This window comes from Lentilactobacillus rapi DSM 19907 = JCM 15042, assembly GCF_001436255.1.
GTDB classification, from domain to species: Bacteria; Bacillota; Bacilli; order Lactobacillales; family Lactobacillaceae; genus Lentilactobacillus; species Lentilactobacillus rapi.
Genome location: NZ_AZEI01000082.1, coordinates 15,137 through 72,807 on the forward strand (window position 1 = coordinate 15,137; position 57,671 = coordinate 72,807).

Consider the following 57,671-nt stretch of genomic DNA (forward strand, 5'->3'; position numbering starts at 1 on the left):
CGGTTTTGGGGATTTTTGTTGGTGGTGCTTATGTGCAGATCCCTGCTTTGCACAGCTATCCTAAAACCATCATAAGATATAATGGTCATCCAGTCAAGATAATGTAGACATCAATTCTACGTTCTTTATTTTCAAGCTCCAATATGTCATAATAGCAATATTCAAACCAAGGGAGCTGCTTAGATGCTCAAACAAACGATTGGCCACAAATTATCACAAATTTCATTGCCATTATACACTGAACTGCCGTCAATTGACCTGTACATGGATCAGGTGATCGATCAGATCAATCAGTACCTGACCCCACTCACAAACACGACCATCACCAAATCAATGATCAATAGTTATGTCAAGAAAGGGTTGGTTGACCGCCCGATAAAAAAACGATATTCCCGTGACCATATTGCGACAATTCTAGTCGTCAGCATTCTCAAGCAAATCCTATCATTGGACACGGTTGCCGATGCAATCAAAATTGCGTTGACGCTAAACCCAATCCCGCAAGCCTACGATCAGTTCATCAAAGTTTTCAACGATGAGCTTAAGAACCTGGACCACGACCACGCTTCTGCCAAACAATATCAGTCAATTGCCATTCAATCTCTTCTATATAAACTAATCGTCGAAGATTTAATCCGTCATAGTGTTGAGAAATGAGGTAGCCAAATGAAAATAACCATCATTCAACATGTCCCATTTGAAGTTCCCGGCTTAATTGATCAATGGATTACCGAGAACCAGCATGAGCGCGAACTGGTCCCACTATTTGAGAATGGCTATCAGTTACCAACCGCAGACACAATCAGTTTTCTCGTTGTGCTGGGTGGCCCGATGAGCGCCAATGATCATTTACCATGGATTCAAGCGGAACGCCAGCTCATTAAGGAAGTGGTGACAGCAGGTAAACCAATGTTAGGCGTTTGCTTAGGCGGCCAACAATTGGCTAAGGCATTCGGCAGTAAGGTGATTCCCACCCCTAAAGAAGTTGGCTTCGGCCCAGTTTCAACCAGCCAACTTGCCCAACGTTTATTTGCTGCAAATCATGCCTATCAAGTTCTTCACTGGCATGGTGAAGGCTTTGAAAACCCCGCCAATGCCAACGACCTCTTCTCTAGTCAGGACTGGGCAAATCAAGGATTTCAGCTTGGCTCTGGAATCGGGTTGCAATTTCATCTTGAATCGACTCCAGCGACCCTGAGCGGATTGGTTGCGGCGGATCGTGATTTTATTCGAGGATCAAGATTTCACGAAACCCCCGATCAAATTTTAAATACGCAATTTGATCCCACGTGCCGAACCTTACTGTTTCAAATTTTGAATAATCTATCAACATTTTGTCATGTTAATTAGCAATTCAATGCATAGTTGATTAATATCATCGCGAATATATTACATCAAGATTGCAAAGGGCCAATTATTTGACATTGATTTGTAATATTGTATACTCAAACTGGTTCTACAGATAGAGACAAAGGGGGAGAAAGTTATGAGTAAATTTGCAACAGTTGTCGCAAGTGCCATCTTAGCAGCACCTTTTATTGGCGTTGCACCAATGACTGCTAATGCGGCTAAAACAAAGAGTTATAAATTTGCCATTACATCATCAAAATTCTTCAAAAAAGCCGCAACCTATCACACTAAGGACAATCCAGTAACTGTCTACAAGGGTGCGATTGGTGCCGACACACCAAACGTTATCTTTACGGTAAAAGGTAAGATCAAACCAAGCACGACCTTCAAAGTTGACAAAACAATGAAAGCTAAGAGCTTTGCAACCAAGAAGACCAGTTCATTCTCTTATGTAAAGGGTCAAGGCTGGGTTAAGAGTGCATTGATTACTAAAGGTGCGTTTGAAAGAGCGGACTAATTTATTAGGCAAATTAAGTCGTTAACGATTCGTTATTAATTTTATGATGGCAATCGTCTTAAAGCGACTTAATCCGCCTCATCAAAACACAATTTACAATGAAGGTGCGATGTTCATTCCGGGCATCACACCTTTTCATTTACATATTATATAGATAGGAGTTGGTCAAAATGGACAGGCCTGCATTAAAAAAGGATGCCAAAAGTATTTTAAATAGCCATTTTTCATTTTATTTTCTACTGTGGTTACCAATCTTTATTCTGGAAGCCGTTGGGGGGATCATGTATGTCCCCGATATGGAACGGAGTGATCCGTTTACGATGACCGTCAATATTGGGTTTTTCCTCACCCTACTTGCTTCAATCATGACAATCGGTGTGTTCTTCATCAGCATCGACGCGATTCGACAAACCTTAACGTACGAGAATCCGCTGCAAAAGTCATTCACCATCTTTTCTCGAGGAGAATACTTCTTAGGCACAATCTTACTGTATATTTTAATTAGCATTTTCACATTTCTGTGGACCTTATTATTGGTCATTCCAGGAATTATCAAGGCCTTCTCATATTCGCAAGCCTATTATATTTACCGGGACGCGATTGATCATGGTGAACAAATTGGCTATCTTGACGCGATTACCCGGAGTCGCCAATTGATGGACGGTCATAAATGGGAATACTTCGTGATGATCCTGAGCTTCATCGGTTGGGGCTTGGTGGTTCTCATCACCTTTGGAATTGCAGCTATCTGGGTTCAACCTTACTATACGTTGAGCTTTGCGAACTTCTACAACGAACTGGCCGATCAGCAAACTGTTCAGCCCACCACTTCGGTTATCGATGCGCCACAACAATCAATTGACTCGTCAGACAGTTCATCAAGCGATGATACCTCTGACGATTCTAAACAGTAATCTCATCTGTTTTATTCGGAGATTGGGACGAAAGGCGATTTGATCCCAGAATTTAAGCGAAAAAAGTAATGCATTCCAAAACCAGAATGCATTACTTTTTTCACTTAAATGGTGGGGATCAGCCGTTTGTCGCAAATTTTATCAATATAAGAAGGGAAAGCCAAGTTGCATTTATAAACACTCGCAGACTAATATCACGGCCTCTTTTTGTATTCCAGGGACTTCATCTAAAGCATGGTTCAAAAAGACGATTGTGGTACGATAATGGCAATAAGGATTTCATCACATCAGACTATTAGATTGGGGATATTCACATGCAGGTCACAACGTTCGGGGAAATCATGCTCAGATTAACAACTCCTGGTAATGACAAATTAATGCAGTCAACTCATTTCGATGCAAATTACGGCGGCGCTGAAGCCAACGTTGCCGTTTCATTGGCCCAGCTGGGGGATCAGGTTGCCTACGTGACCAAGCTCCCAGAAAACGACTTAGGCAACGCTGCGGCAGCGGCGGTTGCCAAATTTGGTGTCGATACAACCAAAATTCTCCGTGGCGGCAGTCGCTTGGGAATTTACTTTCTTCAACGTGGTAACGGCATCCGTCCCAGCGAAGTGATTTACGATCGTGCTAACAGCACCTTTGCGGCATCCAAGGCCGGCGATTACGATTGGAGCACACTACTGGCAGCTACCAGCTACTTTTATATTTCGGGCATCACCCCGGCACTCTCAGAAGAATTACAAACCGCTTTATTGGCCGCCGTCAAAGTTTGTAAGCAACAGCAAATCCCCGTGGTTTACGACGCCAATTACCGGGGCAAGCTCTGGTCATCAGCGGATGCCATTGCCTTTAACGAACAAATCATGCCCTACGTCAATATTTGCCTCGTCCATGATGAAGATATTTTTGACGCGTTTGGCATCGAGACTGCCTTTAATGGCGACCGCAGCAGCGTCATCGACCAAAAGATGTCATTTGAAGACAGCATGAGCTTAATTACCGATATGTATCCAAGTGTTCACACGGTTGGTAGCATTGTGCGCAATATTTACTCCGTTCAACATGGCAAATGGGCATCGTTGATGTTACGGGATGGCCAGTTTTACGAAAGTCCTGCTTATGACATCAACGTTAATGCCGAAGTGGCCAGTGGCGATGCGTTTGGTGCTGGCATGATTCATGGCTTCTTGCATCAATTCACGCCCCGGGATCAATTAAATTACGCCATGGCAGCCGCAGTTCTAAAATTAACAATCCCCGGTGATTTTAATTTGGCAACTGATCAAGAAATTAGAGCCATCATGGCAGCCAATGGAAATAATATGAATCGCTAATTTTCGAAAGCCTTACCATTACTGATTGTTTAGGCATTTAAGAATTTTTTAATCACTCAAGCTTTGTCTTCTGTGTTACTATAAGTTCAAATACTTGACATGGAAGACGGGGGATAACTTGGAGAGTTTACAGGATAAAACTTATCATACTATTTATAATCAGATTATGACCCTAAAGCTTCGTCCAGGCCAACAGGTATCTGACAAACAGTTCGAGGAACAATTGGGGGTTAGTCGAACACCTGTCAGAGAGGCCATGTTGCGGTTGAAGCGTGATCAGTTATTGTATTCAATGCCTCAAAGTGGTACTTACGTGACAAAGATTAATTTAAAAAATGCCTTGGATGCGAGGTTTGTCCGCCAAACGCTGGAGAAAACAATCGTCAGATCAATCGCCAGTACGGCTACTAAAATTCAAATCGCTGAACTGGCGAATATCGTTACTCAGCAAAATAATGCCGCCCTTGATGAAGACATCAACTTATCGTTCAATTTAGATAACGAATTCCACCGCAAGATGTACCAATTTGCCGATAAATTGGCCATTTGGGATTGGCAATTGGCCTTTAGTACCGACCTCAACCGCTATCGACTGCTCAGGGTATATGATCATAAATTGCCACTTACGGTGTTAACTGATGAACACCAGGCAATTATCAGCTCTCTGGCTGAGCATGACCCAGATAAAGCAGAAAAGTTAATCTACAATCACCTTGAACTGATGCTCAATGAACAGCAGTCAGTGATTTCTGAATTTTCCGATTATTTCAAAAATATTAATATTATGTACCAACAACACGCGATCTGATTTCGGATCGCTTTTTTGTCGCGCTTTTGAGTTCCTTCTAAAATTGATTGGGACTCCCCTCTTTTACAGTTTAGTTAAAACGTAGAATGCAGCCTGTTCACCATGTTACAATTTTCAACAGTAAGTTAAAGAGGAGCGTGTCAGAATGAAAATGAATCAATGGCTGAAAACAGCCTTCGTCACATGCGCTGCAGTGTTCACGTTTGGAATCGGCCTGAGTGCCCAAGCGACCACTGCTAACGCAAAGGGACCAACCGTTACATATGCCAAGTCCGCAACGGCTTTGAATGTTAACACAAATAAAGTTGTTTGGTCCAAGGCAGGTAATACTGCCAGACCAATTGCTTCGTTAACCAAATTAATGACCCTCTACCTCTTTCGCGAAAAGATTGAAAACGGCGGTGGTACTTGGAGTTCAAAGGTTAATACTAGCAATTCCGGGCTGAAAAAGCTTGGTAAATCCAGTGTCTTTGGTGGCTTCAAGTTTACCAAGAATTCCTATACTGTTCGGCAATTGTACTTGGCCGGCTTGATTGAATCGTCAAACAACGCCGCCATTGCATTGGGCCAATGGGTGGCAGGCGGTTCAACCCCCAAGTACAACAAGAAGTTCATTTCAATGATGAATGCCCAGGCAAAAGAATGGAAATTAAAGCACACCCACTTTGTTTCATCTTCAGGGATGGAACAGAATAGCCTTTCACCATATGGCTATAACATCGGTGGCGCTAACGCCAATATGGTATCGTCAAACGATCTCGCCAAAATTGCCAAGAATTACGTCACTGATTTCAACGACGTGTTAACCGATGCATCAGTTAAATCAATGACTGTGAGTGGTCAAAAGCTGTACAACTACAACAATTTATTGCCCGGTCGCAAGTATTACCAAGCATCCCTCAAGGTTGACGGTTTAAAAACCGGTTACACCATTCCTGCGGGTTACTGCTTTGTTGGAACTGGCCGCAAATCAGGCCACGACCGAATCATTACAGTTGTCCTGCATGACGAAAACGAGTTTACCGAAACCCGTTCATTGATGAATTACGTTTATAATCATCATTTAGCTTAGTCTGTAGTAGATTTGCAGCGATTCACCACAAACATCAGGAATTCCAAAAAGGAGCCCCATCAAAGTCAATGACGATCGACTTTGATGGGGCTCCTTTTTGCTTCGATTTTAGTCGTTAACTTTCCCTAATCCATGATGTTCATGATTAAGGATTGCTCACTTAATTGATATTTTTTCTCGGTCGGCCAGTGCCCTGCCCCTTATCCAAAATTTCTGGATGTTCATTGCGAGCATACGCATATGCGTGGGGATCCTGGGTACTTTGATAACGGTTAGTCCGAGTTCGTGATTGGGTGTTTTTGAAGTAGTAGTAACCGGCAACGGCTGCCATAGCCAAAATTAAAAGTGTCATTAAATACCTCTTTTCTTGATTTATTTCCCGATAAACTTTTAGGAAATTGTCATAAGTTTACCGCGAATTCACAAAGAGTCAAGAAAAATACTCTGACCTTTTCTGATTAAGCGGCTATCCTCAATATCCATAGGGATTCCGGGATTATTAAATATTTATTAAACCGTTTTCAGCGAACCTGTTTCACGGTTCAAGCTCATAATCAATATTGACTTCACAAACAGAAAATAATAACGTTATAGTCGTGTATTTATAAATTTGAAGTTATTACATAGAGGGAAATTGACTAATGGAAAACGAAAGTAATTACGATCTTTTTCAAAAACTACATCCCCATTGCTTTTCCGAAGCGATGGTTGCCAGATTTGCCAGAAATGAACTAGAATTTCGGGCCGCCAACGGGGATGGCGAAGCAAAGATGCTGTTGACCCTTCGTGACTGTGAGGAGCAAGAAAGCAAACACCTTCATCCGGCCAACGACCGCCGAACTCAGATTGGCGAACCCCAACCGAAGTTCAAGCTTATTTATCACATGCGTTTGCAGTAAAAGCAGGCTCAAACGAGCTTTAAAAGCAGTTGATTTTACAACATAAGCCAGCCACCCAGACATTCAATTTCAGAATGTTTGGGTGATTGGCTTATATTGTCGGAACGACTTTGTAGCCAGATCCCTTTTTTTCAAAAAATAACTGAAAAATAGTGCTTATCCAAATCCATCAATTCCACTTAAACTTAAACTGCTGTTCACCATCAATTGAATGAACCGTCTCAACATCTCCGTTAACTGGCGCATGGGTCACCAAGAAACTTGGGTGCATGTGGCTATAAAATTCAAAGTCATAAGCCACGCCACCCTTTTCTTTCTTCGCCTGCATGACACCCCGACTACCATCCGACAGCTTAACGATCTGTTCCTTCTTTTTTGAAGGGTCTAAATAAATTGTTGTCATTGCTAGCACCTCCACCTTTTATTATAGCAGGGCCCTGAAGCGATAACCGGACCGACTATTATTAAATCGCTTCCAAAATAATTATCGGTTCAGTTCTTCAATTAAAGTGACTATACTAAACCTATACCTTATTCAACCAATCGCATCATTAATTATGATTTTGAAAGGAGAACTCATGAAACAATACCACAATCAATACTTTGAAGGCGAACGACCATTGTTCGCTGAAACCAACGCAGTCATCGAAGGCACCACCTTCGGTAAGGGTGAGTCTCCATTGAAGGAAAGTCAAAACATTCAATTAACGGATTCTATTTTTACTTGGAAATACCCATTGTGGTATAGCCGCCACATTCAAGTCACTCATTCTATTTTAGAAACCATGGCTCGATCTGGGATCTGGTACACCCATGATATTTCGATTAAAGACAGTTCAATTCAAGCACCCAAGATTTTCCGTCGCAGCTCAAATATCAGGTTAACAAATGATCATTTTTCAAATGCTGAGGAAACCCTTTGGAACTGCGAAGATATCAACCTCAATAATGTTCAGGCCAGCGGCGACTATTTTGGGATGAATAGTTCAAACATCTATGTCGATCATCTCAACTTAATTGGTAATTACGTCTTTGACGGTGCCAAAAACGTTGAGGTCCATGATTCGACCTTTGTTTCAAAAGATGCCTTTTGGAATTGCGAAAATGTCACCATCTATGATTCAACTATCAATGGTGAATACTTAGCCTGGAATACCAAAAACCTCACCTTGATTAATTGCACCATCGAAAGCGATCAAGGGCTCTGCTACATTGACCATCTCAAGATGCGCAACTGTCGTTTGTTGCGAACCGACTTAGCATTTGAATACTGCTCAGATATTGACGCCGAGATTAACTCGAATATCATGAGCGTTAAGAATCCGCTCAGCGGCACGATTCATGCCCGGTCAATCTCTGAGGTCATTCTCGACCCAACAAAGGTTAACCCCAGCAAGACCACCATTATCACTGATGACAAGGCCCAGGGAAAGGAGACTGCCTGATGTATGATTTTACGTCGATTATTCCCCGTCGGAATACTGATTCTGTCAAGTGGGATGTAAAAACCAATGAATTACCAATGTGGGTCGCTGACATGGATTTCAAAGCCGCACCAGAGATCATTGCGGCAATGAAACAAAAAGTCGAATTTGGGATCTTTGGCTACGAGGAACCTCACCCAAATTATTTTCAGGCCGTTGCTGATTGGTACCAGCAGGAACACCATGCCAGTGCAAATCCTGACTGGATGCTATTCTGCACGGGTGTCGTTCCCGCAATTTCATCAGCTGTGCGCCGTGTCAGCAATGTTGGCGATAACGTCGTGGTTCAGGCGCCGGTTTACAATATCTTCTATCATTCAATCGTGAATAATGGCCGCCATGTCTTATCCAGCGATTTAACCTATGATCCGCAAAGTCACCAGTACAGCATTGATTTTGCCGATCTGGAAGCTAAATTAGCTGACCCGCTGAGCACGATGATGATCCTATGTAATCCCCACAATCCGGTGGGCAAAGTCTGGTCAAAAGACGAGCTGACAAAGATCGTTGAGCTTTGTAATCAACATTCTGTCACGTTGTTGAGCGACGAAATCCATGGCGATTTGGTTTTTGACCAGCCTGACTACACCCCGCTCTTCAGCTTGCCTGAAGAATTGATTCAAAACGCGATCATCTGTGTATCCCCCAGCAAGACATTTAACGTTGCCGCCCTGCACGCCGCAACGGTGATCGTGCCAAATGAAGCCCTGCGAAACAACGTTAACCGCGGTATTAATAACGATGAACTTGGCGAGCCAAACTTATTGGCGATCCCAGGAACCATTGCTGCCTATACAAAAGGCCATCAATGGTTGGCAGAATTGAAACAACAGATAAAAAAGAGTCATCAAACCCTCGTTGATTACTGCGCCCAATCGATTCCAGAAATCAGCGTAGTTCCATCTCACGCAACCTATTTGAGTTGGTTAGATTGTAGCCAAATCACTGATAACACGGACGATTTGGAGGCCTTCATCAGAAAAGAAACCGGCTTATTCGTTTCAAACGGCTCCGAGTATGGCGGCAATGGTCACCAATTCTTACGAATCAATATCGCTTGTCCTGAAACAATGCTGGCAGATGGATTGCACCGGCTTGAAAAAGGGATTCATCTGTATCTTCAACAAGAAAAATGATATCAGATTAGACCACTATTATTTGTAAAATAATTATTACAAGAAGCTGACTCACAAAATTCATTAAAGAAGGACAACCATTCCAGATTGAGAAATGGTTGCCCTTCTTTAGTAACTCTTTGAATCAAATCGATTCGTGCCAGTCCTTTACACATATGAGACTAGCTACCTTATTTAACTTCGTTCACCGGCCACTGAGGCTTCTCACCATCCAGCACCCTTACCACTTCGCTAGCTGCGTCAGTTGCCATCCGCGAGAAACTCTCAACGGTGTTGGACCCGATGTGGGGTGTCAGTAAAACATTATCCAACGTAAAGAGCGGACTCTCTTTTGGTAGTGGCTCTTTTTCAAAGACATCCAGGGCAGCGCCGGCAATCGTCCGGTTACGTAAGGCTTCAATCAATGCAGCTTCATCAATTAAGCTGCCGCGTCCCAGGTTAACAATCACGCTGGAAGCTTTCATTGCGGCTAGCTGTTGCTTGCCAATGATATGTTTGGTTTCTGGCGTTGATGCTAAATGCAGCGTTAACACGTCGGCTTCTTTAATGACCGTGTCAAAATCAACGAATTTACCATAAGCAGACTCTTTTGGCGTGCGGTTATAAATTAAAATGTTCATGTCCAAAGCACTGGCCTTCTTGGCAACCCAGTGGCCAATTCGACCATATCCCATGATCCCAAGGGTTTTGCCTGATAGGTCGAATCCGCGATGCTTCATCTCGTAACCACTATCACCTCGGCGCATGGCATTGGAAATATTGGTAAGATTTTTCGATAAATCAAATATTTCAGCGATGGTGGTTTCAGCCACAGTCGCCGCATTTGCATGGGGCGTAATTGTAACCCAGACACCATGTTTGGCACTGGCATCGAGATCAACATTATCGTAGCCAACCCCATGACGGGCGATGATTTTTAGATTAGGCATTTGAGCAACCACATCTTCGCCGATCGAATCGACAAATAAAATAATGCCATCAGCATCCTGACCATATTTTAAAATATTTTCACCACTGGTCGTTGGAACTTCAACCAGTTCAATTCCGCGATCAGTTAGATATTTTTTGCCATCCTCTGACAGAGATTCTGGAACCACAACTTTTTTAGCCATAACTGCCTCCATTTACACCATTATTAAGGTTATAATCTCGCAATTGACCCAACTAATCAAGTTAACAATCGCCGAGTTTATTTCACAATTTTCTTATTTGGATCCAACCAATTGATAATCACGGCCACAATCAGCATTGCGACCACGGCGACAAACACCATATGCAGCGCAGTCAGAACAATGGGATCAATGGCGGCTTGATTAGGGATCGGCAGCCGCTGCTTGGAGCTGATCACCCGATTCACTTTCGCAAACGTCAATTCACCATGTAATTGCAGGCGAATGACAAAATTCAAAATGGCGCCATAGATTCCGGCCATCACGGTCTGACCCAGCGACCGGCCAAGTGTCAATATCGAAGTGGCCGAACCAACCATGTTTGTCGGCACTAAATGCTGGCTCAAAATCGTGTTCATACTGATAATGATGCCCATCCCGGTTCCATTTAGCATCGCGATCACATAGAATGCCCAGACTGGAAACGAGTGCCCAGCAAAAATCAGGCAGACGTAGCCAATTAGCATCACACCAATCAAGCTCACAGCGATCCACTTTGGGACGTATTTAGCAATGAGCGTCCCGACCGCAAATGAGGCCAGCAGCCACATAATCGAACTGGAAGTCACCACTAGGCCGGCACCGGTTGCTGAGACGTGGTATAACGATTGCAGCCAAATTGGAAAGTACACTTGATAGCCGATCAGAACACCGCTCAAAATCATCGCGGTGGCAATTTGGATCGTAAAGGTTGCTGAATGAAACATCTTCGGTGACATCAGCGGATCAGTAAACCTGCGTTCCTGCCTGACCAGTAATCCTAAGCCGATGAAGGCAATGATAAATAATCCCAACGCCGGCAGTGGTTTCGTATCAATGAATTGGATCGCCAGCAGCAGGCCGACTAAAAAGACAGTCAGCCAAGTAATGCCCAGCCAATCAATCGTCAGCTTTTGCTTCCCTTCAACTTTTTCATGATATCCCAGCCACACCAGTAAGGCGACAAATAATCCCAGTGGAACGTTCACGAAGAACACCCAGTGCCAGGAGAGCTGATCGACTAAGAAACCACCAATCAACGGTCCAACCAGCGCGGACAATCCCCAAGCGGTATTATTAAACGCCAAAACATTGGCCCGTTCCTTGAAGCTGAAATTGTCGGCAATGATTGTAAACGTCAATGGCATAACTGCCCCAGCGCCAATTCCCTGAATCGCCCTGGCAAAGATTAAAATCAAAATAGAGGGGGCCAGCCCACTCAGACAAGAACCCAGCGTGAACACAATCACGCCCCATTGAAAGACGTTGCGTCGCCCGAGGGTATCCGCCAACTTGCCGTATATTGGCGTGGTAATTGCCGTCATCAGTAAGTAAGCGCTCATGATCCAGCTTTGAAATGCCAATCCGTGCAGTTCACTGATAATTGACGGTAACGCCGTGGTCACAATTGTGACTTCAACGGAGGTCATGAACGTGGCGATAAATACCGCCGTCATGATTACCCACCGCTTGTTATGGTCCTGATGCAAAGATTCTTTTTCATTCATTAAATTCATCTCACTTCTAATCAATGTTACTATTATACTATTCTCGGTTGGGTGAAAACCAGCACCCAGCCAAAATATCCAAACTGGAAATGGAGTTATTCACTTTGAAAATTACTTACCAGTCGGCTAAGCTCAGCCAATTACCAGAGATTATGGTTATTGAGCAAACCGGCTTTTCTCCAGCTGAAGCAGCGACTGAAGCAGCCATGGAAAACCGCATTAAGCTGTATCCCGATACGTTCATCGTGGCCAATGCCAAAGACAAGGTTGCCGGCTACATTGTTGGCCCAGCATATCATCGGCGGTATTTGGCTGATGACCTGTTTGAAACCTCCCACCCCAATAGTTCGACCGACGAGTACCAAACCGTTTTGAGCCTAGTCGTCCATCCCGCCTTCCAAGGGTTAGGCATTGGCGGTAAATTGCTCGATGAATTGGCAATGGTTGCCAAAGTCCAAGGCCGCAAAGCAGTGACGCTCACCTGCTTAAAAGAGTTGATTCCATTCTATGAACGCCACGGTTATGTAAACGAGGGCGTTTCGGCATCTGATCATGCAGGTGAAACTTGGTACAACATGGTACGAGAACTGCGACCATGATCGCCAATCCTTTTTCCAGTATTTTTTGATATGATTCCAGATAAATGATATGATTCAGGCGGAACTTGAAACGCTTACATTAGGGGATGAGACCATGCACCAGATTAAACGATCCTTACTATTAATTGGCTTGACAGCCGTTCTGGCAGCGCCATTTGTTTCGACACCAACAAATCCAACGTCTGCGGTCACGGTAGCTGCAAAGACTACCAAATCAGTCAATCGGCAAACACTCGCTAAAGCAATCAAACAAACCCCGGACCTTAATCCAACCAGTAGCGTCCGGCATTTTTCTTTTCGCACTTACTACAGCTATTTTACCCTCTTTAATAAGAATTATAACGTCCAACGGATGAGTAAACCGACTGTCTTCAAACATCATCAGGCAACCGTTTACGTTCCTTCAGCTGAACTTCGAGAGACCGGCTATGTCACTGCAGCAATCAAGAATTGGAATGTCGCTTTGGGCACCAAGGTATTTCGAATTGGCACAGCTACCAACCATACCATCACCGTCAATATGAAAGACGGGCCAACCTCCGCGGATGGTTCCTGGGATGGCTACTATCAAACCAACAAAGTCTACGTCAACGCCAATTTTTACAATAACGCCAACTACCTGCCGGCGGTTTATACCGATTTAACTGGCGACAAAATGGCCGGAGCCTCCTCACCTAACTCGGCCGCTTACCAACATCAATACAAGCGCTATTGGACAGCGGTCATCACTCACGAATTGGGGCACAGCTTGGGATTGGATCATACCCCCTACTCCAACGATATTATGGCATCGGAGTTTGAATCTGCCGGTTCGGATTTCAAGTACACTTGGAACGATTATAAAATTGTCGACAATTCATTTGCGATTTTAACTGGTAAATTATCAACTCGCGATATTAATCGGGCAAAACTCACCAAGTCAATCGGCTATTGGTAAAACTTGGGTCGAAAAATTAACTATCAATAAAACAGACTGGGACATTAGGCGATTTGATCCCAGAATTTAACGAAAATGACCAATTATTCCTGATTTTGGAATAGTTGGTCATTTTTGTTAAATGGCCGGGATCAGCCGTTTGGCGCAGCTTTTATCTAGGTGGCTATGGGGATCTATGTGAATGATCATCGATTGAAAATTAATATATGCCCCAGCCTTTTATCATGATGTCAAACTGTTTGGGTGCATTTTTTTATTTCATCGTTCGATCAAAGAATAGGACCAAATCATCCCACACATCATCCAAGTACCCTTTGGCGTGGCGGCTTCCCGGAATCATTCTGGTTTGATACGGAATTTGGTGATCCGTGAGGGCTTTGGCCATGTCGAGAACTCCACTGGTGGGCACAAATTCATTGAGGGAATTACCCAGATACATTTGGCCAGTCTGATCGTTTACCCGATGGACCGGCGTTGCGGCTTCATATTGGTCCGTGCGGCCACCAAAGTAGTTGGTCACAAACCATTTGTAAAATGGATCGTTGGCCCCATCCTGATTAATTTTCGCACTGGCTGTGGAATTGAAGCCACTGGTGTCGCCTTCTTCGGCAACCACTCCAACATGTTCACCGAGCCATTTATCAATATCTAAAATACCGGATAATGAGACAATTGGAATGCCATATTTAATTGCCAATTCAACGGTCATATTGCCACCGGCAGACGAACCAAAGGCGCCAATGTGCGCGTGATCAAATGGTAAATCCGACTTAACCAGCCATTCATAAATGTGATCCATATCTTCCAAGGGAGCGGGATAAAAAGCCTTTGGGGTAATTCGATAAGCCGGGGTCACAACCAAGTAGCCTTCATCCACAAAGCGTTTCGATGAATCGGCGTCTTTAGTTTTATTCCCCCGGAACCAACCCCCACCGTGAATGTCAATGATGGCCCCACGACTTTGTTTCAAGTCACCATCATAGTAAATGTCGGTCAGTTGATGATTAACCGGATCATAGTCAACATCCGTTTTAATTACATAGTTTGTCAAGATAGATTCCTCCTCAAAATAAGTGAGCGAAGTAAAGCGGTTAGAAACCGGAGCGTAAGTCGCTGCTGAGAGAAATTCCTGGTTTTGGAATTTTTCTCAGTGGTGCTTACGTGCAGGTTTCTGCTTTACGCAGCTGTCCTAAAAATAAGTGAGCTGATCCAAGCGGGAATAACCGAAGCATAAGTGTCTTGATCTGAAAATCCCGGTTCTGGATTTACAGATCAAGTGCTTATGCGCAGGTTATTGCTTGGAGGAGCTGTCCTAAAAATAAGTGAGCGGATCCAAGCGGTTAGGGGTCGGAGTGTAAGCACCTTGAACGGAAATTCCGGTTTTGGGAATTTTTGTTCGAGGTGCTTACATACAGATCCCTGCTTGGAGGAGCTGTCCTCATATCAACATCGTTCACACCTGAAGTATCTCCCCAGAAAATTCGTGGGTCAACTAAAGTGACCTTTTATGGTTTTATACGCGTTGTTCATCGTTTTGATAGGCAGCCAATTGATCCCGAGTTGGGTAACCATCATTGTCTCCCGGTGCCTGAACCGCCAGTGATCCAATTGCATTCCCCCTGCGGGCAGCCTCTTCGGTAGACAAGCCTTCCAGCAAACCGGTAATCACACCGACCGCGAAGCCATCGCCTGCCCCAACCGTGTCAATCACCTGATCAACGGAATAGCCGGGAACTATGGTCGCCTGGCCTGCCCTCGTTTTCACAAAAGCCCCCTTGGCACCAATCTTCACAATAACTGTGTCGGTAACCTCACCATTTGCCAAGTAGAAATCGGCAATCTTTTCGGGATCCCGGCTCCCCATCAGAATCTCGCCTTCATTAACACCAGGTAAAATCACGTTGGCGTGTGAAGCCAGTTCATTAAGTGTTTTGACCATCTTTTCCTGCGAAGACCAAAGTTGGGGTCGTAAATTCGGATCAAAGGTTGTCCGGATAGTCGGATGCTGGGCAATGAGATGAAGCAAATACTTGAACGCAACCAGCGCCTGCTCGGAGATCGCTGGGAAAATGCCTGATAAGTGCACCAGCTTAACGCCTTCAAAATCAATATGATCCAGCGTCTGTTTGTCAAAATGAGCGGCTGCCGAATTGCGGCGATAGTAATAAATGCCAGGATCTCCCTTTGTTACCCGCTGCTTTAATTGGAATGCCGTCCAGTATTTTGAAGTGCTGTCAATATAGTCCGTCAATATGTGATTAGCTTCCAACTGCTTGTTGACAAACTCACCCATGGGATCGTCTCACATATTCGACACGATGGCCCAGCCGAGAAACGCCAACCGACACATTTACTTCCGCACCAGCTAAAAACTTCTGAAAATGGGTTGCGTCCGCCAACGTTTGATCAGCATCCTGTGAAGCAAACAAGCTAATCGGTTCACCAATCGTTAGAAATTCACTCATAATTATTATGCCTCCATATTAAGCGCTTACAATGATATCCAAAAATAAAATCAATCAAAATCCAGTTCTTCATTCTAAAGCGTTGCAAAATTCCGTTAAAAGTAATATATTAATATGTGTATGTAATATATTAATATTATAATACAGAACCAAGCAAAATAAAAGGAGCTTATACTATGAGTATGAATCGGGTTCAGAACCTCAAGAAAATCGTTGATGCTGGTATTATCGCCGTCGTCCGAGCCGATACACCGGAAAAAGCCGAAAAAATCAGTAAGGCAGCGATCAAGGGTGGCGTCATGGGAATTGAATTGACTTTCACAGTTCCTCACGCAGACCAAGTAATCGCCAAGTTAACCGAAGAGCTGCCAGATGGGGTGATTGGTGCCGGAACTGTTCTGGATGTGACGTCCGCAAGACTTGCCATGATGGCCGGCGCTGGCTACATTGTCAGCCCTACCTATGATGCAGACATCGCCAATTTATGTAACCTGTACCAAGTCCCTTATCTGCCAGGCTGCAGCACCATGACCGAGATGCAACGTGCTCTTGAAGGCGGTTCAGACATCGTTAAGCTTTTCCCTGCCAGTGTTGCCGGGTCAAAGATGATCAGTGCGGTTAAGGCACCATTCCCACAACTCAACATCATGCCAACCGGTGGCGTTAATTTAGACAACTTGGACAAATGGTTCGCAGCAGGAGCCGTTTGTGTCGGTGCTGGTGGCAATTTAGTCGGCCCTGGTGAAACGGGTGACTATGATCAGGTAACCGAAAATGCCAAGGAATATATTCAAAAATTAAAGGAAATTCGTTCGAAATAACATCGAACAAATCACTAAGCCTTAAAAAGCCCAGTTTAAGTTGTTAATCAGCTTGAACTGGGCTTTTTGTTGACTATTTAATTGCTAACTTAAGCGTTAATTTAATGATTCATATTGTTGTTCATTGTGAATCGGGAATTCGGTTGGCTGGGATTTATTTAATAAGTCTTCCGACAATGCCACCCGATAGATCGTCTGGTTCCCATAAGGCTGCATGTAGTACGTCGTGTTTTGGGTATCCATGTAACCACGATACTGTGTATAGTCTTCACTGCCATCCTGCTTCAATTTAACTCCCTTGGGGATCTCAACCGAATTAAGAATATGGCTCAACTCGTTAACCGTCTGATCAGTTGAAACTTGATCCGAGTATTCTCTCATGAAGACTGTTCGAATAAATCTGGAAACGGAGGTATAGTCCCCCGGCATGCCAAGCGCCCCACTACCCGGACCAAATGAAGTGATGGTGTAGCCGTTATACGAACGGGCTGGATGGGGTGATGGCTTTAATTCAGTGTAATTGTTAAGGTTCTTCATGTGCCAGTCAAAGTCTGGACTGTTTGTCATGACACCCACTGGATTTTTAATATACTTCACACCGTCTTTTTGGACTTCCAATACATAGCATTCCCCAGAACGATCAGAAATAATCCAGTGAAGCGGCGTGGTCTTTCCCAATGCTTTGATCGGTGCGTCGACAATGTTAATGTCTTTGAGTTGGTTGGCTAAATCGCCACAATCAACTGCGTTGCCCAATATCCAATTCAACACTTCATGAGGCGCCAGATTGACTTGGTCAGTTAACTGATTGGCATAAACCGCTTCACCGCTAAAGTAGAGTGCCGCAGCGCTTAACCCTTTCTCATTAACGCCGTCTACTAAGACGTAATTGCCCATGTTTCGGCCGGCACCAACAAATCCATACCGGGAATCGTACCCAGCACCACCAGCATCACTTGGGAAATGTTGCTTGCGGGGGATCACCACCGGCCGACCATTTAATTCAAAGGCAAAATCCATTGTTCGGGCTAAAAAGTTATCACCAGTTTCAGATAAGAACGTGACACTTGTGCACAATTCGAACCACTCCTTTTTATGATAATCAATTTAGCTTAATTATAATAAACTCTCGGTTAAATGCACCTCTAAATTTGAGAAATATTGCTCTAAAACCATCATTTAATTTGTTGATACAACCCAGGTCTCCTTTAGTTCTTAGCGACCGTTATTGTGTACTCAAATTATAACCATCCTTTCGTCTGCAGTTCACACCACATGCTTGTTACATCTTTTCCAAAGCTTCCCAAAGTCCTGTTAAATAGGTGATTCCAAGGGCTCGATCATACAATCCGTATCCTGGGCGGCCATCTTCATTCCAGATGTTTCTACCATGGTCAGGGCGAATGTAGCCATCATAATTCGTATCGTGCAAAGCTTTCATGATCTCAAACATATCAAGTGAGCCTTCAGACGATGGATGAGCTGATTCGTGAAAATCGCCCTGCTTATTAACAAACTTGATATTACGAACGTGCATGAACGGTACCCGGTCTTTAGGGACGAACTCTCGAATAATTGCTGGCAAATCATTGACTGGATTTTCACCCAGGCTGCCTGTACAAATGGTGAAGCCGTTGTAGCGAGATTCATGCAGTCCTTCAATTCGCCGCATATCCTCGACGTTCTTATAAATTCGCGGCAAACCAAATAATGGCTTCGGCGGATCATCCGGGTGCATCGCCATTCGAACATCATACTTCTCACAGGTTGGCATAATGGCATCCAAGAAGTATTTGCAGTTTGCGACTAACTTCTCTTCGTTAACATCCTTATAAGCTGCAAACAGGTCCTTGAGGGCTGCCAATCGTTCTGGTTCCCAGCCTGGCAGTGAAAAGCCCCGCGACCCCGTCTTCATTTGATCCATCAACGCTTCTGGATCATGAGGCAGCTTTGATTGTTCATACATCATGGCATTCGAGCCATCAGCTAATTGGTGATGTAAATCTGTCCTGAGCCAGTCAAACACGGGCATAAAGTTGTAGCAGATCACTTTGATGCCTGCCTTCGATAAATTCTTGATGGTTTGGATGTAGTTAGCGATGTACTTATCCCGACTAGGCAAGCCAATTTTGATATCATCATGAATGTTCACGGACTCGATCACTTCAAGCTTAAGGCCGGCATCTGTGACTTCCTTCTTCAACGCATCAATTTCAGCTTGTGGCCAAACCGCTCCAACCGGCACATCAAACAATGCACCAACGACTTGTTTTGTTCCTGGAATTTGGCGGATTTGGGATAAGGAGATATCGTCATCCTTTGACCCAAACCAACGAAACCCCATCTTAAGTTGCGACATGTTTTTCCTCCTAAAATTGATTAATTAAGTTTAGTATGACAGTTACCATTGATTATCACAAACTCCTTTTAAAATTGGAATTCTAATATATCAATTAACTTAAATTTACCACTGACTGAAACCGCTGTCAATGATATTTTGAGAATCCACAGTTTTTTCGCTATATTAGTATTCTAGGTGGTACAATAAATCAATAGATGTGATTAACGAAATTGACAATATTAATGAGGGATTTAAAATGCAAAGTCTAAATGAAGTCGCTTATGAATCAATCTTAAGCGACATTCTTAAGCTAAAATTCTTACCCGGTGAACGAATTCAGGACAAACAACTCATTGAACGCCTTAAAATCAGCCGGACGCCTGTTCGAGAAGCAATCCTACGACTCAAAAACGATGGCTTGATGACCACAGTTCCCCAAAGCGGCACCTACGTCACCCGGATTAGCCTGCGAAGCGCTCTGAATGCCCGCTTTGTCCGCCAGAGTGTTGAGCGCAGTGTGGTCACTGAAGCCGCTCAGCAGATGAACAAATTAAATATCTTGGATAGCCGAAATATGATCGAAAAGCAAAAATTGGCTTCTGAAGAACATAACGCAGTTGATTTTTTCTACTTAGACAATGAATTTCATCAGACGTTTTATACCGCAACCAAACGTGACGAAGTCTGGAACTGGCTGGCGAACCTTTCCTTACAACTCGATCGTTACCGGTTCCTGCGAATTAAGCAGACCGATATGCCATTGGATAAGTTGATCGATCAACATGCTAAAATTTTGGATGCAGTTGAGGCTGGCAACGAAGAGCTCGCCGGCCAACGGGCTTTTGATCACCTCAATCTTATGTTGGCAGAAAAAGACGAACTGTTGCAGCAATTTCCAGATTATTTCTCAGATGAAGGCCGCAAGTAATAAGTCAACCAAAAAGAGCCAAGCAACCGATGAGTTAGGGATGAAAGACGATTTGATCCCAGCCCTACCGGATTACTTGACTCTTTTTTGTTATTACATTCAATTATCAGTCACTAGTCTCTGGTTGATGCTCAGGAACTGGTTCCTGCTCGGATTTACCAAGGTTATTATGATTCCCAGTTACCAAGAAGAAAGCACCAAAAATTGCAAATGCTGAACAGATAACACCAATAATTAAGTAAGTTGAGTGAAAGCCCAGCTGATCATAGCCAGCTCCAATAATTCCAGAGAAGATTGTTTGGGAAATTTGGACGGCTGCCCCAGTACTCAAAGATTGAATGGTTGCAAATTCGTTTTTGTTAAAGACTGAGAAGATATATCCCATTGGGCAGACAAACCAAAATGGAATGTAGAAGCCTGCTAAGATTTGACCAAAGCCGACCAATACCCAGTTGCGTGCAAAGGCAAAGATCAATAGTCGAACAGCCATAATCATTGACATAATGACCAAACCATTTCTGTAACCCACTTTTTTAATGATCAGTGGAATAAGCAGCATCCCTAAGAAAGCAATGACTTGTTGGATCGTTGTCGCGTATGAGAAAAGCATGGTGCCATGAGCGGTATTGAAATATGACTGGAAATAATTTGAGACTTGTTGATCAGCGATCTGAGACAAGGGTACCGTTCCCAGTAGAAAAATCACAAAGAAGATAAATTGCTTGGATGCCATACTCTTCAAGACGCCTTTGACATTGATCTTATCGTGTTTCTTATCATGAAGAACGCCAAGATTACTGCTATCATGTTTGATAAAGAAGATAACCATTGCCATATAAATCAGGCCGCTAATGGTTAAGCTCCAGAAGAATTGTTCTGGCACAGTTGACAGAATGTAGCCACAAATTAATGGCGCGATAAACCCAATAATCGTCACCCCAGAACGAACCCAACTGTATTGAAAGTTGTTAACAAAACTCATTCGTTGCTCGTACTGTTCGTTCACATTGGTTCCGCCATTCATAACCAGGCCGATGACCAGCCCCATAATAATGGACATGACATATGGGTTGCCGTGGGAAGGTAAAATGATCCATTCCATGAACGGTCCCATCAGAACCAATAGTACACATGTGATATACAATAAATATTTCTTTTCAAGAACTTTATCGCCAACGTACCCAATAATTGGGGCTGAAATTAAACCCATTAACGACATCATCGAAAAGGCCAACCCAACGTTTGCGTGAGAATAGTTGGCGTATTTAACCAGCCACAATGCTGAATAGGTCTGCACAACCGGCCAAATAAAGTTAAATGACATTTCGGAAATAATGTATGACCAAAACTTCCCAAAAGAGTTATAAGGTGCTTTAATCTTTGCTAACATACTTGCCATAGTGATCCTCCCTTTGATTTTGGCAGAATGTCTCCGTAACCGTTTTCATTTATATCCGTCATGAACATCACCTAAATGACATTCATTACCGTGCCTACTTGATCGTAATTGAAACAACGCTCTTAGCAGGAAGTTGAATTGTTAGCTTACCGTTTCCAAGCTTAGCCCCGTTAAATGCCTTCTCAACAACTTCATCTGGATCGGCAAATGTATTGTGAGAATCCATTTTAGCGCCAGTGATAATTGTTGCCTCGGCAATTTCTTGGTAATCACTGGAATAGGTGAACGTCACTTCCCGATCGTGAGTAAGATCGTAATTACCAAGTGAAACTGTTAAGGCACCATCTTTTTTAGAGGCGGTATACGTCACTCTGTCAGCCACATCTCCTTGACCCTCAACCAATTGCGCATCCATGTGCTTTTGATACATATCGAACACATAGTAAGTTGGTGTCTTCACCATCTGGTCATCTTTAGTCAGAATCATCGACTGCAACACATTGACCATCTGGGCGATATTTGCCATGTGCACCCGATCAGCATGCTTTTGGAAAATATTGAGCGTAATTGCTGTGGTAAGCGCGTCTCTAAGCGAATTCTGCTGATACAGGAATCCTGGATTTGTCCCTTTTTCAACGTCATACCAAGTTCCCCATTCATCAACGATTAAATCAACGTTCTTTTGAGGGTCATATTTGTCCATAATGGCAGCGTGTTTGGTAATTAAGCGATCCATCAGCTGAGCTTTGGCCATCGCAGAATACCAGAGTGATTCTGGGAAATCCGTGGCACTACCTTTGCTGTGATCCCAGTCGCCAGTTGGTAAGGTGTAATAATGAAGGCTGATGCCATCCAAGTACTTTGTCGCGTTCTTCATTAACGTATCGGTCCACTCATAGTCATCTTCATTAGGACCACAAGCAACCTTATAGATTGGGTGCTTGGCATCATACTGCGGCAAGAAAGTCTGATACTGGCGGTAAACGTCCGAGTAGTATTTAGGCCGCATGTTGCCGCCACCACCCCATGATTCGTTGCCAATGCCAAAGAACTTTACCGACCACGGATTCTGTTGACCATTTTGGCGTCGTAAGTTTGCCATTGGGGATTCACCAGCCATGGTCATATATTCAACCCATTCTGCCATCTCTTGAACAGTCCCACTGCCAATATTGGCATTAATGTAGGCATCTGCTCCAAGTTGGCGGAGTAGTTCAAAATATTCATGGGTGCCAAATGAATTATCCTCTGTCACACCACCCCAGTTGGTATTCACGATTTTTTTACGATCTTTTTGGGGGCCGATTCCTTGTTGCCAATGATACGTGTCCGCAAATAAGCCACCGGGCCAACGCAAGACAGGGACGTGAATCTTCTTTAAGGCATCGACAACGTCTGTTCTAAGTCCATTAACGTTTGGAATGTCTGAATTTTTGCCCACATACAAGCCACCATAAATTCCGCGGCCAAGATGTTCCGAAAATTGACCGTAAATATACTTGCTGATTTTTGGCCCCGTTTGCTCATCCAATAATTTGATTGCCATTTAGACAGCCTTCCTTTTCATTTAATATATATGTTAATTGATGTAGGATCTATTACCGGTATATTTCCTTACGCCACAAATATAGCGCTTACAGAAATAGATGTAAACCCTTATCCTACGTATTTCATCAAAATAAGTCGATATCTTTCACCAAGTTAATATATATATTAATTAACATTTGAAACAGTTGGCTTTTACGAGTATACTGTTAATGTAAGCATTACCAAAGGAGTGATAAAATGGATCTCGACATTTCCGATAATTCGTTGGCCGTCTTCGCAGCTTTAGACAGTCCCGTTCGCATTCGGATTATTCAGTTACTTTCCAAGAAACGCATGAATGTCTCCGAAATTTCCAGTGCGCTTGGTCTCAGCAGCCCGATCACCTTAATGCATCTCAATAAGCTTGAAAAGGCCAACGTCATTCGTAGTGTTAAGAAAGGCAAACAACGCATCTCAGTTCTCAAAATTGATACCATTAACATCTCGTTTCCCCAACAGTTATACACAACGTACGAAAATTGGAAGGTTGAATTACCAGTTGGCCAATATACGAATTTCCACGTTGAGCCGACTTGTGGGCTTGCTGGTCCTAAAGGGTTTATCGGCAAAGTTGACAATCCAAGTTACTTCATGGATCCAATGCGCTATCAGGCAGGAATGCTGTGGTTCGCCAAAGGCTTCGTTGAATATCAGATTCCCAACTACTTGAAAACTGATCAGCAATTGGAAATGATCGAACTCACTGCGGAATTAAGTTCTGAATTCCCATTTTCCAATAATCATTGGCCGTCTGACATTACCGTTTCCCTGGATGAACATGAAATTGGCACTTGGACAAGTCCTGGCGACTTTTCTGATACCCGGGGCCGTTACACACCAGATTGGGTTTACAACGACATGAATCAATATGGTTTATTGAAATCGTTCCGCATTTCCAAGCACGGCTCCTACATTGACGGTCAGCATTCAGCAGATACCCTGATTAGCGATATCGACATCGAAAAGCCTTCGTGGACCCTTCGTTTCGAAGTTAAATCCGACGCTAAACACGTGGGTGGTTGTACAATTTTCGGCAATCAGTTCGGCAATCATGATCAAGGTATTAAGAGCACCTTTTATTACAGTGATCGAGAAGATCATTAACGAAAGATTGGGCCGAAAGGTAATTTGATCCCATAATGAAAAGCGACATGCATCCTAAAAACAGAATGCATGCCGCTTTTCGCTTAAATGTAGAAAGCAATTTTTTGCACAAGTTTTATCAATATAACAGCGGTGAGAATAAGTTTTGTTTACGGATAACGTGTTGATTATCCTTTTCTAATCTTAAAGCCAAAATCAATATCCTGACCAGCTGGGATATGGTACTTCTCCTCCACATCACTCCCCCAACTATCGATACCGCCGACACCGCGAACTGCTCCTAGAATTGAGACAATGGTTCGCCTTGGCAGGGGCAATTCTTCGATGTGCGTGGCATTTTCCAATTCTTCGGCCGTATACGGCAAACAACTGAACGCAAATGGGTCTGCCAGCTTTTCAAATTTGAGTCGAAATGGCCGTTCAGATCTGTCAGCGTTATTTTTGGTTCGATCACGCCTAATCGTGACGGCATTGGTCTTCATATGAACCCCACAATCTTGGGGAACCAAATAGTGAGTAACTGGCAACCCCTCAACTTGGTATGTCCCAGGTTGACCACCGGCCAATCGATCCGGATAGGTTTCACCTGATAAACCATCATACTCAAAGCCAGTCGCTGCAGTTGGCATCACAAAGCGCAGTCCAAATACCGGCAACTCAGGGAGTTTCTCGTTACCTTGATAATGAACCCGGACCGCAATTGTGCCGTCGCTGGTGACGGTGTAGCTGACAGACACGTTTGTCGTGGGCGTGGTTGCCGTTTCAAACTGATAAATCACTTCAATTTTTTCACTAAACTCATGGTTGGAGTATTGGTTATTTGTTTTGGCACCTGGAAAGGCAATCGCTTGATCATTGACTTTAACCGCAACATCTGTGGTTTGGGAAAACATATCCGCTCCCAACCACTGAGCCGATTTCCGGGAAAACCCATTGCCCCGATCATTATCGGTCGTTGCCCGCCAAAAAGTCGGCTTCGGTTCACGATACAACCATTCCTTCCCGTCGATCACAAGTGACTCCAACCCACCCCGGGAATAACTAAACAGGTAGTGAAAGCCATCACCGCCAACCCCGAGATCTCCATCGCCGTAAATGATATGCAATTGCTTATTTGTATTGGCCATAATAGTAGCTCACCTCCTGCATTGCCGGCTTAGGGGTCCGATCGGCAAACATCAACCCATCACCAGAAAATTCATAGTCAGCCGGCCGGTCGTCAAAGTCGCCGCCATAGCGGAGCACCTTTTGCCCGGTGACTTCATCATTAACTTCAATTGCCTGGTCAATGAAATCCCAGATGAACCCGCCTTGATACATTGGATACTTGTCAATCAGATCCATATACGACTTCATCCCGCCTAAAGAATTACCCATATCGTGCATGTACTCACACAAGATAAATGGCTTTTGCGGGTCATGTTCCAAATAATCGACAATTTCTTTGGGGGTCGCGTACATCCGACTTTCGACGTCAGAAATATGAGACTTGTATTTCGGATTATGAAAGACCCCTTCATAATGAACCAAGCGGGTGGGATCAACGGACTTATAATAGTGATTCATGGCCGCAATATCATCACCGGCATACGATTCATTGCCAAGTGACCAAAAAAGGATGCTGGGGTGGTTTTTCAATAACTCATAATTATTTTTTGCCCGATCCAGGACAGCCGCCTGCCACTGTGGCAAAGAACCCGGAACGTTATATGAAGGTTCCACCTGACCTAATTTTTGCCAGGTTCCATGAGTTTCCAAATTATTTTCGGCCATGACATAGATACCATGGGTGTCACACAGCTGATACCAGCTGACCTGATCCGGGTAATGACAGGTTCGGACAGCATTGATATGGTGATCGAGCATCGTTCTCATATCGAATTTCATATCATCATCAGTGATAACTCTTCCCGAACGACAATCCCATTCATGGCGATTCACCCCGTTGATAATCAGTCGCTGGCCATTCAGCAAAATCACTTTATTGTGAATTTCAATCCTGCGAAAGCCAAATTGATATGGGATCAGTTCTAACAGATTGCCCTGGCTGTCATCCAACTCAATCACTAATTGGTATAGGTAGGGCTGATGATTATCCCATAAATGAATATTTTTAAGTATTTGGCTGGTTATTGTCAGGTGGTCGCTTGCCGACTGGGAAGTCGATTGTAACTGATTGCCGGCAGCATCCTGAACCGTCAATTTGACCTTTGTGCCGGCAACTTGACCGACAAGCCGCGCCGAAACACTTAGATGCCCATCCTTTAGGTCGGCGGTTGGCACCGGCTCAATCGAAAGATCTTCAACGTGCACTTTCGGCTGGGCGATCAGTGTCACATCCCGAAAGATGCCAAAGAAGCGAAACATATCTTGATCTTCAAGAAAGGCCGCCGTGCTCAGCTTAAATACTTCAACCGCCAGCTTATTTTTGCCAGGCTTCAGATAAGGCGTCAGGTCAAATTCTGATGGGGTAAAACTATCTTCGGCGTATCCCAAAAAGTGACCGTTCAGCCAAACATACATGGCCTTTTCAACGCCGGCAAACTGAACGCGGACGGGTAAGTCTTTCCACTCCGGCGGCAACGTGAATTCCTTAATGTATGCTCCGACGTGATTATCGTTGGCCTGGCTAAACATCCCTGCGCCAGAATCTTTCGGATCCAACGCGTACGCCGGGCGCCTAAATGCATGGCCTTCCCAAGGATATAACGTATTAATGTAGTGAAATTGATCATAGCCGGCAAACTCAATGTGTTGAGGCACTTTAATTGTGTCAAAATCCTTGCTGTCAAAGCCTTCTTGATAAAAGTCCTGGGGCCGACTCATTGGATCCTGGGCAAATTTAAATTGCCAATTCCCATTCAAACTTTCGACGTAGCCACTCTGACCCATCGCCATTTCATCGTTATTCCGATAAGCTTGATGATCACTGTGGGCCGGTTTTTGGCCGACCCGAAAGACAGTCGGGTCATCGAGCCATTTAATATCTGGTGTCATTCAACTATCACACTCCAATCTCATGAATGAATACTAAAATTTAAAATAGATGCTACAATTGATCATGTATTTTTGTAAGGGTTAGCATAACTGCTAATACTTGAATTATAGTGGAAAAATGAGCAGGTTAATATAATGATTTCGACGAAAAATAGGCTATTTTGAACCTAAGGATTGGAGGAGGACATTCATGAGGATTGCATTTAAACAACCCAGCCAACAGATGCCGCTGTTTTGTGAAAGCATTGGCTATCAGTGGCAGCAGCCACCGATCAAGCGGCCTAAGGGCTACTACGTCTTTCACTGGCTGCAAACCGAAGCCGGTACAGGCATCGTCACTGTGAACGACCACTCGATCACCCTTGGCCCCAACCAAGGCATATTGATCCGGGCGGGCGTTGCGCACAACTATCAGTCCAGCAGCCCTCATAAGACCTGGCAAACTGCCTTTTTAGCGTTTGGCGGCGACCAGGCTGAAGCACTGATGGCCTTTCTTGGCTTACGCGATTACCTATTCTTCCCCAGTCTCTTCCCAGAATTGGCCACCTTCATTAACCAAACCTACGCTGAATTCCAAAAAAACGATATTATCGCTACCTTGCGCCAATCCAGCGAACTTTACCGTTTTATCATGCTCCTCAAGCAGGCCGACGATTACGTCACGAATGGCTATCAGACAGAACAGATTGTGGCGCCAATCCTAACCTACATTTCAAAGCATTTTGATACCGCCATCACAAATCAACAATTAGCTGCCCTCACCGGGTATTCTGTCGCTTATCAAAATCGCGTTTTTAAAAGTTCATATGGTCAGACGCCACTGAAATATTTGACTGATTATCGGCTGCAAAGAGCCAAGATGTTGCTCACCATCCATCCCGATTGGCAAATTCAGCGAGTTGGTAATTCGGTTGGCTTCAATGATATTTCAAGATTCATTCATGAGTTCAAACGGTATTATCGACTGACGCCCAATCAATTTCGCAAGCTGATGTGACGGCATTTGATCTCAGAGTTCTTTAAGTGACAACGTCTAACCAAATAAAACTGCCGTTCCTCATGGAATGACAGTTTTATTTGGTTAACGATTGATTATTCATCTCTCTTAATATGCGCACTAGGCTGACTCGCCAACATCTTAGAAAAGACATCGGTTAAGGTTTCACTTTGATCCTCGAACTTCTTATTCAAAATCAGTTGGCGGAACTGCTCAATTGAAATATGTTCCAAATCTTTGAACGGTAGTACTGGCCCGGCATTGGTTGTTTGGTTCAAACCGGTCTTCAGCGTGATGACCAAGCCCTCTTTGCTGTCCAGCGTAACCGTATAGTATTCATAGTAACTCGGGGTTTCATAATTCCCAGTTAATTCCTTGTGTTCTTGGAAATAGGCATTGATAAAATCCGCAAACTTCTCTTTTGACTGTAATGCCGCTTTCCATTCACTTTCGTTTGATGACATTCGATATCCTTCTTTCATTTGCAGGTAATCAGTACTCGATCATCAACATTATCTGATTCCTTTAATTGCCCAAATTAACAGGCCACCGATAATTTCCATTCCCAAGGCAAACATGAAGATAGCGCCGTAACCAAAGGCTTCAACGATTGCTGAGGCAACCATGGCACCCAGCATCTGGCCTAAGGTGTTAGCCAAGTTAATTAAGCCAAGGTCCTTGCCGGCAGTATCTGATGAAGGCAAAACATCCATGTTCAAGGCACCATCGACAGAGTTATACAAGCCATTACCAAAAGCAGCGATAACAGCGTATACGAACATTGCCCAAGCTTCCTTGTAGAACATTGGGAAGATGGCAGCTAATCCAAGGGCAAAGGTGGCAATAACAACCGGACCCTTAACTCGCTTCAGCTTATCGGCAAGTGGTCCACCAACTAAGGCGAAGAACACACCAATAAAGAGCATGATCATCGAGAAGATTGAAATTGATTGACCAGCTGACTTGGTATTTTGACCAATGTAATCAGTAAAGATAAACAGCTGGAAAGTCGTGACAATGGTTGAACCAACAACCATGAAGAACTTACCACCTAAAGCCAGGTAGAAGTTGCGCGCCCCATGAGTTGGGAAGAAGAAGTACTTCTTCAAAGTATCTTTGTTAAATTTAACTTTTGGTTCGTCTAAGTTACTCTTTTCGTTAATCAAGGCCACATGAATAATTGCCAAAACAACGGTTGTTGCAGCCATGACATAGATACCAAACTTAACGTTGCCCAGGAATTGAGCTGCTAACAACGCAAATCCTTGTTGCGCAATCGTAAAGCCAACCCCATAGAAAGTCGAGACGGTTCCCCGCCATTTCGGGGCAACCCGGTCAGAAATCTGCGGATATATCGCCGCGGCAATCGCGTTTTCGGCCGCCGCCGCAACGATCCAAACTAAGATGATCCCGACAACCGACTTCATGTTGGCAATCACACACAATGAAATCGCAATTGCAATGGTTCCAAGCACAATGTAAGGCTTCCGTTTACCAAAGCGGGTCCGAGTGACATCAGAGAATGCCCCAAACATCAAGTTGGCAACCGCTCCGGTAATTGAGGCGATCGTTGCCAAAATCCCAACGGCCCAAACTTTATGTACTGGGTCAATTTGCGCAAACAACTGCGGAATTAAGACGCTTCGGGTTGATCCGATTGGGCCATACCAGCACAGCGGCGCCAAGAACATCGCTGATGAAACAAGCCAAGGCAGCTTCGGTTGTTCAGAATCTTTAACTTTGGCATTCGAAATTTCACCAACCGCCGTTTCAACTACCTTTGGTTTTTTTGTATTTTTATCTGCCATTATTTTCACTCCTATATAAGATCGATTATCGTATAAAGACTAATTGAAGCAAAATGACTAACTCGTATCCTTACTTTCCAACATCTCCAAGCACCGTCCTTTGGATTCGCTTAAACCACAACTGATAAAGAAGCGGCAAAGCACTTCGTGAACCGCTTACATTTGTCTCCGACCATACAAGTCTTGAACTTCAGCTTTACCAAGATATCAAATAAAATAGATTGCTGTCATACCAATTATTAGTAAAACGGGCTGTTCATCAAAATTCTTTTACTTGCATGTCAACAACTTCAATATAGCTTTATGTGAAAGCGTTGTCAATGATTTTTTCCTATTTTTTACTAAAATCTGTGTTTACAGCCGTCTCCCTTCTATTTGCAAATAGATAACGTTCTTTCTCAAGATTGTAGAGCAGAGAGCGACAATTGATTACATAAAATAATCTGTTCCGAACCAAAACAGTTGGTCATTAAAGTAAAAACGGCCCACTTCCCTCGTATTTTAGTAAAACTTCAAAATTTGAGACTAAAAAATCCTGCAATTCCATTCCGGTAATCACAGGATCTAAACGTTATTCTAAGTAACGTTTTCTAAGTATCGCTTGCTGTTCAGGAGTGACATGCAGGCCATTCTCAATGTATTCATCGACTGAACCAAATTCGTGATTGATTTCATCAAAAGCAGACTCTAAGTAAGTTGGATCCACGCCACCATCGATCTTAGCGTGGCGGATTTCCCCGGCTGAAGCACCGTTCTCGCGTAAAATGGCAATCCGCTTTTGATTATGGGCTCGTAAGAAATCGTTAGACGCCACATAATCTTTTAAGATCGTCTTGCCATCGACGCCGAGGACATAAAGAATCAATGCGGCCCCCAGACCCGTTCGATCTTTACCGGATGCGCAATGCCACAAAATGGACTTACCAACTGGTCTATCAAGTAACGTCATAAACAAGTGGTGATAAGCTTTTCGGGCCCGCTCATTTGCAATATAACTTCGGTAATGTTTTCGATTATTTTTAACAGAAATTTGATAGTGAAAGCTTTGGTCAGTATCCACTGGATCATTGATATAACTAACGCCAGGCATTGGTTTATCCGGCATCTGTTGAATTTCTTCAGGCCGCCGCAAATCAAAATCAACCCCTACATGATACTGCTGGGTCAGAACAGCAATGTCACTGCGGGTGAGATGATTTAATCGAGCTGATCGTAATAAGAGATGCTTTTTGACCATCAAACCTGATTTTGTTCGGTAACCACCCAGGTCACGCACATTAAAAGCCCCTTGGAGCTTAATTTCATGTGCCTGAATTGATTTAACGGGGCTTAAAATTGTCGGTCTAGCCTCCGCAGCAATTGATTGCATGGTTGGAATGCCCTGCTCTTGAACAGGCGAAGTTGAATATTCTGTTCTATTTTCCTTCAATTCACTCACTCCCTAAAAAAGATCTCACATCTATTGTTTTAACACTTTTATTATAGTGAGTGAATGTATTTGCTTGGTGTTGGAAGCGTAAAGGTTTGGTAAATGTTACCTGGCAGCGAGACGGATAACTGTCTGCAGATCGAGCAAGTCGATAAAACCATATCCACCCGGTTATACACATTCACATCTTATGTCTCATTTTCAGCAATACCAGCAACGCAGCAATCGCCACCATGGAGATGCCAATCACAATCAACCACGCTGAACTGATTGTTGCCATTGGAAGCTTCACGTTCATGCCATAAAATCCCGTGATGATCGTTGGCACCGCCATCGTTAGTGACCAAATCGTCAAAAATTTCATTGTGTCGTTCAAGTTATTATTGGCAATACTATTGAACGTATGATCAATTCGGTCGACCACTTGGGTTTCAATTTCAACCATTCGTTGGACCTGCTCGGCCTCAATTGTGACGTCCTCGAACAAATCCCGTTTTTCCTGATTAGCGCCCTTACCAAAATGCGTACTGGGCATCCGTTTCAGTAAGCTCAGATTAAGCTGAACGGCACTCGTTAGAAACGTTAACGTTTGTTGCAAATGGGATAAAGCAATCAAATCAGCATTCTTCGTTTTTCGGTTCAACATTTTATCCAACTGATTCCGTTTCTTCGTCACCGAACGGGCGATTGGAATGTAACTGTCAATTAATAAGAAGAGCGACTCCAGAATAAATGAATCTCTGGTTGTCACCTCTGGATTTTCAAAAGCCGAATGGAACGCATCGTTGACCTTTGTCATATGGCTCTGATTAAAAGTAAACAGGATTCCTTTATGGATCAAAATCCCAAAGGGCTGGGTAATGTAGCGAATATCTTCTTTATTCAGGGCATATGGTGCCAGCATGATGAACAACTGGTCATCTTCATTGACATCATACACATAATTGGTGCTTTCATCCCGGTCGGTCACATATTCAATAATATCTTCATCGATCCCATAATCGTTCTGTAATTGGATTTCTTCTTCAGGTGTGAGCTTGATTGTTTCAATCCATTTAGTGCCATCAATGATCTTTTCAGGTTTAATCATTTGATAATCCCCTTATTTTCAACTGATTCCATTTTACCGTAAAAGAAAAGAAGCCGCAGGAGAAATTCTGCAGCTTCCAATTTCCTTAAATACTTTTATAAAGAGTGTGCGAAACAAAGCGGTTAGGAACTGGAACGTAAGGCTCCTTATCCAGAAATCCTGGTTTTTAGGATTTGTGGATAAGGTGCTTACGTGTAAGTTCCTGCTTTGTGGAGCAGTCCTAATCAGTGTGCGAAGCAAAGCGGTTAACAATCGGAATGTAAGTCTCCTCGAACGAAAATTCTGGTCTTGGGAATTTTGGTTCGAGGTGCTTACATGCAGATTGTTGCTTTGCGCAGCAGTCCTAATCACCATGCGAAGCAAAGCGGTTTGGAGTCGCAACCTTTTTATAAAGGAATTTAAAGCTTACTTGACGATTCCCAATGACTGCATGATGAGGTAAATATTCAAAACAATCAGCACAATCGTGGCAATCCAAGCGGAATACTTGACCCAAGCCCGGTTAACGAACTCACCCATTAACTTCTTGCTGCTGGTGAAGATCACCAGTGGGACAACAGCGAATGGTAATGCAATACTCAAGAACACTTGTGACATTGTCAGCAGATCCTCGATCTTGGCTTCGTTGCCATGATAATAAATGGCAAAGGCAATCACAGGTGAGACTGAGAGCAATCGGGTTAACAACCGTTGAGCCCAAAGTGGCATCTTCAAGTGAATGAAGCCTTCCATGATGATTTGGCCGGACAAGGTCCCGGTGATCGTTGAACTCTGGCCAGATGAGAGCAAGGCAACAGCGAATAACATGCTAAGCAATGGACTTGCAATCGCACCCACAATGTGTGAGTTGCTCAAAGCATTGAACAGATCAACGAATCGGCCAAGTTGACTGTCAGTTCCAAAGAACAAGGCAGCTCCCAATACCAACAGTAAACTGTTAACGACAAAGGCAATTGTCAATTGGATATTTGAATCAATTGTCGTGAACTTGATCGCTTTCTTAACTGCACTGCGATCACTGCGATCAAGCGCCCGGGTCTGAGAAATTGACGACCCAAGATAAAGGTCATGAGGCATCACCGTCGCACCAACAATCCCGAGAGCCAAGTACAACATTGACTTGTTCGTGACAATGTCAGTTGAAGGGAAATAACCTTCTAGCAGCTCAGTGACTTGTGGTCCAGACAAGAAGACTTCATATGAGAAGACCAACAGGATAACGGCAACAAGTGTCGCAACGATCGCTTCAATCTTTCTAAAACCTAGCTTCATCAATAATAGCAGAATCAATACATCGGCACTGGTGATCAAAATTCCAACAATTAACGGAATGTTGAACAGAAGCTTAATGGCAATCGCTGAACCAATAATTTCAGCGATATCAGTCGCCATAATTGCCAGCTCGGTAATTACCCAGAGAACGAATCCGGTTCGCTTAGACGTTGATTCTCGGGTTAACTGGGCTAAGTCCTTACCAGTGACAATCCCTAATCTGGCTGACATGGCTTGTAGGAGCATCGCAATCAAGCTTGAAATCAGGATCACTGATAACAAACTGTACTTGAACTGAGCCCCACCGGCAATTGACGTAATCCAGTTACCTGGATCCATATAGCCAACCGCAATCAAAATTCCCGGGCCGGTATAGGTGAGTAAGGTCTTCCAGAAGCCGGCATTGTCTGGTACCTTGATGCTGCCGTTTACTTCATCCAGACTCTTACTTGGTGTATCTTCAAATGAAAATAGTTTCTTCTTTGGTTCCATGGTGTTCTCTCGCATTTCGAAAGCCCTCTTTCCATTGGTTTGAAATTCAGGTCAGTTATTTGAATGAACTCAACTAATTGCCACTAAGTACTATATACTCATTAAATTTTTAGTCAACCCTAAACTTTTTGTTTTATAGATGTAAAAATAAGTGATACCGATTACATCACGATTGAGTTCAGCTTCCGAAAACTTTCTTTTTATTTTTGGTGCCACATTCATTATAACCGCTTTCGGTGATAATTTAAGCGTTATATAAAGAAGAATTTTTCTTAAAGGCCAAATTTATCCCGACGATCCCCCCTCATCGACTACAGCCAATTCGATAGCAATATTTTGACTTATTCGGCGCAAATCATTGCTATTTTCGAAGATGGCTGTTAAAGTATAGATAATGTATTTATACTTCGAAACAAGGTACACCGTTCTATTAAGAATGATTCCTATTTTCAAGTTTCAAATGCAAATATAACGGCGCAAAGCGCATGGAGGTTTCATTCTTATGGAACAAGGTACAGTTAAATGGTTTAATGGCGACAAAGGTTACGGATTTATCACTTTGGAAGACGGCAAGGACGTATTTGTTCACTTCTCAGCTATCAATGCTGACGGTTACAAGACCCTTGAAGAAGGCCAACATGTTACCCTTGACGTTGAAGACAGCGACCGTGGCCCACAAGCTGCTAACGTTTCTGTTGTAAACGACTAATTTAATTTAGTAAATGAAAAGTCTCCTGTGAGGGGCTTTTTATTTTGGTCAATAAAGAGCTAGGTTCAAATCATTTATGATTTTGGACCTAGCTCTTTTTCTGTGTTGAATGACTGCCAATGAGGCGATGGAATCATTTAGAATATCGTTGTGATGACTGCCCCGGCAACGATCAGGACCAATCCAGCCATGGTATAGGTTAATTCACGTCGACTCTTGGCTTCATGCATCCAAACCATTCCCAGCAATGTGGAAATAACCACGGAGACTTGAGAAACAACAAACGCCGTGTTTACCCCATTGGCCTTAACTGAAAGAATATACGTCACTGCGGCGAACGAAAAGATCAATCCACCTAACACATTTCGCCAACTGGTCTTTTCCTTAAATACATTTCCCTGCTTGGTGAAGGCAATGTAAATAATGACCGCAAGCACCATCCCAATTGATTCTGGTAAAAAAATGGCTAGGCCGGACTCGCTCAACCCTCGCGGAATTGAATTGTAGACCCAATAACCTGCCGAGGTCAAAATAAGCATGATAATTGTATTAATTCGTTGCTTTTCATTAGCTTGGCTGCCTTTACTATCTGTAATTGAAGTCAGCCAGATCCCGATAATTAACAATAGCACGCCAAGCGCACCAAATACTTTTTCGATAACCGTTGACCACTCACCAAATACAAACACGCCAATTAATGAAGTTCCCACCAACTGCAACCCGGTAGAAATCGGCATGGTCTGGGAAACCCCAATGTTGTGATATCCTTGATATTGACCAACTTGGCCGACAATCCAAAATGCGCCTGCAAACGCTGCCAACAAAAAGCTGGACAACGTAATTTGTGGCCGCAACACGATAAAGACCCCGACACTGGCAATCAATGTTCCGACTGCAGTTCCTAATATTTCGTTGGCGGGCTTGCCACCCAGTTTAGCAACCACTGGCGGTAATAATCCCCATCCGAGTGCTGGCAGTAATAATAACAGTATGTTCAAAACATTGACCCCCGTTTTATTTTTATTAAAATAACTAAGAAGTCCATCATATAATTTCAATCCTGAAATGTAAACGGCATCAGTAAATTAATTTCATTTTTTAAATCATTTAACGAAAGAATTTTCCAAAATCAAATTAGGATGAAAGGCGCTTTGGTCCCAAAATTCAAGCAAAAAAAGTAATGCATTCCAGAACTGAAGAATGCATTACTTTTTTGCTTGAATGGCCAGAATCAGCCGCTTGGTACAAATTTTAAAAGTATAGAAATGGAACAGTTATAAACATTTTATCGACTAATGTCTCAGCCGGGCTTCATTCAATTCTAAAGTTAGCCACTTGCTGCAGTCTAAATAAGTGAGCAATTAAAATGATGATCACTGCCTGAGCTTCATTTCTACACCCGCTGATTAACCGGCCGCAGTAAGATTTCATTAATCGCAACTTTCTCAGGTTGGTCAAGTGCATAGGCCACCGCATTGGCGACGTCGTCTGCTTGCAGGCCAGCCTCTTGCTCCTGCTGCTTAATTTGTGCCCGGGTCTGCTCATCTGAAATTGTGCTGTATAATTCAGTTTCAACCGCCCCTGGCGAAACCATGGTCGTTTTGATGTGATTGTCAATTTGTTCTTGCCGGAGACCATCCATAATTGCCTGAATCGCATACTTAGTTCCGGCATAGACTGCACTTCCCGGATGAACAACGTGGCCGGCAACGGAATCCGTTGTGATGATATGACCATGCTTTTGTTTGATCATAATGGGTAATGCGGCCGCGATTCCGTACAGGACCCCTTTGATATTAACGTCAATCATCCGTTCCCATTCGGCAACCTTCAAATCCGCCAATGGTGACAGGGGCATCAACCCAGCATTATTAAATAACACATCTACCCTGCCATATCGAGATTCTGCCAGATCTACCAACTGCTGGACGCTTTGTTGGTCGGTCACATCTGTCTGTTGATAAATGACCTGCCCTGAAGTAAATTCATTCGCAATTTCTGCTAACCGATCCTCCCGGCGAGCCCCAATGACTACGTGAGCACCGTCTTTGGCCAATACTTCCGTCGTCGCTTTGCCAATTCCACTGGACGCACCCGTAATCACAACAACTTTGTCTTTAATTGTCATCTCAATCACTCCTATCAAATTTAATCGTCAATTTAAAGTCTTTAAGAAAGCTTTGGCCAAACTGCTGCTCATTTTTGAGATAAAGCTTGCCAAATTCATCAATCAAGCCATGGAATTCCTGCGCATCTTTGAAATCAAAGGACGTCGGCAGCTGAATCTGAGTTTGCAACTTGTGATAGCTCGAAGTGTCTTTGCAGCCGAGGTATTTGAACAATTTGCGGGCATATTTATCCGCAATAAACGTCGGTTGATCAAACACATAAACAATCAACGAATCAGCGGTTTCTTCGCCGACCCCAGGCAAGCTTAATAACGTCTTGCGCAGGTTCGATCCATAGTGAGTACTCATCTGGTCAAAACGATAGTTACCCTGATCAAACCAGCGAAGCACTTCCAATAAACTGCGGCTTTTGTTTCGGTAAAAACCACTTGGATGGATCAATAGTTCAATTTGTTCCCGGCTCAGCTTCAAAATTTGCTTAGGATCTAAATTCGTCGCTTGCCGCAAATTTGCCAATGCCAAATCAACATTTGCCCAGTTGGTATTTTGAACTAAGATCGCCCCAATCACGATCTCCATCTTACTGTCAGCCGGCCACCAATGCTGCGGCCCCATTGCTTGAAGCATCTTATGATAAAGCGGAATTGGATCAATCACTTAATCAACCACCTCCAACCATTGCTATGGGTTTATTATAGCCCGAAGTAACAGTAAATTCTTACGCAACTGACACAACAGATTGGATGCACAAAAATAATCCGCACCATTCCAGAAGTGGAAATGATGCGGATTATTTTTAGATAGCTGAGATTTCATTCAGAATTCAAATGATCTCCCAATTAGCATTCACAATAAGCTTACAATTTGTCAATTGGTTCTTTTAACTTCTTAGATTGATAAATTAAGAACATCCAGGCGACAAAGCCGAAGAAGATTGGCCCGATAATGGTCCAGAACGCCGTGACGTAATCGTGACTCATGATTGGGGCAACCGCCGTGAATCCAATGCCGACAATCAATACAATCATGACAATGGCGACGATAATATCCGTCAACCAGCGATTAGTGAAGATTTCAAACGGCCGATTGAGGTCCTTACGGCGCTTAAAGAATGGGAAGGCGCCGATCAAGAAGAGATATGGGAACGAAGTGGAAATGTTCCCCATATTGGTCAAAATCATATAGAATTTCTTGGCACTGGAACCACCAAAGGTCACGAAGAAGATCAAAACTGCGACGACAACCGCTTGTGTCCACATCGCAAATGATGGCATCCCCTTATCATTGAGTTTCGTCATTCGAGCCGGCCAAAAGTCGGGGTTTGATCCCATAATAAAGGACTTCAATGGCGAATAGATCAGAATAAAGAACGACCCCATATAAGCCATGAACATACTCAAGCCGGCAAAACGGGCAAATGACGTTCCGAGAATCAGGCAGGCAGCGTTAGATAGATGCATGCTTTGGCCTAAGACAACCCCCAGGTTATTCATGAGAACATAGGTAATATTACCAAGGTTAACCTGGCCCTGGCCAATGACCGAATGCCAGTTGGCACTAATCCCCCAGAGGAAGATTGATAGTGAATAGGCAACCATAATGACCATGGTTGAAATCACCAAACCCTTGGGAAAATCTTTTTCAGGATTATCCATACTGTCGGTGACCCCACCCATTGTTTCGGTTCCGGCGTAGGCAAATACCGCGTAGATCACGAATGACAACAGGGCTAGTGATGATTGAAAATCGGGGTTCGGAGATTGAACGAAACTGTGCAGGCCATTCACTGGCTCGGCTAATTGACCGCCGTTCATGATCAGGATAATCAAGCTGGCGATAGCAAAGATGACGGTCAGCAGTGACACAAAGATCCCGCCTAATGACGTAATCTTGGAGATTGAATCCACGCCTCTAACCGCAAATGAAGTGACCACCAGGATCCAGAAGATCGCCATGACCCCAATCACTTGATTCGAATTTAAGCCGAACAGCGCCCAGCTTTGGGTCTGGTCATGACCAAAGATGGTCGTTGAAAATGGAATCCAGACTTTAGACGCCGTCGACATTAACCAAATAATCCAAGAAGACAGCCAAATGAATGTCCCGATAAATGCCCACCGGTCACCAATTGAGCCGGCCAGCCACGAATAAATTCCGCCATGGGCATCTTTAAAGGTTGACCCATATTCAGCAAACATTAAGGTACTTGGCAGTAAGAATAACAAGGCCGCAAAAACGTACCAAATAATGCTGGCATAGCCCATCTGATCGTAGGCCACCGTTGTGTTGGCAAAACCATAAATGGTCGACATGATCATCAGGATCAGACTGATAAGTGTGATTTTTTTCTTTTTCATAATAATGACATACCCCAAAATAATTTATTTGATAAAATGAATAATCTTGCTAGAAAAAACAAGGTTAACTTTAGCATGGCTTTATTAAAATCATGTCAAAAAGCCTTGATGATTCGGTTGTCAATTATTAAAGTATCTGGCCAAATTCACAGTAAGCAAATCCAGTCAATTTGTATAAAACCAGCAAGAACTTGTATATCCCGTTAAACCGCCGTTCTAACAAGGCCAAACAGGCACAATTGTGAAGCAATCCACAACGAGAGATCCATCAACATTACAAAAAAGTAATTTCTGATTAGGGAACGGTGTGGAAAATCTAATTTGGGAATAAGAGAATCGGACGAAAGCCAATTAATCCCAGGATTTAAGTCAAAAAAAACAATGCATCCTGGTTTGAGAATGCACTGCTCTTTGGCTTAAACAACAGAAATTAGCCGTTTGTGGCAAGTTCCATCTGACAAGCATTATTTAACGGAAGTCTCACTCATTGCTGCCCGCTTCGTCATGACCCTGTCTTGAAAGTAAAAGACAATGCCAATTCCGACCAGCACAATGCTAAAGACAGGGAATGGCGCGCCCAAGCCAGTAGTTCCGGAAACGACTTGGGCAATTTTCATGCCGAATGGTGACAAGAAATTGCCGAGGTTGCAGCCGATCAGAATCAAAGAAGTTGCAAACGCCATCCGCTTTTTGGAAACGTAAAGGCTGAGTGAATTATAAATGAATGGGAAAATTAAGCTGCCGGGAATCCCGCTAATCACGTAACCAATGAGTAACATCGAGAAATTGTCGCCAGAAAAGCCGACGAGTAGGTTTGCGATGATTAACAGACCAATCCCAATGTAAAGACACCCTTTGCCTGTCCATTTGTTCAACAGGCCAAAGAAGCTTCCTGTAATAATGCCAATGATCGGCATTGCCGCTAAGATATTAGAGGCATTGTAGTTGGCCCCTTTGATCGCAACAGCCATTGATGAGAAACGAACGCTTAAGGCGGTAAAAATCATGACCAACAGTAAGGCGAAAATTGCCATGATCCAGACAGTTGGTGACAGGTTGAACAGCGATCCGGGTTGAGAATCCTGCTCATCATTTGAATGAGGATTGACTTCTGGCGCAAAGATCCAAAAAACCAAGAGAATTGGGAAAGCGATTAAGTAGATCGCAAAGGACATATGCCAGTTCATTGCCAACAACACCCCAGCGATGATGGTCAATGTGGCATTACCCACATTTTCAGCGGATCCCCGAAAGCCCTGTAACGTCGCTTTCGTATTCGGTTCGCGGTCAAATAAGACGTTGATGATCGAAACAGCCAACGAGTTAATCAAGCCAAATCCAGCCCCTAAAATGAACCGACTCGCTAAGATCACCGGATAGTTCTGCAATAACATTGGTGCCCCGCCGGCAATTCCAACCAGTAACAGCCCCAAAGCAATTGTCTTCTTAATTCCGATCCAATCGGCTAACACAGCTGATAATAATACAAAGATAACCACTGATAATGCTGGTGCGGTGGACAATAGTTCCATTTCAGTATTCGAAATTTTTAAGCCCGACTGAATTAACGGCAATGCCCCATTAATTGATCCTGCGCTGGTTAAGACCAACGAAACGGATAGGACCGCTAATTTGCTCATAAAACTGTTTTTATTTCTCATTGCCTGTCTCCCCTTTGGTATCAATCACGATTCGTGTAATCACTTACAGAAACCGTTTTCAATTTTGTTTACTGTTTACTTATACGCCAATTCCGACCCAAAAGTCAAGCCTAACTTGTCCGAATTTTATCATTCGCCATTATCAAAATCCATTCGATCCTTTATGTAGTCTTAGTTTTAGCCAATAAGGCCGCTCGACTAAAAATAACAAACCACCATCAAAAGCTGATGGTTCCCTCAGCTTTAGACGGTAGTTGACAGGTGTGCTAAAAGCGCTTACAATGTCACTTATAGATGTTTACTGTTTACTAACAAATAACGCGGAGGAATTCAACCATGCCAGCAGAAATCAAGGTCACTACCATTCATAATCAACCGATTTTTCATTTAAGTAACTCAACAATCAGCTACATCTTCGGAGTTGAAGATCACCAAGTCCTTACCCACTACTACTTTGGCAAACGGGTGCCGGACTATTCCGGGACGTTGCGCTATCCGCGACTCGACCGCTCGTTTTCGCCTAATTTTGGGGATGCGACGGATCGCAACTATTCCCTTGATACCCTCCCGCAGGAATACCCCAGCTTTGGCGCCGGCGACTTCCGGGAGCCAGCCATTGTCATCGATCAAGCAAATGGATCCTCAATCACCAATTTTACTTATCAAGATTACAAATTGACTGAAGGCAAAGAAACCTTGCCCGGCCTGCCAAGTACCTTTGCGGGCAAAAGTGAGGCCAGAACAATCTCAATTAAGCTTTACGACCAGGTCGCCAAACTCGCGGTAACCCTTCATTACACCATCTTTTCCGACTTACCGATTATCACCCGCAGTTCGACGATCGAAAACACTGGCGACCAACCAATTGACATTCAACGGGCAGCCAGCATGAATTTGGACTTGCCTAAAAACAATTACCAATTACTTCAATTGCCTGGCCGCTACGCAGAAGAACGGCAACTGCAAATCGAACCAATCAGCGCTGGAATTAAAGTATTGGACTCCAAACGCAGTTCTTCAAGTCACATGCAAAGCCCATTCTTTGCGTTGGTGAGCCCCGGAATCAATGAACAAAGCGGCACGGCTTATGGATTTAGCCTCATTTATAGCGGCAACCACAAGAGCCTGATTCAAAAAGATCCTTATGAACAACTCCGAATTCAAATGGGCATTAATGACTTTAACTTCAATTGGCAGCTTGAAGCAAACCAATCCTTCCAAACGCCTGAAGTCATGATGAACTTTAGCGATCACGGTCTCAATGACTTATCTCAGAATTTCCATCAGCTGATCCAGCGACACTTGATCCGTTCCAAGTTTGTCAATCAGCCCCGACCGATCCTCATTAACAACTGGGAAGCCACCTACTTTGATTTTGACGAAGAAAAAATTCAGCGGATTATTAAGAAGTCCGCTGAACTAGGAGTTGAACTATTTGTATTAGATGATGGTTGGTTTGGCCATCGAAACGATGATAAATCGTCACTGGGGGACTGGTACGTCAACAAGAACAAGCTGCCAAACGGCTTATCAAGCCTGGCAGACTTAGCTCATCAACAGGGAATGAAATTTGGCCTCTGGTTTGAACCAGAAATGATCTCTGCCGACTCCGACCTCTATCGGGCGCATCCAGACTGGGCAATTCACACCCCCAACCGGCCGATGTCGCTTGGCCGCGACCAATACGTCCTAGACTTTGGCCGCAAAGGAATTCGCGATAACATCTTCAAACAACTATGTGACGTCCTCGATCACGCTGACATTGATTACATTAAGTGGGATATGAACCGCAACATCACCGAACTGTATAATGCTGACCTGCCAGCCAATCAGCAAGGTGAGGCATCCCATCGGTATATTCTTGGCGTCTATGATTTCATGAATCAGCTAACGACCCGCTACCCGAATATTTTATTTGAAGGCTGTTCTGGTGGCGGCGGCCGCTTTGACGCCGGCATGCTCGCCTATACTCCACAGATCTGGACATCCGACAATACGGATGCGGCCGAACGGCTCAAAATTCAATACGGCACCAGCTTGGTATTCCCACCGGTTTCAATGGGCGCCCACGTGTCAAAAGTGCCGAATCCAAATACCGGTCGCACGATCGATATTCAGTTCAGGTCAATGGTCGCCAACTCCGCTAACATGGGTTACGAACTGGATCCGTTCACACTAACCCCTGAACAGGCGGATGTTGTTAAAGCTGAAAATCAGTGGTATAAAGCAAACCGGAACTTGATCCAATTTGGCACCTTTTATCGCCTCATCAGTCCATTCAACAATAATCAAGCTGCTTGGATGTTTGTTGATGCCGATCAATCCAAGGCTGTGGTCATGTTCTTTAACCTGATGAATCAACCCTCTTATCCACTGACCGTATTAAAACTGCAAGGATTAGATCCAAACGCCAAATATCAAATCAATGATGGGCAGGTCGCCTATGGAAGTGAATTAATGAACCTCGGCTTCTACCCCATGGGCCAACCAAGTCACGACTTTACCAGCGCCCGCTTTGAACTCAAAAAAGTGCCGTCTCACGATTAATTAATTTCCCTTGAAGGGTTAATTGGCGAATGGTCGAATGTTGGGACTCAAGCTCCGCAACCAAAATTCTGACCGCTTCAGTGCCAATCTCCATCGTCGGAATTTGAAACGTCGTTAAGCTGGGAACTAAATACTTCGCAAAGTCCAAGTCATCGAAACTGGTGACTTGGACTTTTTGCGGTACCGCCACCTTTAAATCATGGAGACAGCGAATGACCCCCATCGCAATCGGATCGGATGCGGCAATAATCGCCTGAACGTCCGGAAAATCACTCACTAATTTTTGAGTGGCTTGATAGCCAAACGCTGGCGTCCATTCCCCTATCTCAGTGTGGCCAGTCAATGCGTCATTTTTGGCCACGGTTGCTTTAAAAAGCGTCTCCCGAATGTCTTCATGTTGATGAATGAGCTGACCATTGAACCCCACACTCCGCAGACGGCCGCCGATCAATGCAATATGAGTTAAGCCTTGACTGTTGAGTTGGTCTAAGGTTTGGGTGATCATCCCAGCTAAATTGGGACTAACCTGGTTGGCGACGAGTTCACTAATTTGGTTGTCGGCGAGCACCAAATGTTCATTCTCCCCACGCAGCTTTTCAATAACCTGATCCTCAATGGCCCCCACTAGCACCAGGCCGGCATATTTGGGTAAATCATTCATCTCTGGGGCTTCGGGTAAACGGTAAATTGTCTTAACCTTGTAGTGCGCTTCAGCGGCCGCTTGAGAAATTCCCTGCATCATCACCCGGAAGTATGTGTCATTGACCTCCTCTTCTTCGCTCAAGGTGGTAATAACGCATAACGAATGAACCCACTTGCGGCCGTTGCGCCTCGTCGGTTGATAATTGTATTTTTTAATCATGTCAAGCACCCGCTGCCGGGTTTCCGGCGAAATTGAGAGACTGGGGTCCTCACTTAGAACCCGAGAAACAACGCCGGGAGATACTTGGGCGAGCTTGGCTAATTGACGAATGTTAATCATGATGGGACTCCTTAGTACTTCTTTTTGAACTGACAGTTTGTTTACTTATAAAGTATATCAGACGAATGGCAGATTATTCGCAGGAAACAAAAAAAGTGCCCGGTTTGACCCGAACACTTTTAACTGTATCTAATAATTTCCTTGAATCACTAATTTCTTATTGCCGGTAATGTAATTGCCGTTTGCCAGCTGGTAACGGGTTGTCAAGTTGTGCTTCACAATCTTTTTAACGGTCAGGCGAGTGCCCTTCTTGTAATTGGTAATCTTGTGAGTCAAGTTCACCTGCTTGTAGGCATTCACGCCCTTTTTGTTAATAACCGTCATCTTGTCATTTTTAGGCATTGTCTGGTAGTAAACTGGCACAACGTACTTGCGGTTGGCAGTAATATAACCAACTTTGCCGGCGGTCTTGCTGCCATGGTTCACATCGCGAACTTTGTAACGAAGCGTACCATTCGTTGAACGAGCGTAATTCACAACGACAAACATTGGTCGGTTAACTCGCTTAACTTTAGGATATTTGGCGATTCGTTGGCTGTTCTTAAAATTAGCAGTCTTATAGAGATAGATTCCCTTAGTTGCGTACACGGCGGCACCCTTCACAGCAGCATAATTGGGAACAGCTGGCTGTTCAGTCACAGTTGGCTGTTTGCTAGGGGTTGGAACTGTTGGCGTTGTACTTGATTCTTGCTTTGCTGGTACCGGATTATCACTTGGACCTGACGGCACAACCGGCGCTGTTTTAGGCACAACGTGGACGGTTAAATTGTTTGTGTCTTTGGCTAATGTATAAGCAATTGGCTTTGGATCAACTAACTGATAGCCTGCAGGTGCTACCGGTGTGTACTCACCAGTTTTGGCAACAAAGCCATCAAATGAATCAGTAGTTACAATCGCACCATTAGCTTTATCATTCACATAGTTAACGGTTGCTGAAGCCGGTTGGTATTTATAAATAACCGTGATGGATGACGGTGCCAATTGACCGTAAAATTGCATGCTTAGTTGTGGTGCCCCATTAAATGAAATTCCCGCTTTCATGCCTTCAAGAAGATTGACAAAGCCTTCAGAAATTGTGTTAAATGGCTGCATCATTTCGTGACTCACCAAAGCATTTAAAAATGCCATATCCATATACTCGATTTTAGGAGCAGCATCGGGATCAACTGGTTGATCCGTTACAACTACCCGCTTATTGGGAACATCCAACGACATGATTCTACTCGAAGACCCTATCATCGTTTGAAACGCCGGATCTATCCCGAACTTAACTGAAGAAGCCGTCTCCACTGGATTATAACCTGGAACACTTACGTTAACACAGTTTACATTAGAATTAGTAGCCGTAACCGTAAATTGCTCTGGCGCTTTTAGCTGATTACCCTTGGTATCAACCACATAAACCTTTGTTGTAATCTCGGTTGGTGGATCGTCAGCTTGCGCATTATGAAACTGACCGCCAGCTAACAATATTAGGGCAGTGGCTAGACCCAAAAAACACGCCATCATGATCCTCTTTATCCGATTCTTTATCATTATTTCCCCCTCCAATCATGATAATGAAAACGTAATCAATCATATTCATTTTTAGTGTATGTGAATTATTGTTCAAAGTCAAATTTAATAATCCCTGGCAAAGAAAAGAACCAACCTAAGATAGATTGGCTCTAAAAACTTGATTTAGCTAACTTTGAATGATTAGTCCAACTTGGACTTATTCAATACATTCAACTTATCATCAAAATCATAAACAACTGGTTCGCCAGTTGCCATTTCCAAATTCATGATATCTTCATCGGAAATGTTTTCGATGTACTTAGAAAGTGCTCGCAATGAGTTACCATGAGCAGCAATGACAACGTTCTTGCCATCCAATAACTTAGGGGCAATTTGGTCTTCCCAGAATGGCATTACTCGTTCAAGGGTTACCTTGAGGTTTTCACCACCAGGAATAATGTGGGGATCCAAGTTTGCGTAGCGACGGTCATGAACAGCTGAACCTTCATCGTCGGCTTTCAAAAGGGGTGGCAAAACATCATATGAACGACGCCAGATATGAACTTGTTCATCACCGTACTTTTCAGCAGCCTTCTTCTTGTTATGGCCTTGCAATGCACCATAGTGACGCTCGTTTAAACGCCATGATTTAACTTCTGGAATCCAAAGTTGATCTGAGTATTCCAAAACATAATGCAACGTCTTGATTGCCCGAGTTAATACTGAAGTAAACGCAAAATCAAATTCGATGCCGGCCTGTTTGATTAACTTACCAGCGTTGATCGCTTGCTTAACGCCTTCCTCACTTAAATCAACGTCAACCCAACCAGTAAATTGGTTAGATAAATTCCATTCACTTTGACCATGACGAATTAAAACAAGTTTTGCCAATATCATTACCTCTTTCTCTATTTGTCTATCAGTTGATTTTACACCAAATGAAATAATTTTTCAGCCTTTTTTGGCGGCATTTTTATCCGCAGCGACCGCTACCGGTTCATCGTGGCGTTTCACACCTAAAATATCCAAGAAGAACGTAAAGATCGGTACCCCACAGATCAGGCCCCAGATGCCAAAGAAGTGTTCGCCAACCAGGAGGACAACAAAGGTATAAAAGATTGGCAGATTGGTCTTGGAGGCCATAAAATTCGGATTGAGCACGTAGGCTTCAAAGGCGTGGACGATGACAATCGTAATAATGAGGTAGAAGACATCTTGAAAGCCGCCAACGGAGTAGCCGACAAGTGATAATGGGATGAAGGAAATGATCACCCCGGCAACTGGGATCAAACTTAAGATGAACACCATCAGTGCCAAGACTGCCAACTGCGGCAAGTGCATGAACGCCATGGCGATCGTGGTCAAAATTGTGTTGCAGATTGCGATGAAGAATTGAGCTTCAATGACAACGCCAAAGGTCGACACAAACTTTTTACCAAAGAAGTAAAGGTCTTGGAAGAACCAACCAAAGTCGCTCTCTAAGAACAACAGCGAAAATTTGTCCATCGTCCGCTTTTCAACGGTGAAAAAGAAACTCAGGATCATGGATAGGAAGAACGTGAGTCCCATCGTTCCAACACCCGTGATGTATTTCCAAATGAGGCCGACCCCATTTTTCATCTGTGACATAATATTACTTTGCTTCACCAACTCATTGAACCACCGAATCGTCGTGTCGTCGGGTACATTTTGGGGATTTGAATAGAAGTTGATAATGTCTTGGGTGGCATTGATCGCCTGTTCCGCAATCTTAGGAATATAGATGGTAATGCCATAATACAAGGCCAGGATCACCAACAGGTATAACGCCGTCACAATCAACGGGGCAGGAATCTTGATGTACTGGCGAATCTTGTTAGTTAATTTGACAACCAACAAGCAAAAAATAAACGTCAGTAGAACCGTACTCATCATGCTTCTGGTCACGTAAAGGACAAAAATAACGAACATCAAAACGGTGAATCTTCGTAGTGCTACGTTATTAATAAATTTGGACCACGCCGTCAAACAACCAACTCCCCTCACATGTCATGTGATCGATTTTTATTCGTGCCTCAATGATACATTGTCCCAGTCTGGTTAGACAAGTTTTATTTAGTCAAGACTTGCATAACTTTGCCTTAAACGGAAAATCTCAGAAGTGACAGTTTTGAGCACTTCTGAGATTTGTTGTGATTTTTATTTGGTTGGTGAAATTCGGGATGTGTTTCTCGAGCACATAGCTGAAATGTGTTCCACCAAGCAGCAATCTGCACATAAGCACCCTTTAACAGTGATTATGTTTTAAGGCTACATAGCCGAATGGTGCTCCACAAAACAGGGGTCTGCGCATAAGCACCTTTATCGCAAGCCCCGAAACCAGGGACAGCCCGTCGCTTATACATAGCCGAAATGTGTTCCACCAAGCAGCAATCTGCACATAAGCACCCTAAACCCAAGCCCGAAGAAACTGGGCTTGGGTTTAGGGTGCTTATGCTCCGATTGCTAACCGCTTGGTTCCACACTCTCTAATAGTGCGCCTTCACATACTTTCCAATCGATTCATTACTATTATGTGCACCCTTGATGACATTTCGGACATCTTGATCACTCATTGCGTTGGAATCAATTCCCGCAGCGCTAATTTGCTTTCTGGCACTGGCAATTTGGCTTGCCGTGATTTCCTTACCATTGATTTCCTTTTGGCTTGGCGTCACGGTATATTCATTTGAACCCTTATAATTTGCCGCGGCCTTCTTTTCCGAGGACGTCAAACTGGCATTCTTATTAGGGGCCACATTCGGATTATTGGTTGTATTGCTATTACTGCTTGAGTTTGAAGACTCGAAATCATTTGAAGTCGAACTGGAGCTGCCATTTAAGGCACTGTTATTCTTATCACGCAGTTTTTCAGCCTTTTGCAAAACATCTTTATAGTATGATTGTTTAATCGACTTGTCCGAGAAGATCTTATCCAACGTGCTGTTTGACTCAGCGTACTTACCTTCGCCGGTCTCATTTAACGCCTGATTATAAATAGCATCATACTTTTTAATGTTGCTCTGAATCGTTTTAATCAGTGTCAACTGGGACTGGGCCCGGTTCTTTAATAATTCGCTGCCGCTCTTAGTGTTAGCGACTGATTGATAGCCACTCTTGGCATTAGCAAACTCACGGTCTTTGAACAGATCATTGGCAGACATAAACGACTGGGTCTGATTTAAAATCGTGGATGCTTTTTCATCATTGGGCTTTCTCTTTAAGGCGTTCGTATAGGCGGTTTCGGCCGCAGTATAGTTCTTATTAGAAATCTGCAGGCTGCCTCGTTGCATTGCGTCCGTATAAAGCTTTTCATTTTGACTGTGTCGGGCAAATGCATAACCACCAATCGAAAGCGCGATAACTAAGGTGATTACAATCCAAATCCATCTTTTCAAAGTGAAGCCCTCCTAATTAAAGTTTATTCAGATTTATTATAACATCAATGGCCTGATCACATTCAAGTGTTTGTCAAAGGTGATTAGAGATTTTTCCTATATAAAGTGACGCTGACGATTTAAAAAAATGAGCGTACACTATGCAGCAATGAGGCAATTTTTGAACGTGAAGTATTGAAATTGACAGCATCGTATTCAATGCAGCCTGCTGGTTCATTGAGGTCCGTAGTCGCCTGATTGGCCAAATTGCCTAAATCAATTCATTTTTGCCAACCCTTCACATGCATTTTCTCATCAATTTTGTTACAGTTGGGATAGTATTTTAAGAAAGGAGCCCACTCATGGCAAACGATTCCGAAGATTATATTAAACAGCACATGTTTGGCAACCCACAACTCAAGCCTGATGAAAAGCGGGCATTTCTGGGTAACTTCAGAGAACGGGTTGCCCTTGCCCTAACGATTAGTCAATTGCGTCAACCCGAAACCACGGCAATGGTCGCCAAAGTGATTACCAATTATCCAGAATATCGGATGTATCTGAACGGCAAAATGGACGACACCTTGGTCGAAGATTACATGGGTATGGCAATTGATCACAATTATCAATTTACCGTTTTGGTCCAAAATGGTGTTCGGGTTGAAGCCCACACTGGGCCTCATGACTTTGGACTGGTGATTGCGTCCCCCAAGGAAAAAATCAAGCGTCGAATTCTATTGTAATTTTATACACATGTTAAGAAGTCGCCTTTCTGGGGCTTCTTTTTTATTTTCGTGAGATCTAATTACTAACACTTCCCTGTTATCATGCATTAAAATGAATTTGACAAACACATTTACACAGATTAATATTATTTTTAATTAATTTTATTGCCGAATCTCTAATAATTATACACACTGAATCGAGGTTACATCATGAAACCCTATCAGTTAATAACGGTTGGCGACCAAGCCATTTCAATCGAATTTCCAAATGAAATCAATCCGGAAATTAATTTACGGCTGCAGGCACTCGCCAAAATTATCACCGCGGACAAGGTGGTCGGCGTCCAAGCTGTCATCCCCGCTTACCACACCTTACTCGTCACATTTGACGCAATGAGGATCACGCCAAGGAAGCTCAAGCAGCAACTTGAACGCATTATCGCAGATCAATTAGCTGCGCCGCTACCTCCTAAACGAACCTTAATCATCCCAGTGTGCTATGAAGATCCCTATGGACCAGATTTGTCAGACGTTGCCGATTACGCAGGTATTTCGACCGACGAAGTCATCAAACGTCACACTGGCAAGTCCTACCTCATTTATTTTCTGGGTTTTCTACCGGGTTTTGCCTACATGGCCAGTGTTGACGACCAGATCGCCATGCCGCGATTGTCCAAACCGCGAGTCAAGATTCCAGCTGGCAGCGTTGGGATTGCCGGTATCCAAACCGGATTCTACCCAGTCACCTCGCCAGGTGGTTGGCGACTGATTGGCAAAACGCCGCTCACCCTTTACCAGCCGGATAATCCCGAACCGTTCTATCACGCTGGCGACGAAATCAAATTTGAAGCCATCGATAAGGAAACCTTTGACGTTATCAAACAAGCCGACGAACTAGGTCATTATCACGTAAAGGTGGTGACGGAAAATGCATAACCTTTCTGTGATTCAACCAGGTTTACAGACGACCATTCAGGATTTGGGCCGGGTGAGTCACCAAATTGATGGTTTCCCTGTTTCCGGCAGTATGGATCAGGCATCCCACCGGCTCGCCAACTTATTGGTTGGCAACCGCGGCAAAACGGCTTGTTTGGAATTTGCCTTAACCGGACCAACATTGATCTTTCGGGTTGCCACGTTCATCACCATCACCGGCGGTCAATTCTCGCCAACCCTAAATGGCAAACCAATTCCAGAAAATGAAGCTATTCGAGTCCATGAAAACGATGAGCTGGCCATTGGTTCTGCCAACGCCGGCCGCTACGGCTACTTAGCCATCAAGGGCGGCATTCAGGTGCCGGAAGTGATGGACAGCCGCTCAACGACGCTACGAATTGGCATCGGCGGCTTCAATGGTCGAGCTCTCCAAGCAGGTGATCAGTTGCCGATCTCACCCCAGGAAACGCTCCGAAGTTTTGGCCATCGCCGAGTTAACCAGGCCTTCCTGGAAAGTTTCCGGGATCCAAAGACGATGTTGCAAAATCCATTGGTTATTCGAATCTTGAAGGGTCCCCAATGGTCGCTATTTTCTAAATCAGATCAACGATTACTTCAGCATCAGCAATACCAGCTCACCTCTGAAGCCGATCGGATGGGTTACCGGTTAGCTGGCAAGCCGTTGACCACCAGTCTTAAGAGCTTGCTTTCCGAAGCCACGGTCTTTGGTGGCATTCAAATTACCAGCAATGGCCAACCGATTGTGTTGCTGGCGGATCGACAGACGACTGGTGGTTATCCAGTGATTGCAACCATCTTAACCGCTGACATTGGCAAAATCGTTCAGTGTCAAAATCACCAACTGATCCAATTTCAATTAACCGACTTGAAAACCGCTGAAGACGAACTCCAGAAACAAACCGAGTTACTGCAGCGACTGAAAGCCGAATTTATTGAGCAACGTTACCAAGCTCCGATCGGAATCAATCGATCAGCCGCGCAACGGATTCGTGGATTGTTTGAGGGCGGTTTTTCTAAGGGGTAACCGCTTTGTTTCAAACGCTTGTTGAGGACAGCTCCTCCAAGCAATAATCTGCATATAAGCATCTTCGGCAAAAATCCCCAAAACCAGGGATTTTTGCCAAAGGAGACTTATCTTCCGATTATTCCCGCTTGGATCCGCTCACTTATTTTTAGGACAGCTCCTCCAAGCAAAGATCTGCGCGTAAGCACCTTGAACAAAAATTCCCAAACCCGGAATTTCTGTTCAAGGAGACTTACTCTCCGATCTTTAACCGCTTGGATCCGCTCACTTATTGAAGGAGGTGCCATCATGAACATCGAAACGGTTCGTGAATTAGCAAAGATTTTAAAAGAGAATCAGTTATCTGAGTTAACGTACCAATCAGGAAACGACCGGTTGAAGCTGAAGCGGGCGCTTACCCAGCCAGCAGCGCCATCATCTCCTGCGGCTCCTGAACCGGCCGTCTCTGACGAACAAAACACCATCAATGCCACGACCATCGGGACCTTTTATTCATCCAAGTCCCCTGACGACCCGCCATTTGTTTCGATTGGCGATCATATCGAGATCGGTGACACGATTGGCATTATTGAAGCAATGAAAGTGATGAATGAAATCAAAGCCGACAAGGCGGGAACCGTTACCCAAATTCTTGCCACGGACGGCCAAGGAGTTGAGTTCGATGAACCACTTATTCAACTCGCATAAACCAATTGAACAATGGCCATTTCATAAGGTCCTGGTTGCCAACCGCGGTGAAATTGCCGTGCGGATTATTCGCGCCTGCCGCCAGTTGGGACTGCAGACGGTTGCAATCTATTCCACAGCTGACAGAAACGCGCTGCATACCAAACTAGCTGATTCAGCTATCTGTATCGGCCCAGCCAATGCTGCCAACAGTTATTTAAATATCAATAACATTATCACCGCCGCGCAATTAACCGGCGCGGATGCCATTCACCCAGGTTATGGCTTTCTTTCAGAAAACGCCGATTTTGCCCGCGCCTGTGAAGAAAACAATCTGATTTTTATCGGGCCAAACGCCGATGCAGTTTCATTGCTGGGCAATAAGGAACAGGCCAGAGAAACGATGAAGCAGGCCGGCATGCCCCTCGTAAAGGGCAGTCCAACCGTCCTGACCGATTCAAAGGAAGCTTTGACTGAAGCTAAAAAGATCGGCTTTCCAATCATGATTAAAGCAAGCGCTGGCGGTGGCGGCAAGGGGATGCGAGTTGTGGAATATCCTGAGCAATTCGAAAGCACGTTTGAGCTCTGCCAAGATGAAGCCAGGTCAGCGTTCGATGACGACCATATGTATCTTGAGCAATACCTAACGCACCCCCGGCACATTGAAATTCAGTTGATTGCCGATCAAGCTGGCAAGGTGCTGGCAATCGGCGAGCGGGATTGTACGATTCAAGCCAACCACCAGAAGGTCATGGAAGAAGCCCCAGCACCGGCTTTAGACGACGCCACCCGCCAACAAATGTTTTCCACCAGCGAACAGGCCGTTTCCAAGATTCATTATGAAGGCGTTGGTACCGTTGAGTTTCTTTACAACGGCCCTGGTGCATTTTACTTCATGGAAATGAACACCCGGATTCAGGTTGAACATCCAATTACTGAACAAACCACCGGCTTGGATCTCATTGATGCCCAATTTCGGGTCGCCGCTGGTGAAACGTTGGTTGACAGCCGACCAACCGTTTCCAACTATGCCCTGGAGTGCCGAATCACGGCGCTGACGCCGGGAACCATCACTGGCTTACATTTACCTGGTGGACTGGGTGTCCGCGTTGACACCGCCCTTTATCAGGGTTATACGGTGCCCCCGAACTACGACGCCATGATCGCCAAACTGATTGTTTTCGGCCCCAATCGCAACGTTGTCTTAAATGAAATGAGAACGATGATCGATGAAACAGTTATTGCCGGCATTTCGACCAATCTGGAAATGCTATCCCAGTTGTTGGCCGAACCAGACTTGATTGAGGAGAAAACCGACGTCAACTGGCTCGATAAACAACTGGCTGAGAAGGAGGAAGATTCTTATGACGACTGATATGACAACTCTATCTCCAGTTGAACTACGGCATTTAATTCGCAGTGGTGACTTTTCCGGGCAGACAAGCGGCTTGTGCCCAGGCTATACCCAGGCAAACCTGGCGATTCTTCCCAAAGATCTCGCGTATGATTTCCTACTATTTACGCAACGAAATCCCCGCCCCTGTCCGGTGCTTGAAGTGAGCGATACGGGAAGCCGCAAGCTACACGAATTCGCCGACGACATTGATTTGGCCAACGATTTTCCAAAATACCGGATTTACCGCGATGGCAAAGTCGATGCCGAAGTCACATCGGTTGCAGACATTTGGCAGAATGATTTTGTCAGCTTCATCATTGGCTGCAGCTTCTCATTTGAATCTGAGTTACTCGCTGCCGGGATTGAAGTTCGAAACATCACCGAGAAAGTGAATGTGCCAATGTTTAACACGAACATTCCGCTAAAATCCGCTGGGCCATTCCACGGCAACATGGTCGTCAGCATGCGTCCCATCCCAGAAGCTCAAATTCCAACAGCGGTCCAGGTAACCGGCGCAATGCCAAAAGTTCACGGTGCGCCAATCCAAATCGGTGATCCCGAAACCATTGGCATTTCTGATCTGGCGCATCCCGATTATGGCGATCCGGTGACAATTAAAGCTGGCGAACAACCTGTTTTCTGGCCATGTGGGGTCACACCGCAAAACGTAATTATGCAGACCAAGCCGCCGCTGGTCATTACCCACGCGCCGGGCCACATGCTGGTGACCGACGTTGTCAATGCAACATTAAAATACTAGGACAGCTTTTCCAAGGAGGAATTTCCAATGACAACAATTGATCTCAATAGTGATCTCGGTGAAAGTTACGGCCGCTACCATTTAGGCAACGACGACCAGGTGATTCCACTCATTAGTTCAGCTAACATTGCCTGTGGCTTTCACGCTGGCGATCCTGACGTGATGTATCAAACAGTTGAAATGGCTGAGAAAGCGGGGATCGGCGTCGGTGCCCATCCTGGTTTCCCTGACCTTGATGGCTTTGGCCGCAGGAAAATGGATCTTTCCGCCGCGGCGGTAACCCACATGGTGACCTACCAAATTGCCGCACTGGCCGGCTTCACAAAGACCCACCGACTGCATCACGTCAAGCCTCATGGGGCACTTTACAACGCCGCTGGTAAAGACCTGGCACTGGCCACTGCCATTTGTCAGGGGATCAAGGCTGAAGATCCTCATTTGATGGTCTATGCCCTTTCCAACAGTGCCTTGGTTACTGCCGCTCAGAATCTCGGCCTTCCCGTTGCGCAAGAAGTCTTTGCCGACCGAAACTATCAAGCAGACGGCAGCTTAGTTCCACGAAGTCAGGATAACGCCGTGTTGCACGATCCCGATGAAATTGCCAAACGAACCATCTCAATGATCAAGACCCAATCCGTTGTCGCGGTGACTGGAGAAACCGTGCCAATCAAGGTCGACTCCATCTGTGTCCACGGTGACAACAGTGCGGCTCTTGAAATCGTAAAGCATTTAACTCAAGCATTGAAACAAGAAGGAATTGCCATTAAGACCCGTTAATTCGAAAGGAAGATGCTTATGAAAGAGCCTCAAATTGAAACACCCGCAAAGAACAAACGACTACGGAGTGCTGCGTTAGGTGCCGCCTTCTTAATGGCGATGGCCGCCGTTGGTCCTGGATTCTTAACCCAGACCGCCACGTTTACCGGCCAGTTGGGTGCCAACTTTGGATTTGCAATTCTGATTTGTATTATTGTTGACATCGTCGTTCAGTTAAACATCTGGCGAATTATTATCGTTTCAGGAAAACGAGCCCAAGTGATTGCCAATGAGGTGTTTCCAGGTTTGGGATACGTCCTCTCCTTCCTGGTGGCGATGGGTGGCTTGTTCTTTAACATCGGCAATATCGGTGGTGCTGGCTTAGGCCTCAACGTGTTGTTTGGGATCTCACCGGAAAACGGTGCCTTGATCGCTGCGGCAATCGCCATCATTGTGTTGATTATCAAAAATGCGTTAAAAGCCATGGACATCACTGTCCAGATTCTCGCTGTTATCAAAATTGGTATTTTGCTCTATATTCTATCAGTGATGACCGTTCCATATGGCACCGCTGCAGCGCATGCATTTGATCCGTCAAACGTCAACTTTTACTCCATCGTAACGATCGTTGGTGGAACCGTTGGTGGTTATATTTCATTCTCGGGTGGTCATCGATTGCTTGAAGGTGGCGCGAAGGGTCCTGGCGCCATTAAATATGTCAACGAAGGTGCCCTGACTGGAATTGGAATTGCCTCGGTCATTCGGGTAATGCTGTTTCTCGCTGGCCTTGCAGTGGTTACCGCAGGTTATAAACTATATCCAACCAACCCGGCGGCTTCAATCTTCAAGTACGCAGCTGGTAACTTTGGCTATAAATTCTTTGGCCTGCTGTTATTTGCTTCCGGGATGTCATCAACTTTAGGCTCCACCTTCACTTCCACATCGTTCTTGGATTACGCGGTGAGTGATCGGGCCGGAGTGATGTTCAAACGTTACCGAAGTAGCTTCATCATTGGCTTCATCATTGTTTCAACTGCCATCTTCTACTTCATCGGCAGCCCAGCCAAAGTCTTGGTTGTTGTGGGGGCCCTCAACGGATTTGTGTTGCCAATCGCCTTGGCAATCCTGCTGCTGGCTTCGCACCGACAACCAATCATGGGGGTGAAATATCATCATCCGGCATGGTTGACGTGGACTGGCTGGATCGTAGTTGCTTTCATGGCATACGCTGGCTTCAGAACGATTCTGGGATTGTTTGGAATCGGCAATTAATTTTCACGAGACTGGGATCGGCCGTTTGGCGCAGCTTTTATCCAAGTAGCTACGGCAATCTAAGTGAATGATCATCGATTGGACATTAATATATGTCCCAGCCTCCACTTTGAAAAATCAAATAAGCCTGTGCCTTCACTCAATTGAATTCCAACTGAGTAAAGACACAGGCTTATTTATTGATTGATCTATGTAACTTATTTCGTCAAATTCTCACACGACCATCGCCAGCAAAAATACGGCGCCCAATCCAAGCACAACCGAAATAGCCATTGAACGCGTCCAATAAGCAATTCCAATCACGATAACCGCCGCAATCATTTCTGGGGCCCGACCAGCGATTGAAACTACGTAGTCCGGAGTGATAAAGATATCTTTCACAACTAAAGCAGTAAATAG

General features: G+C 44.3%; 53 protein-coding genes and 1 pseudogene (1 of these 54 cut by a window edge). 26 read left to right on the top strand and 28 right to left on the bottom strand.

The annotated features are described in order from the left end of the window. Window positions 1-183 precede the first annotated feature (183 nt). The 7 genes from FD12_RS11740 to FD12_RS11770 all read left to right on the top strand — a co-directional run bounded on the left by FD12_RS11740 (window position 184) and on the right by FD12_RS11770 (window position 5,998). Complete coding sequence (locus FD12_RS11740; protein ID WP_056983290.1) at window positions 184-657, top strand: DUF1836 domain-containing protein; 474 nt, start codon at window positions 184-186, stop codon at window positions 655-657. A 9-nt stretch (window positions 658-666) separates the two neighbouring features. Further along, entirely contained in the window at window positions 667-1,350 is a 684-nt protein-coding gene (locus FD12_RS11745) for a type 1 glutamine amidotransferase (protein WP_054749104.1), read from the top strand. Between the two features lie 136 nt (window positions 1,351-1,486). After that, entirely contained in the window at window positions 1,487-1,867 is a 381-nt protein-coding gene (locus FD12_RS11750) for a hypothetical protein (RefSeq protein ID WP_056983291.1), read from the top strand. Window positions 1,868-2,037: 170 nt separating this feature from the next. After that, the gene (locus FD12_RS11755) at window positions 2,038-2,781 is read left to right on the top strand and encodes a DUF975 family protein (RefSeq protein ID WP_056983292.1); all 744 of its coding nucleotides are present in this window, start codon (window positions 2,038-2,040) and stop codon (window positions 2,779-2,781) included. A gap of 314 nt (window positions 2,782-3,095) precedes the next feature. Further along, window positions 3,096-4,118, top strand: coding sequence for a sugar kinase (locus tag FD12_RS11760; protein WP_054749103.1), 1,023 nt, complete (start codon window positions 3,096-3,098; stop codon window positions 4,116-4,118). 118 nt (window positions 4,119-4,236) lie between these two features. Then, the gene (locus tag FD12_RS11765) at window positions 4,237-4,926 is read left to right on the top strand and encodes a GntR family transcriptional regulator (RefSeq protein ID WP_056983293.1); all 690 of its coding nucleotides are present in this window, start codon (window positions 4,237-4,239) and stop codon (window positions 4,924-4,926) included. A gap of 145 nt (window positions 4,927-5,071) precedes the next feature. After that, complete coding sequence (locus FD12_RS11770; protein ID WP_054746771.1) at window positions 5,072-5,998, top strand: D-alanyl-D-alanine carboxypeptidase family protein; 927 nt, start codon at window positions 5,072-5,074, stop codon at window positions 5,996-5,998. A 160-nt stretch (window positions 5,999-6,158) separates the two neighbouring features. On the opposite strand, the gene FD12_RS11775 is transcribed toward FD12_RS11770, so the two are convergent. Continuing rightward, entirely contained in the window at window positions 6,159-6,350 is a 192-nt protein-coding gene (locus FD12_RS11775; protein ID WP_056983294.1) for a hypothetical protein, read from the bottom strand. Between the two features lie 289 nt (window positions 6,351-6,639). Between FD12_RS11775 and FD12_RS11780 the strand changes: the two genes are divergently transcribed. Then, the gene (locus FD12_RS11780; RefSeq protein WP_054746773.1) at window positions 6,640-6,897 is read left to right on the top strand and encodes a hypothetical protein; all 258 of its coding nucleotides are present in this window, start codon (window positions 6,640-6,642) and stop codon (window positions 6,895-6,897) included. Between the two features lie 169 nt (window positions 6,898-7,066). Here FD12_RS11780 and FD12_RS11785 read toward each other — a convergent pair whose 3' ends face one another. Then, window positions 7,067-7,300: a hypothetical protein gene (locus FD12_RS11785; RefSeq protein WP_056983295.1), complete on the bottom strand. Its 234-nt coding sequence runs from the start codon at window positions 7,298-7,300 to the stop codon at window positions 7,067-7,069. A gap of 175 nt (window positions 7,301-7,475) precedes the next feature. Between FD12_RS11785 and FD12_RS11790 the strand changes: the two genes are divergently transcribed. Both FD12_RS11790 and FD12_RS11795 read left to right on the top strand, forming a co-directional pair. Continuing rightward, the gene (locus FD12_RS11790) at window positions 7,476-8,342 is read left to right on the top strand and encodes a DUF3737 family protein (protein WP_056983296.1); all 867 of its coding nucleotides are present in this window, start codon (window positions 7,476-7,478) and stop codon (window positions 8,340-8,342) included. After that, window positions 8,342-9,517 (top strand): MalY/PatB family protein, encoded by a 1,176-nt coding sequence (locus tag FD12_RS11795; protein ID WP_056983297.1) that lies wholly within the window; start codon window positions 8,342-8,344, stop codon window positions 9,515-9,517. The genes FD12_RS11790 and FD12_RS11795 overlap by 1 nt, the downstream gene beginning before the upstream one ends. A 170-nt stretch (window positions 9,518-9,687) precedes the next feature. On the opposite strand, the gene FD12_RS11800 is transcribed toward FD12_RS11795, so the two are convergent. Next, entirely contained in the window at window positions 9,688-10,629 is a 942-nt protein-coding gene (locus tag FD12_RS11800) for a phosphoglycerate dehydrogenase (RefSeq protein ID WP_056983298.1), read from the bottom strand. Between the two features lie 77 nt (window positions 10,630-10,706). Beyond that, a complete protein-coding gene (locus tag FD12_RS11805) occupies window positions 10,707-12,173 on the bottom strand; it encodes an MFS transporter (protein WP_082622256.1) in 1,467 nt (488 codons plus the stop codon). A 104-nt stretch (window positions 12,174-12,277) separates the two neighbouring features. Here FD12_RS11805 and FD12_RS11810 point away from each other — a divergent pair, with 104 nt between their 5' ends. Together FD12_RS11810 and FD12_RS11815 are read left to right on the top strand one after the other, a co-directional pair. Then, window positions 12,278-12,772: a GNAT family N-acetyltransferase gene (locus FD12_RS11810; RefSeq protein ID WP_054746775.1), complete on the top strand. Its 495-nt coding sequence runs from the start codon at window positions 12,278-12,280 to the stop codon at window positions 12,770-12,772. A gap of 94 nt (window positions 12,773-12,866) precedes the next feature. Next, window positions 12,867-13,709 carry a matrixin family metalloprotease gene (locus FD12_RS11815; RefSeq protein ID WP_056983299.1) on the top strand — a complete coding sequence of 281 codons (843 nt, stop codon included), beginning with the start codon at window positions 12,867-12,869 and terminating at the stop codon, window positions 13,707-13,709. A gap of 253 nt (window positions 13,710-13,962) precedes the next feature. Here the strand turns inward: FD12_RS11815 and FD12_RS11820 are convergent, their stop codons facing one another. Both FD12_RS11820 and FD12_RS11825 read right to left on the bottom strand, forming a co-directional pair. Continuing rightward, window positions 13,963-14,760 carry an alpha/beta hydrolase fold domain-containing protein gene (locus tag FD12_RS11820; RefSeq protein WP_054746776.1) on the bottom strand — a complete coding sequence of 266 codons (798 nt, stop codon included), beginning with the start codon at window positions 14,758-14,760 and terminating at the stop codon, window positions 13,963-13,965. Window positions 14,761-15,222: 462 nt separating this feature from the next. Next, window positions 15,223-16,174: pseudogene (locus tag FD12_RS11825) on the bottom strand (sugar kinase). A 182-nt stretch (window positions 16,175-16,356) separates the two neighbouring features. On the opposite strand from FD12_RS11825, the gene FD12_RS11830 reads away from it, so the two are divergent. Continuing rightward, a complete protein-coding gene (locus tag FD12_RS11830; RefSeq protein WP_056983339.1) occupies window positions 16,357-16,995 on the top strand; it encodes a bifunctional 2-keto-4-hydroxyglutarate aldolase/2-keto-3-deoxy-6-phosphogluconate aldolase in 639 nt (212 codons plus the stop codon). Window positions 16,996-17,091: 96 nt separating this feature from the next. Here FD12_RS11830 and FD12_RS11835 read toward each other — a convergent pair whose 3' ends face one another. Together FD12_RS11835 and uxuA are read right to left on the bottom strand one after the other, a co-directional pair. After that, window positions 17,092-18,072 (bottom strand): choloylglycine hydrolase family protein, encoded by a 981-nt coding sequence (locus FD12_RS11835; protein WP_056983300.1) that lies wholly within the window; start codon window positions 18,070-18,072, stop codon window positions 17,092-17,094. 205 nt (window positions 18,073-18,277) lie between these two features. After that, entirely contained in the window at window positions 18,278-19,354 is a 1,077-nt protein-coding gene (uxuA, locus tag FD12_RS11840) for a mannonate dehydratase (RefSeq protein ID WP_054746777.1), read from the bottom strand. A 238-nt stretch (window positions 19,355-19,592) separates the two neighbouring features. On the opposite strand from uxuA, the gene FD12_RS11845 reads away from it, so the two are divergent. Further along, entirely contained in the window at window positions 19,593-20,264 is a 672-nt protein-coding gene (locus FD12_RS11845) for a GntR family transcriptional regulator (RefSeq protein WP_056983301.1), read from the top strand. A gap of 106 nt (window positions 20,265-20,370) precedes the next feature. On the opposite strand, the gene FD12_RS11850 is transcribed toward FD12_RS11845, so the two are convergent. Then, window positions 20,371-21,663: an MFS transporter gene (locus FD12_RS11850; protein WP_056983302.1), complete on the bottom strand. Its 1,293-nt coding sequence runs from the start codon at window positions 21,661-21,663 to the stop codon at window positions 20,371-20,373. A gap of 94 nt (window positions 21,664-21,757) precedes the next feature. Next, the gene (locus FD12_RS11855) at window positions 21,758-23,209 is read right to left on the bottom strand and encodes an alpha-N-arabinofuranosidase (RefSeq protein ID WP_056983303.1); all 1,452 of its coding nucleotides are present in this window, start codon (window positions 23,207-23,209) and stop codon (window positions 21,758-21,760) included. A 239-nt stretch (window positions 23,210-23,448) separates the two neighbouring features. Here FD12_RS11855 and FD12_RS11860 point away from each other — a divergent pair, with 239 nt between their 5' ends. Then, window positions 23,449-24,354: an ArsR/SmtB family transcription factor gene (locus FD12_RS11860; RefSeq protein ID WP_054746780.1), complete on the top strand. Its 906-nt coding sequence runs from the start codon at window positions 23,449-23,451 to the stop codon at window positions 24,352-24,354. A gap of 167 nt (window positions 24,355-24,521) precedes the next feature. Here FD12_RS11860 and FD12_RS11865 read toward each other — a convergent pair whose 3' ends face one another. Together FD12_RS11865 and FD12_RS11870 are read right to left on the bottom strand one after the other, a co-directional pair. Then, the gene (locus FD12_RS11865) at window positions 24,522-25,481 is read right to left on the bottom strand and encodes a beta-galactosidase small subunit (RefSeq protein WP_056983304.1); all 960 of its coding nucleotides are present in this window, start codon (window positions 25,479-25,481) and stop codon (window positions 24,522-24,524) included. After that, on the bottom strand, window positions 25,465-27,351 hold the full coding sequence (locus tag FD12_RS11870; protein WP_056983305.1) for a glycoside hydrolase family 2 TIM barrel-domain containing protein: 1,887 nt from the start codon (window positions 27,349-27,351) through the stop codon (window positions 25,465-25,467). Before FD12_RS11870 ends, FD12_RS11865 begins: the two co-directional genes overlap by 17 nt. A gap of 190 nt (window positions 27,352-27,541) precedes the next feature. Here FD12_RS11870 and FD12_RS11875 point away from each other — a divergent pair, with 190 nt between their 5' ends. Next, entirely contained in the window at window positions 27,542-28,348 is an 807-nt protein-coding gene (locus FD12_RS11875; RefSeq protein WP_056983306.1) for an AraC family transcriptional regulator, read from the top strand. Between the two features lie 95 nt (window positions 28,349-28,443). Here FD12_RS11875 and FD12_RS11880 read toward each other — a convergent pair whose 3' ends face one another. From FD12_RS11880 to FD12_RS11900, 5 genes are all read right to left on the bottom strand, one after another. Next, the gene (locus FD12_RS11880) at window positions 28,444-28,812 is read right to left on the bottom strand and encodes a hypothetical protein (protein WP_054746783.1); all 369 of its coding nucleotides are present in this window, start codon (window positions 28,810-28,812) and stop codon (window positions 28,444-28,446) included. A 48-nt stretch (window positions 28,813-28,860) separates the two neighbouring features. After that, complete coding sequence (locus FD12_RS11885; protein WP_056983307.1) at window positions 28,861-30,156, bottom strand: MFS transporter; 1,296 nt, start codon at window positions 30,154-30,156, stop codon at window positions 28,861-28,863. A 571-nt stretch (window positions 30,157-30,727) separates the two neighbouring features. After that, window positions 30,728-31,585, bottom strand: coding sequence for a tyrosine-protein phosphatase (locus FD12_RS11890; RefSeq protein ID WP_054746787.1), 858 nt, complete (start codon window positions 31,583-31,585; stop codon window positions 30,728-30,730). A gap of 181 nt (window positions 31,586-31,766) precedes the next feature. Further along, the gene (locus tag FD12_RS11895; RefSeq protein WP_054746790.1) at window positions 31,767-32,675 is read right to left on the bottom strand and encodes a magnesium transporter CorA family protein; all 909 of its coding nucleotides are present in this window, start codon (window positions 32,673-32,675) and stop codon (window positions 31,767-31,769) included. A gap of 405 nt (window positions 32,676-33,080) precedes the next feature. Beyond that, the gene (locus FD12_RS11900; RefSeq protein ID WP_054746791.1) at window positions 33,081-34,454 is read right to left on the bottom strand and encodes an Nramp family divalent metal transporter; all 1,374 of its coding nucleotides are present in this window, start codon (window positions 34,452-34,454) and stop codon (window positions 33,081-33,083) included. Window positions 34,455-34,941: 487 nt separating this feature from the next. Between FD12_RS11900 and FD12_RS11905 the strand changes: the two genes are divergently transcribed. Then, window positions 34,942-35,148, top strand: coding sequence for a cold-shock protein (locus FD12_RS11905; protein ID WP_008856094.1), 207 nt, complete (start codon window positions 34,942-34,944; stop codon window positions 35,146-35,148). A 137-nt stretch (window positions 35,149-35,285) separates the two neighbouring features. Here the strand turns inward: FD12_RS11905 and FD12_RS11910 are convergent, their stop codons facing one another. The 5 genes from FD12_RS11910 to FD12_RS11930 form a co-directional block, all read right to left on the bottom strand. Then, window positions 35,286-36,146: a GRP family sugar transporter gene (locus FD12_RS11910; protein WP_054746793.1), complete on the bottom strand. Its 861-nt coding sequence runs from the start codon at window positions 36,144-36,146 to the stop codon at window positions 35,286-35,288. A gap of 395 nt (window positions 36,147-36,541) precedes the next feature. Then, window positions 36,542-37,276 (bottom strand): SDR family oxidoreductase, encoded by a 735-nt coding sequence (locus FD12_RS11915; protein WP_056983308.1) that lies wholly within the window; start codon window positions 37,274-37,276, stop codon window positions 36,542-36,544. Between the two features lies 1 nt (window position 37,277). Beyond that, on the bottom strand, window positions 37,278-37,934 hold the full coding sequence (locus FD12_RS11920; RefSeq protein WP_054746795.1) for an endonuclease III domain-containing protein: 657 nt from the start codon (window positions 37,932-37,934) through the stop codon (window positions 37,278-37,280). 200 nt (window positions 37,935-38,134) lie between these two features. Continuing rightward, the gene (gene yjeM / locus FD12_RS11925) at window positions 38,135-39,634 is read right to left on the bottom strand and encodes a glutamate/gamma-aminobutyrate family transporter YjeM (protein WP_054746798.1); all 1,500 of its coding nucleotides are present in this window, start codon (window positions 39,632-39,634) and stop codon (window positions 38,135-38,137) included. A 464-nt stretch (window positions 39,635-40,098) separates the two neighbouring features. Continuing rightward, a complete protein-coding gene (locus FD12_RS11930) occupies window positions 40,099-41,295 on the bottom strand; it encodes an MFS transporter (protein WP_056983309.1) in 1,197 nt (398 codons plus the stop codon). A 336-nt stretch (window positions 41,296-41,631) separates the two neighbouring features. Between FD12_RS11930 and FD12_RS11935 the strand changes: the two genes are divergently transcribed. Further along, window positions 41,632-43,842, top strand: coding sequence for an alpha-galactosidase (locus tag FD12_RS11935; protein ID WP_056983310.1), 2,211 nt, complete (start codon window positions 41,632-41,634; stop codon window positions 43,840-43,842). On the opposite strand, the gene FD12_RS11940 is transcribed toward FD12_RS11935, so the two are convergent. The 5 genes from FD12_RS11940 to FD12_RS11960 form a co-directional block, all read right to left on the bottom strand. Beyond that, window positions 43,817-44,824 carry a LacI family DNA-binding transcriptional regulator gene (locus tag FD12_RS11940; RefSeq protein WP_054746799.1) on the bottom strand — a complete coding sequence of 336 codons (1,008 nt, stop codon included), beginning with the start codon at window positions 44,822-44,824 and terminating at the stop codon, window positions 43,817-43,819. The genes FD12_RS11935 and FD12_RS11940 overlap by 26 nt on opposite strands. Before the next feature lie 129 nt (window positions 44,825-44,953). Then, the gene (locus tag FD12_RS14420) at window positions 44,954-46,360 is read right to left on the bottom strand and encodes a DUF5776 domain-containing protein (protein WP_371862795.1); all 1,407 of its coding nucleotides are present in this window, start codon (window positions 46,358-46,360) and stop codon (window positions 44,954-44,956) included. A gap of 162 nt (window positions 46,361-46,522) precedes the next feature. Further along, complete coding sequence (locus FD12_RS11950; RefSeq protein WP_054746803.1) at window positions 46,523-47,212, bottom strand: 2,3-diphosphoglycerate-dependent phosphoglycerate mutase; 690 nt, start codon at window positions 47,210-47,212, stop codon at window positions 46,523-46,525. Window positions 47,213-47,272: 60 nt separating this feature from the next. Beyond that, the gene (locus tag FD12_RS11955; RefSeq protein WP_082622264.1) at window positions 47,273-48,271 is read right to left on the bottom strand and encodes an AI-2E family transporter; all 999 of its coding nucleotides are present in this window, start codon (window positions 48,269-48,271) and stop codon (window positions 47,273-47,275) included. Window positions 48,272-48,828: 557 nt separating this feature from the next. After that, window positions 48,829-49,737 carry a hypothetical protein gene (locus FD12_RS11960; protein WP_054746805.1) on the bottom strand — a complete coding sequence of 303 codons (909 nt, stop codon included), beginning with the start codon at window positions 49,735-49,737 and terminating at the stop codon, window positions 48,829-48,831. A gap of 341 nt (window positions 49,738-50,078) precedes the next feature. Between FD12_RS11960 and FD12_RS11965 the strand changes: the two genes are divergently transcribed. From FD12_RS11965 to FD12_RS12005, 8 genes are all read left to right on the top strand, one after another. Next, window positions 50,079-50,459 carry a DUF1694 domain-containing protein gene (locus tag FD12_RS11965; protein ID WP_054746807.1) on the top strand — a complete coding sequence of 127 codons (381 nt, stop codon included), beginning with the start codon at window positions 50,079-50,081 and terminating at the stop codon, window positions 50,457-50,459. A gap of 192 nt (window positions 50,460-50,651) precedes the next feature. Then, a complete protein-coding gene (gene pxpB, locus FD12_RS11970) occupies window positions 50,652-51,377 on the top strand; it encodes a 5-oxoprolinase subunit PxpB (protein ID WP_056983313.1) in 726 nt (241 codons plus the stop codon). Beyond that, a complete protein-coding gene (locus FD12_RS11975) occupies window positions 51,370-52,422 on the top strand; it encodes a 5-oxoprolinase subunit C family protein (RefSeq protein WP_054746809.1) in 1,053 nt (350 codons plus the stop codon). Before pxpB ends, FD12_RS11975 begins: the two co-directional genes overlap by 8 nt. Window positions 52,423-52,710: 288 nt before the next feature. Then, window positions 52,711-53,109 (top strand): acetyl-CoA carboxylase biotin carboxyl carrier protein, encoded by a 399-nt coding sequence (locus tag FD12_RS11985; RefSeq protein WP_054746813.1) that lies wholly within the window; start codon window positions 52,711-52,713, stop codon window positions 53,107-53,109. After that, on the top strand, window positions 53,084-54,463 hold the full coding sequence (locus FD12_RS11990; RefSeq protein WP_054746815.1) for an acetyl-CoA carboxylase biotin carboxylase subunit: 1,380 nt from the start codon (window positions 53,084-53,086) through the stop codon (window positions 54,461-54,463). Before FD12_RS11985 ends, FD12_RS11990 begins: the two co-directional genes overlap by 26 nt. Next, window positions 54,453-55,244, top strand: a complete 792-nt coding sequence (locus FD12_RS11995) for a putative hydro-lyase (RefSeq protein ID WP_186825943.1) — start codon at window positions 54,453-54,455, stop codon at window positions 55,242-55,244. Before FD12_RS11990 ends, FD12_RS11995 begins: the two co-directional genes overlap by 11 nt. A gap of 27 nt (window positions 55,245-55,271) precedes the next feature. After that, window positions 55,272-56,021: a LamB/YcsF family protein gene (locus FD12_RS12000; RefSeq protein ID WP_054746818.1), complete on the top strand. Its 750-nt coding sequence runs from the start codon at window positions 55,272-55,274 to the stop codon at window positions 56,019-56,021. 18 nt (window positions 56,022-56,039) lie between these two features. Beyond that, complete coding sequence (locus FD12_RS12005) at window positions 56,040-57,272, top strand: NRAMP family divalent metal transporter (protein WP_056983314.1); 1,233 nt, start codon at window positions 56,040-56,042, stop codon at window positions 57,270-57,272. A 213-nt stretch (window positions 57,273-57,485) separates the two neighbouring features. Here FD12_RS12005 and FD12_RS12010 read toward each other — a convergent pair whose 3' ends face one another. Continuing rightward, window positions 57,486-57,671, bottom strand: partial view of an AzlD domain-containing protein gene (locus tag FD12_RS12010; RefSeq protein ID WP_056983315.1) — the 3' portion only. 147 nt of this gene lie beyond the right edge of the window; 186 of the gene's 333 nt are visible here — the last part of the coding sequence; its start codon lies off the right edge, out of view; its stop codon occupies window positions 57,486-57,488.

Bases quoted from the DNA above. Each gene is read 5' to 3' on its own strand.
- FD12_RS14420 (WP_371862795.1), bottom strand. From the start codon at position 46,360: ATGATAAAGAATCGGATAAAGAGGATCATGATGGCGTGTTTTTTGGGT.
- FD12_RS11875 (WP_056983306.1), top strand. From the start codon at position 27,542: ATGAGGATTGCATTTAAACAACCCAGCCAACAGATGCCGCTGTTTTGT.
- FD12_RS11935 (WP_056983310.1), top strand. From the start codon at position 41,632: ATGCCAGCAGAAATCAAGGTCACTACCATTCATAATCAACCGATTTTT.
- FD12_RS11990 (WP_054746815.1), top strand. From the start codon at position 53,084: ATGAACCACTTATTCAACTCGCATAAACCAATTGAACAATGGCCATTT.
- FD12_RS11915 (WP_056983308.1), bottom strand. From the start codon at position 37,276: ATGACAATTAAAGACAAAGTTGTTGTGATTACGGGTGCGTCCAGTGGA.
- FD12_RS11870 (WP_056983305.1), bottom strand. From the start codon at position 27,351: ATGACACCAGATATTAAATGGCTCGATGACCCGACTGTCTTTCGGGTC.
- FD12_RS11885 (WP_056983307.1), bottom strand. From the start codon at position 30,156: ATGGCAGATAAAAATACAAAAAAACCAAAGGTAGTTGAAACGGCGGTT.
- FD12_RS11805 (WP_082622256.1), bottom strand. From the start codon at position 12,173: ATGAATGAAAAAGAATCTTTGCATCAGGACCATAACAAGCGGTGGGTA.
- FD12_RS11790 (WP_056983296.1), top strand. From the start codon at position 7,476: ATGAAACAATACCACAATCAATACTTTGAAGGCGAACGACCATTGTTC.
- FD12_RS11775 (WP_056983294.1), bottom strand. From the start codon at position 6,350: ATGACACTTTTAATTTTGGCTATGGCAGCCGTTGCCGGTTACTACTAC.
- uxuA (WP_054746777.1), bottom strand. From the start codon at position 19,354: ATGTCGCAACTTAAGATGGGGTTTCGTTGGTTTGGGTCAAAGGATGAC.
- FD12_RS11795 (WP_056983297.1), top strand. From the start codon at position 8,342: ATGTATGATTTTACGTCGATTATTCCCCGTCGGAATACTGATTCTGTC.
- FD12_RS12005 (WP_056983314.1), top strand. From the start codon at position 56,040: ATGAAAGAGCCTCAAATTGAAACACCCGCAAAGAACAAACGACTACGG.
- FD12_RS11785 (WP_056983295.1), bottom strand. From the start codon at position 7,300: ATGACAACAATTTATTTAGACCCTTCAAAAAAGAAGGAACAGATCGTT.
- FD12_RS11930 (WP_056983309.1), bottom strand. From the start codon at position 41,295: ATGAGAAATAAAAACAGTTTTATGAGCAAATTAGCGGTCCTATCCGTT.
- FD12_RS11905 (WP_008856094.1), top strand. From the start codon at position 34,942: ATGGAACAAGGTACAGTTAAATGGTTTAATGGCGACAAAGGTTACGGA.
- FD12_RS11965 (WP_054746807.1), top strand. From the start codon at position 50,079: ATGGCAAACGATTCCGAAGATTATATTAAACAGCACATGTTTGGCAAC.
- FD12_RS11895 (WP_054746790.1), bottom strand. From the start codon at position 32,675: ATGATTAAACCTGAAAAGATCATTGATGGCACTAAATGGATTGAAACA.
- pxpB (WP_056983313.1), top strand. From the start codon at position 50,652: ATGAAACCCTATCAGTTAATAACGGTTGGCGACCAAGCCATTTCAATC.
- FD12_RS11830 (WP_056983339.1), top strand. From the start codon at position 16,357: ATGAATCGGGTTCAGAACCTCAAGAAAATCGTTGATGCTGGTATTATC.
- FD12_RS11900 (WP_054746791.1), bottom strand. From the start codon at position 34,454: ATGCGAGAGAACACCATGGAACCAAAGAAGAAACTATTTTCATTTGAA.
- FD12_RS11815 (WP_056983299.1), top strand. From the start codon at position 12,867: ATGCACCAGATTAAACGATCCTTACTATTAATTGGCTTGACAGCCGTT.
- FD12_RS11860 (WP_054746780.1), top strand. From the start codon at position 23,449: ATGGATCTCGACATTTCCGATAATTCGTTGGCCGTCTTCGCAGCTTTA.
- FD12_RS11955 (WP_082622264.1), bottom strand. From the start codon at position 48,271: ATGTTCGTTATTTTTGTCCTTTACGTGACCAGAAGCATGATGAGTACG.
- FD12_RS11940 (WP_054746799.1), bottom strand. From the start codon at position 44,824: ATGATTAACATTCGTCAATTAGCCAAGCTCGCCCAAGTATCTCCCGGC.
- FD12_RS11750 (WP_056983291.1), top strand. From the start codon at position 1,487: ATGAGTAAATTTGCAACAGTTGTCGCAAGTGCCATCTTAGCAGCACCT.
- FD12_RS12000 (WP_054746818.1), top strand. From the start codon at position 55,272: ATGACAACAATTGATCTCAATAGTGATCTCGGTGAAAGTTACGGCCGC.
- FD12_RS11845 (WP_056983301.1), top strand. From the start codon at position 19,593: ATGCAAAGTCTAAATGAAGTCGCTTATGAATCAATCTTAAGCGACATT.
- FD12_RS11800 (WP_056983298.1), bottom strand. From the start codon at position 10,629: ATGGCTAAAAAAGTTGTGGTTCCAGAATCTCTGTCAGAGGATGGCAAA.
- FD12_RS11865 (WP_056983304.1), bottom strand. From the start codon at position 25,481: ATGGCCAATACAAATAAGCAATTGCATATCATTTACGGCGATGGAGAT.
- yjeM (WP_054746798.1), bottom strand. From the start codon at position 39,634: ATGAAAAAGAAAAAAATCACACTTATCAGTCTGATCCTGATGATCATG.
- FD12_RS11995 (WP_186825943.1), top strand. From the start codon at position 54,453: ATGACGACTGATATGACAACTCTATCTCCAGTTGAACTACGGCATTTA.
- FD12_RS11760 (WP_054749103.1), top strand. From the start codon at position 3,096: ATGCAGGTCACAACGTTCGGGGAAATCATGCTCAGATTAACAACTCCT.
- FD12_RS11850 (WP_056983302.1), bottom strand. From the start codon at position 21,663: ATGGCAAGTATGTTAGCAAAGATTAAAGCACCTTATAACTCTTTTGGG.
- FD12_RS11745 (WP_054749104.1), top strand. From the start codon at position 667: ATGAAAATAACCATCATTCAACATGTCCCATTTGAAGTTCCCGGCTTA.
- FD12_RS11755 (WP_056983292.1), top strand. From the start codon at position 2,038: ATGGACAGGCCTGCATTAAAAAAGGATGCCAAAAGTATTTTAAATAGC.
- FD12_RS11770 (WP_054746771.1), top strand. From the start codon at position 5,072: ATGAAAATGAATCAATGGCTGAAAACAGCCTTCGTCACATGCGCTGCA.
- FD12_RS11880 (WP_054746783.1), bottom strand. From the start codon at position 28,812: ATGTCATCAAACGAAAGTGAATGGAAAGCGGCATTACAGTCAAAAGAG.
- FD12_RS11780 (WP_054746773.1), top strand. From the start codon at position 6,640: ATGGAAAACGAAAGTAATTACGATCTTTTTCAAAAACTACATCCCCAT.
- FD12_RS11975 (WP_054746809.1), top strand. From the start codon at position 51,370: ATGCATAACCTTTCTGTGATTCAACCAGGTTTACAGACGACCATTCAG.
- FD12_RS11985 (WP_054746813.1), top strand. From the start codon at position 52,711: ATGAACATCGAAACGGTTCGTGAATTAGCAAAGATTTTAAAAGAGAAT.
- FD12_RS11740 (WP_056983290.1), top strand. From the start codon at position 184: ATGCTCAAACAAACGATTGGCCACAAATTATCACAAATTTCATTGCCA.
- FD12_RS11855 (WP_056983303.1), bottom strand. From the start codon at position 23,209: ATGGCAATCAAATTATTGGATGAGCAAACGGGGCCAAAAATCAGCAAG.